Below are 56,813 nucleotides of genomic sequence, written 5' to 3'. Positions count from 1 at the left end.
AGCTGGACGTCGCCAACCAGGCGCTGAGCAAAAGCGAGGCGCGCCTGGCTCTGGCGTTGAAGGCCAGTGAACTGGGGCTGTGGGACTGGAACCTGCAGACCGACGAGGTTCATCACACGCAGATTCAGGAACTGTTCGGTCTTGACCCGCAATACGTCACCGGGCTGCTCAGGCACCTGCGCCCACGCTTGCACCCGGAAGATGTGCCGCCGCTCAAGCGGGCACTGATCGAGCACTTGAAGGGGCGCACCGAGGATTATCAGATCGAATACCGCGTACGCCACGGCGACGGCCATTGGGTCTGGATCGAAGACCGTGGACGGGCGGTGGAGCGCGACGAAAACGGGCGGGTCATTCGCATGGTCGGCACCCGGCGCGACATCAGCGTCAGCAAAGGCCTGGAAGCCCAACAGCAACTCGCAGCGACGGTGTTCGAGGCCGCCAGTGAAGGCATCGTGATCCTCGACCCGAATTACGCGCTGATCGCCATCAATCAGGCCTTCAGCCGGGTCACTGGGTATGACATCGACGACATGCTCGGGCGTAATGTCGTCGAACTGCCGTGCAGTCGCGACGCCCGCCGTCATTACGTCGCGATCCGCCACGCGCTGGAACAGCACGGCAGCTGGCAGGGCGAGCTGGTGGAAACCCGCAAAAATGGCGAGTTGTATCCGCAGTGGCTGCAATTGAATGCCGTGCGCGACAGGCGGGGAAATGTGAGCCATATTGTCGGCTTCTTCGCCGATCTCTCGGCGCGCCGTGAATCCGAAGAGCGCATGCGCTTTCTGACCCACTACGACGAACTCACCGGCCTTGCCAATCGCTCGCTGTTCCGCGAACGCCTGCACGAAGCCCATCAGCGCGTACGGCAGGGCGGGCGCCGGAGCCTGGCGCTGCTGCACATCAATCTGGATCGCTTCAAGCTGCTCAACGACAGCCTTGGTCACGAGATCGCCGACCAGTTGCTGCAAAAAATGTCTCGACGGCTGGTCAATGCCTTGCCGGAAGCCGACACCATTGCCCGGTTGTCCGGCGATGAGTTCGCGGTGTTGTTCGACGCCTACGGCAGCCTGTCGAGCCTGGCGCGGGTCGCCACTCGACTGTCGAGCAAGCTGCGACTGCCGTTGACCGTGGAGGGGCATGAGCTGGTGGTCAGCGCCTCGATGGGCATCAGCCTGCTGCCGGACAACGCCCGGGAGATTTCCGCGCTGGTCAGCCAGTCGAACATGGCCATGCAACATGCCAAGCACCTGGGCGGCAACAATTTCCAGTTCTACACCGACAGCCTGCAGGCCAGCACGCTGGAGCGCCTGCAACTGGAAAACCAGTTGCGCAAAGCCATCGAGGACAAGCAGCTCAACGTCTTCTATCAACCGAAACTGTGCCTGGCGACCGGCCGCCTCAACGCGGCAGAAGCGCTGGTGCGTTGGGATCATCCGACCATGGGCCGGGTACCGCCGGGGGACTTCATCGGTCTGGCCGAAGAAACGGGGCTGATCGGGCCGATCGGCGAGTTCGTCCTGCGCCAGGCCTGCTGGCAGGCTTGCGAATGGCAGCGTCAGGGGCTGTCGCCGATCCGGGTTTCGGTGAACCTGTCGGTGCATCAACTGCGGCAGGGCAAACTGGTCAGTCTGGTGCGCCAAGTGCTGGAGGAAACCGGTCTGGCGCCGCACTACCTCGAACTGGAATTGACCGAAAGCCAGTTGCTCGACAGCGTCGAACACATCATCGCCACGTTCCAGCAGTTGCGGGATCTGGGGGTGAAGCTGGCCATCGACGATTTCGGCACCGGCTATTCGTCGCTGAGCTATCTGAAGCGGATTCCGGTGGACTACGTGAAGATCGATCAGGCCTTTATCCGCGGGTTGGGGGAGGGCAGCGAGGACGCGGCGATCACCCGGGCGATCATTGCGATGGCTCATGGGCTGTCACTGAAAGTGGTCGCCGAAGGTGTCGAGCGATCCGAGCAGCTGGCGTTTCTGAAAGCTGAGGGTTGCGATGAGGTGCAGGGTTATCTGATCAGCCGTCCGGTGGAGGCAGTCGGCCTTGCCGCGTTGCTGCGTGAACAGGAAAAACCGCTGTAAAGGGCTACATGCAGCGCATGTCGCCTGATCCGGGGGGATCCAGTTACGCATTGAGCAGGCAAAAAGCCGATTCATGTAGTATAACTACAAGCTTGCTACATCCCCGGCATCCGGCCAACGCACATCTTTCCATAACAAGAGTCCAGCCCCTTGAATCTGCTGCAACACATCGCCCAGTCACGTCACCTGTTACGCAAGTCGGAGCTCAAGGTCGCCGACCACGTGCTGCTTGACCCTGCGGCAGTGATGCACAGTTCCATGGCCGACCTGGCCCACAGCGTCGGCATCAGCGAGCCGACCATCGTGCGCTTCTGCCGGGCCATTGGTTGCTCCGGTTTCCAGGATCTGAAACTCAAGCTCGCGCAAAGCCTCGCGGCCGGCGCCAGCTTCGGTCAGTTCGCGATCCATGAAGATGACTCTGTTGCCGACTACAGCCTGAAGATTTTCGACACCACCTTGCACACGCTGATGGAGGTGCGCGAAAAGCTCGATCCGCTGGAGCTGCAGCGGGCAGTGACGTTGATGTCTCAGGCCCAACGCGTCGAGTTCTACGGTTTTGGTGCATCAGGTGCGGTGGCGGCGGATGCGCAGCACAAGTTCTTCCGTCTGCTGCTGACGGCGGCGGCGTATTCCGATCCGCACATGCAGGCGATGTCGGCGGTAACGCTGAAGCCGACCGATGTGGCGATCTGCATTTCCCAGTCCGGCCGCTCCAAGGATCTGCTGATCACCGCCAACCTCGTTCGCGAGAGCGGTGCGTCGCTGATCACCTTGTGCCCGAGCCAGACACCGTTGGCCGAGCTGTCGACCGTCAACCTGGCGATCGACGTTCACGAAGACACCGAAATCTATACCCCGCTGACCTCGCGCATCGCTCACCTGGTGGTGATCGACGTACTGGCGATGGGCGTGGCCATGGCGCGCGGACCGAGCCTGGTCAACCACCTCAAGAGCGTCAAGCGCAGTCTGCGCAGTCTGCGGCTGTCGCCCAAATCGGTGAAAGCGCTGGATGACTGATTGTCGTGGGATGAAGGCAATCTTCATCTGCCTGTAACCCCGACGAAGCCAAACCGTCATCCCCCGGGCCTATCGTGAAACTCCCGTACTCGCCTTGGGAGACTCGAAATGGCTCAGCCCTACGAAGAACGCAACAGCGCCGCGAAAACCCGTCGTCAGCAGGAAGACCAGCGCCGCATGGAATTTCGCCGCGCCATCGAAGATCGCTTCGAACTGCGCCAGCTTCAAAGCGAAATCAGCGATTTTCCCGAGGACATCAAACTCAACTACTGGCAGGCCGCGCCGGCAGTTTCCCGTCGAAGCGCTCAACCAGCGCGCTGATCTGCACCCGTTCGCTGCGGATAAACGCCAGGAAAGCGTGGGCCACCGGTGACAGCCGTTTGGCCTTGGCTTGCACCAGGCACCAGCTGCGAAACAGCGGCAACTCTTCGACCGGCAGCTCGACCAGGCCGCCGGTCGCCAGCTCCAGGTTCAGGGCGTGGCGCGTCAACAGCGCCAGGCCCAGACCCGCCACCACGCATTCACGCTGGGCCTCGGCCGACGCCACTTCCTGGGTCTGGGTGAAGTGCACGCGCTTCTCCTTGAAATATTCCTCGCAGGCCAGTCGCGTGCCCGAGCCGGGTTCGCGGATCAGCAAGGTGTACGGTTCGAGGTCCTGCAAACGCAACGGGCCCAGGTGCGCCAGCGGATGATCGGGACGCGCCACGGCGACGATCGGGTTGTTGAGGAACGGCAGGAATTCCAGGCCCATGTCCTGCGGCACCATCGACATAATCACCAGGTCGTCGCGATTGTCGGAGAGGCGGCGGATCACCTGGCCACGGTTGACCACCGTCAGTTGCAGGTTCACTTCCGGATGCTGGCGCTTGAATGCTGCGAACAGGTGCGGCACGAAGTATTTGGCGCTGGACTCCACCGCCAGCTTCAACTGGCCCTGCAGCGAGCCCTGCATGTCCGACAGCTGCATGTCGAGGTTTTCCAGGCGGCCAAAGATGTCCCGGCTGGCGCGCTGGAGTGCTTCGGCCGCCTCGGTCATGTAGAGTTTTTTGCCCACGTAATCGAACAATGGCTGGCCGATCAGCTCTTCGAGCTGACGAATCTGTAGGCTGACGGCCGGTTGCGTGAGCGACATTTCCTCGGCGGCGCGGCTGTAGGATCGTAAATCACACACCTCGTTAAAGATCTGCAATTGACGCAATGTCATACGCATCAATGACTTACGCATTTTCTACCGACTCTGGCCGCTGGCTGGTGCACTGACTATAAGTCTTTACTTATGCCTGACCCAATTTTTATTCATTTTTGTTAATCCCTTGTCAGCGCTAGTGTGGAGCCGAGACCACATGGAAACATTTGGTCACGTGCCGACCTGGGTCTAGCAGGTCGTGGTGCCACCGGCTCAAGGGAACCTCCAAGTGATAACAAAGATCCTGATCGCCAACCGTGGTGAGATTGCCGTACGAATCGTGCGTGCCTGCGCCGAGATGGGCATCCGTTCGGTCGCGATCTATTCCGACGCCGACCGGCATGCCTTGCATGTCAAGCGTGCGGACGAGGCCCACAGCATTGGTGCCGAGCCGCTGGCCGGTTACCTGAACCCGCGCAAGCTGGTGAACCTGGCCGTGGAAACCGGCTGCGATGCGCTGCACCCCGGCTACGGTTTCCTCTCGGAAAACGCCGAGCTGGCAGACATCTGCGCCGAACGCGGGATCAAATTCATCGGCCCGTCGGCGGAAGTCATCCGCCGCATGGGCGACAAGACTGAAGCGCGCCGCAGCATGATCAAGGCTGGCGTACCGGTCACGCCGGGCACCGAAGGCAACGTCTCGGGCATCGAGGAAGCGTTGAGCGAAGGCGACCGCATCGGTTACCCGGTGATGCTCAAGGCCACTTCCGGCGGTGGCGGTCGCGGCATCCGTCGCTGCAACAGCCGCGAAGAGCTCGAACAGAACTTCCCTCGAGTCATTTCCGAAGCCACCAAGGCCTTTGGTTCGGCGGAAGTGTTCCTGGAAAAATGCATCGTCAATCCGAAGCACATCGAAGCGCAGATCCTCGGTGACAGCTTTGGCAACGTCGTGCACCTGTTCGAACGTGACTGCTCGATCCAGCGCCGCAACCAGAAGCTGATCGAAATCGCCCCGAGCCCGCAGCTGACCCCGGAACAGCGCGCCTACATCGGCGACCTGTCGGTGCGCGCGGCCAAGGCCGTGGGTTACGAGAACGCCGGCACCGTGGAGTTCCTGCTCGCCGAGGGCGAGGTGTACTTCATGGAGATGAACACCCGCGTGCAGGTGGAACACACCATCACCGAAGAAATCACCGGGATCGACATCGTCCGCGAACAGATCCGCATCGCCTCCGGCCTGCCGCTGTCGGTGAAGCAGGAAGACATCCAGCATCGCGGTTTTGCCCTGCAATTCCGGATCAACGCCGAAGACCCGAAAAACAACTTCCTGCCGAGCTTTGGCAAGATCACGCGCTACTACGCCCCCGGCGGCCCTGGCGTGCGCACCGACACGGCGATCTACACCGGCTACACCATCCCGCCGTTCTACGACTCGATGTGCCTGAAACTGGTGGTCTGGGCACTGACCTGGGAAGAGGCGATGGATCGTGGCCTGCGCGCCCTCGACGACATGCGCCTGCAAGGCGTGAAGACCACCGCCGCGTACTACCAGGAAATCCTGCGCAACCCGGAATTCCGTAGCGGCCAGTTCAATACCAGCTTCGTCGAAAGCCATCCGGAACTGACCAACTACTCGATCAAGCGCAAACCCGAAGAGCTGGCCCTGGCCATCGCCGCCGCCATCGCCGCCCACGCAGGCCTGTGAGGAATACAAGAATGAGCAAGAAGATCTTTGTCACCGATACCATCCTGCGCGACGCTCACCAATCGCTGCTCGCCACCCGCATGCGCACCGAAGACATGCTGCCGATCTGCGACAAGCTCGACAAAGTCGGCTACTGGTCGCTGGAGTGCTGGGGCGGCGCGACCTTCGACGCCTGCGTGCGCTTCCTGAAGGAAGACCCGTGGGAGCGTCTGCGCCAACTGCGCGCCGCGCTGCCCAACACCCGTCTGCAAATGCTTCTGCGCGGGCAGAACCTGCTGGGCTACCGCCATTACAGCGATGACGTGGTCAAGGCGTTCGTCGCCAAGGCCGCAGTCAACGGCATCGACGTGTTCCGTATCTTCGACGCGATGAACGACGTGCGTAACCTGCGCGTGGCGATCGAAGCGGTGAAGGCTGCCGGCAAACATGCCCAGGGCACCATCGCCTACACCACCAGCCCGGTGCACACCATCGACGCGTTCGTCGCCCAGGCCAAGCAAATGGAAGCCATGGGTTGCGACTCGGTGGCGATCAAGGACATGGCCGGTCTGCTGACCCCGTACGCCACCGGTGAACTGGTGCGTGCACTGAAAGCCGAACAGTCGCTGCCAGTGTTCATCCACTCCCACGACACCGCCGGCCTGGCAGCCATGTGCCAGCTCAAAGCCATTGAAAACGGTGCCGACCACATCGACACCGCGATCTCCAGCTTCGCTTCGGGCACCAGTCACCCTGGCACTGAGTCCATGGTCGCTGCGCTCAAAGGCACCGAGTTCGATACCGGCCTGAACCTGGAGCTGTTGCAGGAAATCGGTCTGTACTTCTACGCCGTGCGCAAGAAGTACCACCAGTTCGAAAGCGAATTCACCGCCGTCGACACCCGTGTCCAAGTCAACCAGGTGCCGGGCGGGATGATTTCCAACCTGGCCAACCAGTTGAAAGAGCAGGGCGCTCTGAACCGCATGGGCGAAGTGCTGGCGGAGATCCCGCGTGTGCGTGAGGATCTTGGCTTCCCGCCGCTGGTGACCCCGACTTCGCAGATCGTCGGCACCCAGGCGTTCTTCAACGTACTGGCCGGCGAGCGCTACAAGACCATCACCAACGAGGTGAAGCTCTACCTGCAAGGCGGTTACGGCAAGGCGCCGGGCACTGTGAACGAGAAACTGCGTCGCCAGGCCATCGGCAGCGAAGAGGTGATCGACGTACGCCCGGCCGATCTGCTCAAACCGGAAATGGCCAAGCTGCGTGCCGATATCGGCGCACTGGCCAAGTCCGAAGAAGACGTGCTGACCTTCGCCATGTTCCCGGACATCGGCCGCAAGTTCCTCGAAGAGCGTGCCGCCGGCACCCTCACCCCGGAAGTGCTGCTGCCGATCCCGGAAGCGGGCAAGGTGGCTTCGGCCGGCGGCGAAGGCGTACCGACCGAGTTCGTCATCGACGTTCACGGCGAAACCTACCGCGTGGACATCACCGGTGTCGGCGTCAAGGCTGAAGGCAAGCGTCATTTCTACCTGTCCATCGATGGCATGCCGGAAGAAGTGGTGTTCGAACCGCTCAACGAATTCGTCGGCGGCGGCAACAGCAAGCGCAAGCAGGCTTCGGCACCGGGCCATGTCAGCACCACCATGCCGGGCAACATCGTCGATGTGCTGGTCAAGGAAGGCGACACCGTCAAGGCGGGCCAGGCCGTGCTAATCACCGAAGCGATGAAGATGGAAACCGAAGTCCAGGCCGCGATTGCCGGCAAGGTCACCGCCATCCACGTTGCCAAGGGCGACCGGGTCAACCCGGGCGAAATCCTGATCGAGATCGAAGGCTGAGATAACGGCCTCGATACAACGCTTTAAACCTCGGGGGGGCATGTGCTCCCCTTTTTTTGCTTTTGGGGCGCTGCCGCAACGTGCGCCAGCACCCCGTCTGGACTCAGAACGCCATTCGCCACTGGCCCGATACGCCGTGGTGGCGGCTGTCGGTGCCTACCTCACCCGACAAGGCAACACCGAGTGTATGGTTGGTCGAAACGGTGAGATCAAGCCCGGTGTCCAGCGTCAGGCTGTTGCGATCCAGCTCTGCGCCATAAACGGTGTAGTCATGGCCGCCGGTGACCAGACGTTGCCGGGTGCTGGTGTCGGTCTCGCCGTACACGTGTTTCCATCCCGCGCTGAATCGTGGCGTGAGGCGCATGCCGTTATCCAGCGTGCTGACTTTCGCCATGCGCAGGCCGACGGTGGTGTTGAAGTTGCCCTGGAATTGATCCCCCACCCGGAGCGCCGCCGCCCCGCCTTTCTCGGTGTAGCCGTCACGCTGGTAGCGTTGGTAGCCGATGCCGGCAAACGGCTCGATGCTGATGTTGCCCCGGCCCAGGTTGTATCCCGACTCGATGAACGCTTGCTGGGTGCTGGCCCGATAGTCGCTCTCGAGTCGGTCATGGAAGCGACCGAACGCAACTTCGCGACGGGTACTGCCTTCATGACGGCTCCAGGCTGCGCCGAACCGAAGTGACAACCGGCCGGTCTGGCGCAAGGCGTAGGCACCCAGGTGCCAACTGTCGAGATCGCCGTCCAGCTCGTTGCTGTCGATGCGCGTGTCGGAGGTGCCGCCCATCAAGCCCAGGTGCCATGTCTCATCGAGGCGCCAGTCCGCGCCGAGCAGCAGTCCTTTGGTGGCGTGCTGCATGGGCTCCACATCGCGATCCAGTTTGCCGCTATGACCGAGGGCTTGCAGCCAGACCCTGCCGCTCTCGGTGTTTCCGGCCGCGTGGCGCGGGGCGTCTGGCGGGTTGTCATGCAGGTTATCGAGTTGGTGCATGGCCGACAGCAGGCTGGCGCTGACCGGCGTGACGCTGCTCAAAGTGGCCTTGGCGAGATTGGCGTTACTGCCGCCCGCCAGTTGATCGTAGGCGAGGGCGGCCGTGGACTCGTCGGCGGCGAGCAGTGCCGCAATGGCTGAGTTGCCCGGTTGTGAAGGGGACTGCGTTGGCGGTGCCTGGTCAGCCACTGGGGCTTGTTGAGCGGCGGGCGTTTCCGCCAGAACCGGCTCCGGTAAGGGCGCTGGTTTTTCCAGGCTTTCTTCGAGCGCACTGCCGCTCTCTGTCGTGGCGATTTTTTTGGATGGAGTGTTGTCGGCTGTGTGAGCGGGTACCACGGGCATCTCAGTGCTGACGGGGCTTGGGACCGGTGTCGGTGCGGCCTTTTCCTCACGCGCGGTTTCTTTGGCGAAATCAAGCGGAGCAGGTTTTTCTTTCTTCTTGCGCGAAGGCTTGGGTTTCACTTCGTCCATAACGGGCGCGTCAGGCTCCGACTGCTCCGCCAGAGAAAATTCTACGCAACCGACTGCCAGCGCAACCGCCAGGACAAGATGTTGGAGCTTGTATTTGCATTGAATGGGCATTCCGTTCGCCTCAGGTGAAGTGAGGCCAAACTGTAAAAGTCGACGCCGGTGCGCCGATGCCGGGCAATTCCGAGCCGGATGCAGGTGATGGCGTCTGCTTTTGTAGCCCGGGCGCCGGCGGGTAATGAATCCACCATGATTACCCAATCGACCCGACGCCTTTACCTACAACGCCCGCTGAAATCTGGATTGGCGAAATCTCAAAAACTCATCTGCCACTGCCCGATCAAGCCGTGATTACGGCTGTTACTGCCAATCTCGCCGCTGTATCCAACCCCCAGCGTATGTCGTGCGGAAATGCCCAGATCCAGCCCTGCTTCGAGTACGAGGCTGTCACGATCCAGCGAGCTGCCATCGACGCTGAATGCGGTGCCGCCAACGACGAAGGCCTGACGGGTCGAGCTGCTGACATCGCCGTAGGTGTGCTTCCAGCCGGCGGCCATGCGCGGGGTCAGGCTCATGCCATTGTCCAGCGAGCCGAGGTGAGCCAGGCGTACGCCGAAGGTGCTGCTGAAGTTGTCCTGAGTCTGGCTGTCGACCTGCAAGGCCGCCGCGCCGCCCTTTTCCCGGTAGCGCTCGCGGTGATAGCGCTGGTAGCCGAGGCTGGCGAAGGGTTCGGCGCTCAGTCGGCCGCTGCCCATGGCGTAGCCGAGTTCGGCGAAGGCTTGCTGGCTGTCGGCGTCGTAATCGCCCTTGGGGCGATCGCTGAAACCATTGAATGCGATGGTGCGTTTGCTTTCGCCCTGATGGCCGCTGTACGCCGCGCCGAGGCGCAAGGCCAGCGGGCCGTTTTGATGCAGCGCGTAAACACCGGCGTGCCAGCTCTCGACATTGCCGTCGACGCCGGTGGCGTCCAGATCGGTCTTCGAATAACCGCCGAGCACACCCACTCGCCATTGCCGATTCAGTGCCCAGTCGGCACCGAGTACGCTGCCTTTGGTGCGTTGTTCCAGGCCGCTGCTGCCGTGTTCGCCATCGAGCTTGCCGTAGCCGCCGATGGCCTGCAGCCAGAGCCGGCCCCGGGCGTTCGGATCATTCAGGTTTCGCGCTTCGGACGGTACGCCGTTGGCGGCGAGGATCGGTGTGTCGCGCGGATCGAGGCCGACCATCAAGCCCGGACTGCCGCCCATCTGTTGCATCGCCGAGAGCATGCTGTTACCGATCTGGCTGCTGGCGCCGAGGGTGGCGCTGGTCAGGTTGGCGTTGCTGGCGCCGGCCAGTTGCTCGATGGCCGCGCCGGCGCTGGATTGCGTGGTGTTGAGCAGGGCGTTGTACAGCGCGTTGTTCTTGCTGATCGAGGCCAGGCTGTTGGCGGCGTTGCTGCCGTTGCCGGTGGCGGCGAATTCATTGAACGCCACGTCATTGCGGGTGTAGGTCAGGTCGACCTGAGTCGGCGTGTAGGCGAGGGTCGGGGTGAGGAACGCGTAGTCACTGGTGACCGCGCCGAACGTACCGTTGACCCGCGCAGCCTGCAGCACCGTGTAATGGCTCTGCCACGGGTATGTGCCGCTGCCGGGATTAAGCGCCAGTGTTGCGCCGTTGAGGTTGGCCGTGCCGCCAACCTGAACCGGCGCGCTGCTGCCATCGGCGTTGACGCCGTAGGCGAGGGTGGAGGCGCTGCCCATGTTCAAGTCGTGCACGACGGTCACGGTGCCGAGACGGGTGTCGGTGCGCAATGTGCCATTGACGTTGAGGTTGCCCACCGAACCACCGCCCGCATACACACCACTGGCGTCCACGGTCAGATTGCCGGCGATGCCGCCCTGGTTGATCAAAGTGGCGCCGTTGCGTACAGCGCCGCCATCGCTGAAGTCGCCGCTGCCGGTGAGTGTCCAGGCACCTTGTTTGATCTCCAGCCATTCAAAGTTGCGGCTGGCACCGAAGCTGCCGCCAGTTGCGTCATCCATCACTACGCGGTCGTAACCGCTGCCGCCATCGACCACGCCGACAAAGCGGCTGCCGCTGCGCAGGGTCAGGCTGTCATTGCCGCCGCCCAGATCCAGCGCCAGGCCGTTGCTGCCGCTGATGGTGCCGCCGTTGATCACGCTGTCGGCGAACTCACCGACGAACTTCACGCCGAAACCGTCGAGACCCTGGATCGTGCCGTAGTTCTGCAGCGTGGTGGCCGCCAGCCCCGAACCGCCGCTGCCGTCATCCACCAGAATGGCGCTGTTGGCACCGCTGATCAGGGCGCCCTTGGCGTTGAGAATGTACCCGCCGCCCAGCGCGATGCCTTCACTGCCATTGGCGAAACCGCCCTTGTCCACGCCACCGGCACCGACGCCTTGAACAGTGCCGTAGTTTTCGATGTGGGCGATGTTGTCGATGTCCACGCCGTCGCCGTCGCCATTGGCTTGCAACCCGGAATACGCACCAGTGATGGTGCCGTGGTTGATCACTGTGCCGTCGCCATCGGAACCGAAACCGGAGCCGTTGCGCCCGGTGATCTGCCCGTAATTGACCAGCGTCGCCCCCAGATCAGTGGTGATGCCATGCCGGCCGCCGGAAATCACGCCGTAGTTGGTCACGCTGACGCCGGCCGCGGTGTCGATATCGATGCCGTCGAATTTCTGGTCGGCGTTGTGCGAGTCACCGGTGGAGATCTCGCCGTAGTTGCTGATGGTCGCATTGGCGCCGGTCTTCATGCCGTCGCTGGCGTCGCCACGAATCAGCCCGCCCGCGCGGTTGATGATCGTGGTTTTCATCCCGTCGCTGCGCAACGCATCCAGATCCAGGCCCTGGCCGGTGGTCGAGCGAATGGTGCCACTGTTGTCGATCAACAGGCTGCCGCTGACAAAGTTGCTGTCGATGCGAATCGCATCGTTGGCCCCGAGAATCTGCCCGCCGCTGCGGTTATAGAGGGTGTAGTTGCGCGCCTGGGTCAGGTCGCCACTGCTGTCGATGGCCCGGCCACCGCTGGAAATGATCTTGCCGGCGTTATCGATGATCACCCCGACCCCGCTGGTGCCGTCCTTGAGGCTTACCGCTTTGCCGCTGTTGGTGATGCTGCCCGGCGCCGAAATCGTCAGGGTGTCGCTGCCACCCAATGTCTGCGATGCAGTCGTGGCGGTGTCGATCTGCACGGTCTTGCCGTGGGCGGCACTGGTGGCGATCAGCAGGGCAATGGCAAACGACAGGCGCTGGGGCGGGAAGGGCATGGGGTGAACGTCCTTTTTGTTATAAGCGGGGCGTCCTGTATAGCGGAGGGTTTTTACAGAATGATGTCCGTGGCGGACTCAGCAGCATCTGCATTATTTTGCGTTTATTTCGAGGTTTAAACTCTTTATTTGCACTTTATTGCAGATTAGCGAGTCTCTCGTTCTTCTGAAATGCACTATATTGCACTTATAGTTCACCAAACGACCGCAGCAATGCATTTAATTGCAGATGAGAGCCGCATGCACAACCTGACATTGCAGATATTCAACGCCGGCAAATGGCACGACGCGATGGTGTTGAGTTTCGACTCGCCCGAAAAAGGCTTCGAAAGCCGCTGCAGCTTTGGCTACGAGTCGGCGTATCTGGTCGAGAACATTGAGGCCATCGGCTCCCCTTTTTCCAAGGCCGTGAGTGCGCTGTTCCCCCTTGATTGGGAAGGCCGGCGATCCATCACGCCTGCATTCGTGCATGACATCGCGCCGGCAGGCGCCGCTAAAAGGTTTCTTCTTGCACGTCTGGGGCTGGAGAAACCTGCAGGCATCAGTGCCGATCTTTATCTGCTTGGTCGCTGCACTCCAGCTCCGATCGGCAACATGCGGATAAAAGAATCGGCCGAGGCTGTCGATGAGCGCAAGCCCATCGGTTTTCAGCGTCAGGAGGTCGTCAGCCGTGACCACCGCTTCCTTGAATATGCCTATGAAATGGGAGCTGCGATTGGTGGGGCGACAGGGGCCGGAGGTGAGGCTCCCAAGATTCTTCTGGCAGAGAATCACGCCGGTCTTTTGTATCCCGATGCCGTGCTGGATGATGAAAACGTCCATCAGCACTGGTTCGTGAAGTTCGCCCGGAATAAGGGAGGTCAAACCGATCAAGACATCCTGCGCAGCGAATTCCACTACTACCAGGCGCTTCAGGCGCTGGGCATCGAAACCGTCGCGGCAGAAGGTCTGGCGTTAGAGGAAGCGAACAAACCCAGCTTGTGGATGCAGCGTTTTGATCGCCAGGTGACGAGCCGAGGGGTAGAGCGTTTTGCCGTGGAGTCGATTTATTCGCTGGCCGAAGTGACGACGCCGGGAAGCGCTATGAGCCATATGGATGTCATTCGCATGCTCGCCGAACTCTGGCGCAATGCGGGGCAAGCGGATCAGATTCCGGCACTGGTGGCGGACTATTTACGTCGGGACCTGATCAACAAAATTCTTGGTAACTCGGATAACCACGGTCGCAATACCGCAATCATTCGTGACGAGGGCTCGTATCGTTTGGCCCCCATTTATGATCTGGCCCCCATGGTCATGGATGACGAAGGTGTGACCCGCACGACCAAATGGCCAAAAGAGCTGGAGAGGGCGGGAGATGTCGATTGGCGAGGGGTTTGTCGCGCATTGGCGGATATTTCCGATCCGGATGACCCATTGGCAGGGTTGTCCGACGCGCCGGAATCTTTCGAGCGATTGCGTGAAGATGCGCAGTGCCTGGCCGAGTTGCCGGACATTTTGAGCGCCAGCGGTTTGCCTGACCGGACAATGAATCATCCGGGCGTCCACCTGAAAAACCTGGAGCAACGATTGAAAGAGTGGGATCTGAAATGAGCATGACTGTCGCCGAGCGCACCGTGCTCATCGAAAGCATTCAAGAAGCACTGGCTCAAGGAACCTTAGAAATCGGTGAAGCCGTTCGCCGTTTGCGCGTGGAAGTGACCGGGCTGCATCAGACCCAGTTCGCGAGGATGTGCAAGATTTCGGTGCGTACGTTGGTGCACATCGAACATGGAGAGGGTAATCAGACGCTTAAATCGCTGAACGCCGTGTTTCGCCCGTTCGGGCTGAAGATGGGTGTGGTGCGGGTTCGACGCGATAACAGCTGAACCCGCAACGCAACATACTTAATTTCGATTGAGCTTTAAGCGCGGCACTCAACCAACCCCTTCACCTGCCCCTCAGCCGTCTGATTCTCATCGCTCAACCAGCGCTCGAACCCGGCCGCAATCGCCGGCCATTCCGAGTCCAGAATCGAGTACCACGCGGTATCGCGGTTCTGGCCCTTGACCACCATGTGCTGGCGAAACACACCTTCGAAGCTGAAGCCCAGGCGCTCGGCCGCGTATTTGGAGCGGGCGTTGCCGTTGTTGCATTTCCATTCCAGGCGGCGGTAGCCGAGGGCAAATGATTCCTTCGCGAGCAGGTAGACCGCCTCGGTGCTTTTCGGCGAACGCTGCATCGGCGCGCCAAAGGTGACGTGGCCGATTTCGATGCGGCCCTGGGCCGGGACGATCGACATCAGGCTGAGAAGGCCTTGCACCTGGCCGCTGGCGCGGTCGATGACGCTGAAGAAGTACGGATCGCTATGGGCGGCGTGGTTGTTCAGCCAGTCATTGAAGACGCTGCGTTCCGGAAACGGCCCGTAGGGCAAGTAATCCCAGAGTTTCGGGTCGGCGCCGGGGCCTTGCAGCGCGTTGAACAGGTCATCGCCGTGGCGTGCCGGGTTGAGTTTTTCCAGACGGATGAAGCGGCCTTCGATCAGGGTGGTCGAGGGTGGCGGCACGCCTTTCCAGTCAGCAAGTGAAGTTGTCATGTGCAGGCTCCTTAAATGGCTTTGCGAAACTGGATGAAACCCGGGCGTTCGGCGATGCGCTCGTAGAGCTGGATCGCCGTGGCGTTGGTTTCGTGGGTCAGCCAGTGGACCTTGCAGCAACCGTCGGCCTTGGCCGTGGCGTACACGTATTCGATCAGCAGGCGACCGACGCCGGTGCCACGGGTTGGCGGCTCCACCAGCAGGTCTTGCAGGTAGCAGGAGTTTTCGATGCTCCAGTTCGAACGATGGTAGATGAAATGCACCATGCCCACCGCTTTGCCGTCGGCCCAGGCGAGGGCGGCGTGGGTCGGTTCATTCGGGTCGAGAAAGCGCTGCCAGGTGCTTTGGCTGACGGCGTCCGGCAATTCCGTGTTGTAGAAGCGCAGGTAGGCCTGCCACAGCGCCAGCCAGGCGGCGTGATCGGCGGCGCTGACCGGACGGATGTCGATCTGACTCATGGTGATTTCCTTAACGCATCAAGTGAGCGAGGGTTTGATCGTTGATGTCGGGGCTGGCGGCCAGGCCTTCGCGCACGCCGGCGATGTCTTCAGGGCTGCGGTTCTGGCTGAGCTTGCGCTTGCCTTCGAGGCGGTCAATGGGAATGGCGAACCCGACGATGGCCTTGAGCATGCCGTCGATGTAATCGGCCGGGGCGTCGTCGACCGACCAGGGCTGGGCGCGGCCCGCTTCATGGCGATCGGTGAGGGTGCTGACGATGTCCAGCAGCCGACCGCCATCACTGAAGGTTTCGGCGTGGCCATAGGCGTGTACGGCGACGTAGTTCCAGGTCGGCACCACTTTGCCGTGCTCGGCCTTGCTCGGGTAAAACCCCGGGCTGACGTAGGCATCGGCACCGGGAAAAATCAGCATGGCCTCGGCGCCATCACGCAGGTCTTTCCACTGTGGATTGGCCTTGGCCAGATGCCCGTAGAGCGTGCCGTTCGGACCTTGTTCGCGATGCAGCAACACCGGCACATGGCTGGCCTGCAAGCCTTGCTCGCCGTGGGTCACCAGAATGGCGAGGCGGGTGGCGAGGATCAATTCGTGCAGTTGCGACAGGTCGTCGATGGCAAAGGCGCGGGGCGTGTACATAGAGAAAATTTCCTTGGTGAATGCCTGCATCGTAGGCAGGCTATTGGTCTGTTGTAAGAGCCATTGATGACCAATTTCATAGGTCCATTGCCATGCCTGATTCCACCACGCTGTCGCTGCCGTTCAACCCTGCCGGTATCGAACTCGACCGCCGCAAAGGCCTGAGCCGTCAGCTCTACCAGGCCTTGCGCCTGCGGGTGCTCGACGGGCGCCTGGCCAGCGGCACGCGGTTGCCGGCGAGCCGCGATCTGGCGGCGGCGCTGGGGATTTCGCGCAACAGCGTGGTGCGTGCCTACGATCAGCTGTATGCCGAAGGTTTCATCGAAGGGCGGGTCGGGGACGGCACTTACGTGGCGCAGTTGCCGCAATCGGTGGCACCAGCGGAAAAATTATCCACAAAAGTATCCACAGGGTTTTCAACAGGCTTACCCACAGCCTTATCCACAATTTCGGTCAAATCCACTGGGCATTTATCCAGCAAAGTTATCCACAGCGGTGCGTTGCAACGGCTTGAGCAGAACCATTTGCCGACGCCACCGAGTGGACCGCCACGGGCCTTCCGGGTCGGTGTTCCGGCGTTCGATCTGTTCCCGTTCGACGTCTGGGCCAAGCTGAACGCGGCGTTCTGGCGCAAGCCCGATTTGCAGCAACTGTGTTACGGCGACCCGGCGGGTGATGCGCGATTGCGCGGTCTGATCGCCGCTTATTTGCGCAGTTCGCGGGGCATGCAGTGCTCGGCTGAGCAAATTGTGATCACCAGTGGCGCGCAACAGGCAATCAGCCTTTGTGCACAGTTGCTGGTGGAGCCGGGCGCCGGGGTGGGCATCGAGAATCCCGGCTACCGCGCAGCGGGTCATGCCTTTGCGCTGGCCGGTGGTCGATTGCATGGCATTGCCGTGGACGAAGAGGGTATCGACTGCGCGGCACTGGCGGCCGCCGAAGATTGCCGGGTGGCTTATGTCACGCCGTCTCATCAATACCCGACCGGCGTGGTGATGAGCCTGGCGCGACGTCTGGAATTGCTGGCCTGGGCCGAGCGCACCGGCGGCTGGATCGTCGAGGACGACTACGACGGCGAGTACCGCTACACCGGCGCACCATTGGCCCCGCTGGCGGCGCTCGACCGCCTGGGCCGCGTGTTGTATGTCGGCACTTTCGGCAAGGTCGCGTTCCCGGCGTTGCGCCTGGGTTATCTGGTGTTGCCGCCGGGGCTGGTGGAAGCGTTTGCGCAACGGCGGGCGGTGGATGTCCGGCACTCCGAAGTGAGCACTCAAGCGGTGATGGCCGAATTCATGGCGGCCGGGCACTTCCAGCGGCATATCCGGCGGATGCGTCGGGCAGCCCTGAGCCGGCGTAACGCTCTGATCGATGGCTGGCCTCAGGGAATCACGGGGGTGGGTGAGCTGCCGGCGGTATCGGCCGGCCTGCATCTCACGGTGGCGGTCGACAGCGTAGCCCGTGAACAGCAATTGATCGAGCAGGCCGCCAGTGTGGAGGTGGAGATCCATGGCTTGAGCAAGTACTGGCTGCCGGACTCGACGACGCCGCTTGATCGGCGTGCCGGTCTGGTGCTGGGTTTTGCGGCGGTGCCGGAGCCGGCGATCAAGTCGGCTCTGGCCCGTTTGCGTGAAGTCTGGCGCGGTTATTCGTCTTTCGGTTGAGGCTCTGTCTGCGGTTTGAGGAACAGATCACGTACCTGCGGATCGACAATGCGCCGTAGAGCATTATCGACGGCATCGAAGGTGTTCAGTGTCTGACGGGTTTTGTCATCGAGCGTCTGCAGATAGGCATCGGCCGGTTTCAGGTGGGCGATGGTGTACTGCTCATCCGCATCCTTGAGCTGGTCGTAGTGGAAATGCGCCACCCACAACGGCTTGCTTGCGTGGGTCTTGTCGAGAATCCGGTACTCCTGAAAGTAGTCCCCGCGATGGCGGGTGCGGATACGTCCGCGTGGATCCTTGATGACCTCGACCTGCCCGTGGTCGTACAGCCAGTGAAAATAGGTTTCCCGAGGTTTACGTTGTTTAAGCATGGCCGCGTAGGTCGCAATACCTTCAGCGCGGGTGCGGGTTGCGCCTTCGCGCAGATCGCCGCTGAGGGACGTGACGGGCCAGGGATCCTTTTTGGCGTTTTTTCTGCGGATGATCGCATTGTCGACGTCGCTGGCTGCCTGTTCGAGTCGATCGACCTGCTGCTCGAACATGTCGCGGATGTCTGCGGGAATACGTCCTGGCCGCCTGGCGTCCTCGCGGGTTTTCCGGTTGAAACGGTCGATGTCTGTTGCAAGCTGCATGGCTGATGAAACAAGGTCTTCGTCATCCGCAGGCGCTTTCGGTTCGGGCCGTTGGGTGGAAATCTTGACGAACGCGGTCTCGCTGTCGGCGTCGCTTGCCGGGGCGGTGGAAGCCTGCTCGTCCACCTCGGGGCGTGGACGACTTTTGGTGATCTTCACTTTGGACTGGGACGTGGAAGGCTGCGGCCGGGACTTGACCGGCGTCGGTCGTTCCTCCGGCTCGGGCAACTCCGTGGTCAGGCGTTCGCGGGCCGCTGCATGGAATTCGCCGATCAGTTCGCGGACCCTGTCGAGCCTTGCCTGGACGAACTGGCCGGGATGGTTGTCCGGCAGTTGTTCGACGCGTTCGCCGAGGCTGGCGAACAGGTCGATCCGCTGTGACAAACGCTCGATACGGGCCGGTTGTCCGGCGGCGTCCACCGCTGTTTTGCTCAGCACAATCAACTCATGAGCGGCGTCGGCAGCGGTGGCCGTGATGACCCCGATCGCGACGCGGGCGGCATTCATGGCAGCCCCCGGCTGCTCCACCACGCAGCGTTCGTAGGAGATGCCTATTTCATTGGCCTTCAGGTCCAGCGGGCCGAAGTCCGGCAATAGAAACTCCAGCTTAGCGGCCACTTTTCTGGCCTTGGTCGAGTGGCTGTTCAAGACTTGCAGGGAGCGATTCAGCGTCTCCAGGCTGACAATCATCTGGTCGCTCAGCGCGGTGGCGACGGTGGCGATCTCGATCTGTTGCTTGCGTGGTACGGGTGTCCGGTGGTTCGCGCTGTCGACGAGTATCTGTGTTGTTTTGGCATAGATCCGCATCTTCACCCGCAGCCAGGAGCCGAAGCAGCGATGCTGACCCAGGGTCAGAGTCATCAGTTTGGCCTGGTGCAGTGAACCGCCGCCTCCTGCCTGGCGCCAGATCTCCAGTTGGGCCAGGGCTCGGGTGTAGTCGTTGCCCAGCTTCGTGGCCCTGTCCAGATAAGTGGAGGCAGAGCGCTCGAATCCGACCTCGCTGGCGTCTTTTGGAAGGGTTACCAGCGCTCGCAGCAGTTGCGTTTTCTCCTCGGTTTCACGCGCTTCGAATTGCTCCAGCTCAGTCCAGGCGGCGTCCATTGCCTGCTTTTTGGAACGACGGAAGGCTTCGATCCGGCTTTTCGGCATGCCGCCGCGCAAGCGCAGCTTCGGATCCCAGTGCCATTGTCCGATCGTCTCGTCATATTTCACGGCCATGCCGATGCGCAATGGATCGACCGGATCGACAAGGTGCACCGGCTCGTCTTTTTCGGCGCTGACCTGGAACCAGCGCGTGCCGACCTGGACGCAGGTCTTGCCCTGCAGGGTGTACAGATGAGTGAGGGGCGAGGGGAGGTTGCCACTCAGGTCAGGTGGGGGGATCTGGAATCGGTCGAGCATCTCGATGAAGCGCGTGCTGTTGTCCGGTCGCAGCAGTGCCCCTTGTTCGAGTTGAGTGAGATGCGCGGCAGGCACTTCACCGATAAGGGTTGTCGGATCCAGCGTGACGGAGGGCGTGGTCTCCACAGGGGGGGACTCGGTTTTCTGCGCGGGCAGCCGGCTGGCTTCGCCGGGCTTTTTCGGTCGCGGCAGCCAAGAGTGATTGCGTCGCGCCACGACGTGCTGGGTCAGGATGATGCCGAGTGTCAGCAGCACATCGCCGGTGGATTTCCAGGCCACCACGGTGTCGTCACGTTCATGGGCATCGATCGCCTGCTGGATCTGCGTGATGGTCTGCCAGACCCAGACGGCGGTGCCCGCCGCGCCGCTCATGAAGTTTGCGGCGACGTTGAAGAGCGCCCATCCACTGTCCGTCAGAAGCGCCCAGCGTCGCTCGCTGTTGGACTGTGACTGGCGGTTGGCAAGTTCAACCAGCGCTTGACTGTTTGCCGCGTACAGCGACGCGAGAATGTCTCCGTCCAGAGGTGCGTTTTCCAGTTCGATCGGACCGGTCAGGTCGAGATGCATGAAAGGTTCGGTGCCCAGTTGGGTGATGATCCATGGCGAGGGCAGACCGACCGGGAAGGCGTATTGCGAGTACTCGAAACTCCGCGCAGCACTGTCCAGCCAGGCCAGTACCGAGCTGCGCAATTCGCCATCCTGATACAGCGCATACATCAGGTTCTGCAAAGACGCGAACTGCATCAGTGGAGTGTCCAGCAACGGTCGGTACAGCAGGCAAGGCCCCCGGGTGTGCACGCGCGGGCAGATGATGAACATGTTGGCGACCCCATCCGAACGCCGGCTCAAACGGCGGCGTGGGACAAACGCCAAAGGGCGGATGGTCACCGGATGTTCGGTTGTCGGCAGTTGGCGGGTGATGGCGTCCATCAATTGGCAGACATACGCATAACCGCGTTCATCGACGCCGCCCAGCTGCTTGAGTTTGCACTCCAGCGCGAGCAGAGGCAGGAGCGTCGGCAGTTGGCGCAGATAGCGGGTCTTTTGGGCAGCCGAGCGGATCGGGTCATCGATCAACGCGCTTTTGATCGCTTGCGGGTAGTGACCGCCGATATCGACCTTTTGCGCGATGTCAGTCAGAAAATCCACGGTCAGCCAGGCAGGTACGGCCCGGCCATTGTCGAAGGCGAGGGTGGCTTGATACGGCGGAGCGTTTTGCAGAGCGAATTCGCCCAGGGTCACGTGTGTCCGGTCAAACGGGTTGGGCAGGGTGACGCCACCGGTTTCGAAGCTGTTGGTGACGGTGATCCGCAAGTGTTCAAAAGGCAGGTCGGCAGCACCGGTGGCACTTTTGTGGGCGATGATCGCTTCGCGCATCCGGCGCTCGGCGTAGGGCTTGATCAGAGGGATGTCGTCTTCCTTGAACACGCCATTCTCGGCTTCGTTGCGCAAGGTTCCGAGCTCGGCAATGTAGCGACTGTAGTCTTGCAGATCATCGGCAGAGCCGGCTTGCAACCAGTCGGGAATGGCCTCTTCCAGTCTGTCGAGCCGCGCTCGCTCGAGCGAACTGAAACGGGCACGGCTTTGTCGTGTGGAGCCGGCGTGGGCACTGATTGACGGACTGGCGGGATCCAGCGCCTCGATGGCCTCGAGCTGGTTGCTGATCAGCGCTTGTGCCACGGCATCGAAAATATGCCCTTCAGGCTCGATCAGGCGCCATTTCAGGGAGCGACTGGCCAGCTCCGGGGCGATCCGCTGCGGGAGTGTTTCGCCCAGCTCGGCCAGTGAATCGAATGACTCATAGCCATCGGCAACGGTGTACATCAAGACGCGTTGCCGCTGGTTGACGGTCGCGGTCAGCACCAGCGCGCCGGCGATGATCAGGTGCGTGCTGTCGTCGCCTTCGACCAGGTCGATATCCAACAGGCAGGCCTTGAGCCCGACAAAATTGCTTTTCACCCTCGCTCGTTCGTTCCGGTCCGGATACTGCGCGACAAATCGCGCCAGCGCGCAATCATCGGCGCCCCAGCCGCTGGCCGTCTGCACATTGGCGGCCGAACACAACAGATCGGACAGCTCCTGCCAGCGCGGCCGGGTGCCGGGTGATTCGTTCCAGTAATCAAGCTGGCGCTGCTGGTATTCGAGGAACAGGAACGGGGTGTGATCGTTCATCAGCGAAGTGATGTCGTCCATGCTCACCGGCAAAAGAATCGGCGGGACGGCCTCGGGGGATCGGGTCAGGAAGTGCTCCCCGTCAAGGTAATCAGCCTTGGTCTTGCGCAGGCAATGCTGGATAAAGGCGTGAGTCAGGGACTCGAAGGCGAAGGCTCTGGAGGGGCTCTGCAAGGGATCGGATTCGGGCAGGGGCGTCGCGAGCAGGGTTCGGTCCGGATCGATGTGTTGCTCGGGATGGTTTTTGCTCAGCGCTTCTCGCAACAACGTCGAGGCGACCTGATGCAGCGAGTAACCCTGGCCGATCAGTTCGGCCAGCAGGCTCTGTTTCAACAAGGGAGGGGAAACACTGGGTACAGCGATGGTGGCAGATTCTGTCATGGTCATGTCCACGGGAAAAAACCGGACACTAGAACCCCGGTCACGGCGCGTTGCAGTACATAGATCTTGCAGGCAAAAAAAGACCCGCGGCTGCGGGTCTGGTGGGGGCGTAACGTTTCAGGTACCGGACTTGATCCTGGTCCAGGCCCGAGTGCGAGCCCGTTCCGCATCACGCGGCAACGGTTGCAGGGTGTAGAGCGTATTCATCGCCGCATCGGTCGGGTACAGATTGGGATTGTTGCGAATCGCCGGGTCGACCTGCGCGGTGGCGTCCTTGTTCGGGTTTGGATACCCGACAAAATCGCTGACCGGCGCAATCACCTGCGGTTGCAGCAGGTAGTTGATGAAGGTGTAGGCATCCTGCGGGTTCTTCGCGCCTTTCGGGATCGCCAGCATGTCGAACCAGATCGGCGCGCCTTCCTTCGGCAGGCGCATGTCGACCACCACGCCGTTCTTCGCTTCCCTGGCGCGGTTGGCGGCTTGCGAGAAGCTGCCCGAATAGCCGACCGCGACGCAGATGTCGCCGTTGGCGATATCGGCCATGTACTTGGACGAATGGAAGTAAGTCACGTACGGGCGAATCTTCATCAGCAGCGCTTCAGCCTTGGCGTAGTCCGCCGGGTTCTTGCTGTTGGGATCCAGACCAAGGTGCTGCAGGGCCAGCGGCAGAATCTCCGACGGCGAATCGAGCAAGGCCACGCCGCACTGCTTGAGCTGGCTGATGTTCTCTTCCTTGAAGATCAGGTCCCAGCTGTCCACCGGCGCGTTGTCGCCCAGCGCGGCCTTGACCTTGGCCGGGTTGAAGCCGATCAGGATGGTGCCGTACATGTACGGTACGGCGAACTGGTTGCCCGGATCATTGGCCTCGATCAGCTTCATCAGTTTCGGGTCGAGGTGGTTCCAGTTCGGCAACTGGCTGCGATCCAGCGGCTGGAACACCCCGGCCTCGATCTGCTTGGCGAGGAACACATTGGACGGGACCACCACGTCGTAGCCGGAGTTGCCGGTCAGCAGTTTGGCCTCCAGCGCTTCGTTGGTGTCGAAGATGTCGTAGACCAGTCTGGTCTGGCTGTTCTGCGCCTTGAAGTCGTCCAGGGCCTTGGGAGTGATGTAGTCAAACCAGTTGTAGACGCGCAGGGTGCGTTCTTGCGCGTGGGCGCCGCCGCTCAGCAGCGCCGCGCACAACACAGGCGCAATGAAGTGTTTGAGTCTGTTCATTGTTCGAAACCTTCAAGCACGTTCACCGCGTTGATGCCGATTTCTTCCACCGCGTACCCACCTTCCATGACGAACAGCGTCGGCTTGCCGAGGGCGGCGATGCGCTTGCCCATCGCCAGGTAGTCCGGGCTGTCGAGCTTGAACTGCGAGATCGGGTCGTCCTTGAAAGTGTCGACGCCCAGCGACACGACGATGATGTCGGCGCCGTAGTTGTCGATTTCCTGGCAGGCCTGATCCAGCGCAGCGCTCCAGACATCCCAGCCGGAACCGGCCGGCAGCGGGTAGTTGAAGTTGAAGCCTTCACCAGCCCCTTCACCGCGCTCGTCTTCGTAACCGAGGAAGAACGGGAATTCCGCTTCCGGGTGGCCGTGGATCGAGGTGAACAGCACGTCGCTGCGCTCGTAGAAAATCGACTGGGTGCCGTTGCCGTGGTGATAGTCGACGTCGAGGATCGCGACCTTCTTGTGGCCCTGATCGAGGAATGCCTGCGCCGCGATGGCGGCATTGTTGAGGTAGCAATAACCGCCCATCAAGTCGCCGGCGGCGTGGTGTCCCGGTGGACGGCACAGGGCGAAGGCGCCACGGGCGCCGCGCTGGATTTGCGCCTGTGCGGTCAGTGCCACTTGCGCCGCGCTGTATGCCGCTTGCCAGGTGCCGGCGGTGATCGGTGCGCCGCCGTCGAAGCTGTAATAGCCGAGCTGGCCGTGCAGGCTGGTCGGCTTGACCTGACGCAACGTGCGTGCCGGCCAGGTGTAAGGGAGCAAATCGCCGTCGGTGTTGAATTCGCTCCAGCGCGCCCAGGCGCCTTTGAAGAAGTCGAGGTAATCGCGGCTGTGGATGCGCTCGATCGGCCCGAGACCGAAATCCTTCGGTGCTTCGACCGGGCCGAGGTTTTGGTTTTTCACCCGTTGCAGCACGTGGTCGGCGCGCGACGGCATTTCGAAGCAAGGCTTGAGTTGCCCGTCGATCAATTCGCAGCGGCCATGGTGCAGGTGGTGATCGTCAGAGTAGATCGTCAGCATTTGTTGTTCTCCGCAGGGGCTGATTCGGTTGGCTCCAGTGTTGCGGCGCGGGGCGAATCGGAGAACGGCCAGAGAGGCCAAAAGGGGATCGATATGGCCAAAAATACTGACCTGATATCGCCCCTCGACGGTTTAACCGTGTGGACGGAACTGACTCGGTGCCACGCCGCTCCAGCGCACGAAGGCATGGCGGAAGCTCGCGGTCTCACTGAAACCCAGGGTTTCGGCAATGCGGTAGATCGGCAACTGATCCTCGCAGAGCATCTGCTTGGCCCGCTCGAAACGCAGTTCGTCGAGCAGTTCCTGATAGCTGCAACCCATGTCCTTCAGATGCCGGCGCAAGGTGCGCGGCGAGCAGTTCATCTGCTGCGCCAGACCTTCGAGCCCCGGTGCTGCATTGAGTTGTGCACTGAGCAATTGGCGGATCCGCCCCAGCCACGCCTGGCGACCGGTGAACTCGGTGTTTTGCTTGCGGCAACGCTCGGCCATGGCCTGGTGGGTGATGACGTCGGCCAGCGGCAGCGGCTGATCGAGCCAGCGACGGTCAAAGGCGAAGGCGTTGTCCTTGGCGCCGAAGTGCAGCGGCGCCTTGAAGTGTTCGGCGTAGCTGTCGCGGTAGTCGGGTGCGGCGTGTTCGAAGCGGGCGGCCAGCAATGGCAGCGGATGGCCGAGCAGGTCGTCGCAGATGACTTTCAGCGATACCAGACAGAACTCGGCATTGAACACCGCCATCGCCGGGCTTTCGCGGTAATCGGCGGCGACGAACCAGACGCGCTCGCCGTCGTCTTCCAGGCTCAGTTCGAAAAGTGTTCCCAGCAGCGCCGGATAACGGATCGCCAGTCGCAAAGCGTCACCGAAGGTGGCACAGGTCAGCAGCGCGTAACCGAGGATGCCGTAGCAGGAAACGTGCATGCGCCGGCCCAGTTCCAGACCGATGTCATGCTTGAGCGCGACGGCGTTGGCGCAGACCTGCATCTCCTGGTTGGTGGTGATGCGGGTGTCGGCCCGGCTCAGATCCGCCGCGCTGATACCGCTGCCGGCCAGCAGTGCTTCGCTGGACAGACCTTGATCCCTGAAGGTGTTGAGCACCAGGGAGACGGCGTTGAGGGTGGTGAGGTGGGAGTGGAGCATGACACGGTCCGGTTTAAGGAGGTTCTGAATTCATGCAGATTATGTGCCGTTTTAAACTTGCTTAGTTGGCTGTCTTTAATTGCCGGGGATTAATTAGTTAAGGTTGTTGTAAGTTTAATACAGGCTTGTCGCCTTTCTAAATTACTCGGGTTGTCGTTGCTCGTCTACTGTCATAAATAACAGGTTTTTAAGTAATTCGTTACCGTTCGTCATGAATTTTTAAATATTGATTTTTTTTGAGATTTTTCTGGATGTTCAATATTTGTGGTGCTACGTTTTTTTGTGTGGAATTAATACTTGGTGATTTTTGAGGATGAAGAAATGGATATTTCGAAGATAAAAGAAGCAGATGGTTCGAATGCAGTGTTGAAGGCGGTCGGGCAGATTGAATTCACAAATTATATGGGAGAACGGGTTGTTTACCTAGCCAACAGGATTGAGGCGTTCGGGAGTGATGCGGGTTGGCGCTCCTTGTTTTTTGGTCTGATTGATGGAAGTGATAGAGGTGTACAAATTAACATCAGGGAAATGGCATACGGATTGAATTTGGATCTTTCCTCAACTATGGATGGCCAGGTATATCATAAAATTGGTCCGACCACGATAGGTGCTGGTAAAGGTTATCTTGTTGTGAGCTATGATGCTGAGAGTAAAGTCTACACTGGGAGTGCAGCTACTTTTGGAACTGGGTTTGAGTTCACGATGGAGGAAGCAGTATTTAAGATTCAGGAAGGCGTTTAGTTGTCTGGCCCTCCCTGATGGAGGGAGGGCTAGTTCTATCGATGGGCCTTTAGCATGTTTTAAGATTTAATCAGGACGCCTCAACCACCGCTACCATAGTGAGATGACTTTTTGACCATGCTCATGGCTGCCACAGACTCTCTAGTGCGTCAGTTCGGCTCGCCCCACTAGTCGAGTTCGACCACGCGCCGTACGGCATCCGTCTCAAGACTTGCCCCAGCAAGCCATGCAACTTGCCGAACGCCACGCAAAGCAAGCGGCTGCCGGCTTCATGCACATCCAGCTCCACACCGCCTTCATGGTACGGAGTGACCGCAACCACCACGACCCCGTTGTCCCGCGCCCGGCCAGGGCTGCGCACTTTCGCGCAGCGGGTCGGCGCCAGCAGTTCGCCGTGGCCGAGGGCAGCCAGTGCGCCGCAGAGGTTTTCCCAGCCATTCGCTGTCGGTGAGGTGGGAGTGGAGCATGGGCGAATCCAACGACTGAACTAACTGCATGCACGCAAGTTGCGCGTCGTAGACGTTAATAGATGAACCATCATTCAATTAAAATCGCCGATATATTTCGATTCTGCTCTTTTTGCTGGAATTTGATATAGGCCAGGTGGCACTAGAGATTAGATGAGAAAAATACTGGCGACAACTGTCAGAGTTGACAGGTTTTTCGACTGGAAATGACCGTTTGTCGGTTATTTGAAGTGCCATGACTATTCATTGTTTGATTCGTCTTTTGTTTTGACCTGGCCACGATCTGTTGCTAGCTTCATTGGCAAGCGCGCTTGAAAATTGAAGGTTTAATCAATAAAGGAAAGTGATCATGAATGGTTCCAGTCATCAGGATAGTAAAAAAGCCGATTCCTTGAAAAGTGCCACGGCCGGAGAAATCAAGGGATTACTCGATAATACGCCTTACAGTCTGCCCGCGTTCCTGGCTGATTCAGACGACATGCTCGCCATTTTCGCAATTCTGGACAGTGCAGATCATTTTGTTGAAAAAATCGCGATCTATGTGAGTTTAAAACTTGAAGGGAAAGAAGTTTCTGTTCCTGAAGAAGGTCATTTAGAGGTGCTATATCGTGGAGCGTTGAATGTCGCCACGAGTGGAACAATAAAATTCAATAGAGATGAGATCGGCAGGCGATTGTTTGGCAGCGCAAATGTTGATTTCAGTGATGGAACAACAGTGCGTTCGCTAAAGAATGTTATTTTCGATGCGAGTTATTGATTGGTTATGGTGCCAGGCCCTTCTGTAATAAGGAGGGCCTGGTTGTTCGGCCATCAGATGAAAATTATTCGGTACTCACTGCAGTTCTCCGCACAAGTCGAGTTCGACCAGGCGTCGCACTTCAGCCGTCTCAAGGCCTGCACCCAGCAAAGCATTCAATTTGCCGAACGCCGCCTCACGCGTCATGCCGCCACCAGACAACACGCCAACACCACGCAATCGGCTGCCGGCTTCGTACACGTCCAGCTCCACACCGCCTTCATGGCACTGCGTGACCGCAACCACGACTACGCCGTTATCCCGCGCCCGACCGAGGCTGGCGAGGAATTGCGGGTTGTCGCTCGGCCCGGTGCCGCTGCCGTAGCACTCCAGCACCAACCCCTGAATGCCGCTCTCAAGCAGGCCGTCGATGATCTCGGCGCCAATGCCCGGGAACAGCGGCAACACCGCCACCTTGGCCAGTTGCTTGGGCTGGTTGTAGTTCAACGCTGCCGGCAGGGACGTGGCTTTCACCCCGCCGCCCTGACGCTCCAGACGTTTGAACGGATGACGGCCAAAGCTGCGCACTTTCACGCAGCGGGTCGACGCCAGCAACTCGCCGTGAAAATACAGATGCACGCCCGGCGCCAGGCCGTGGCCGAGGGCAACCAGTGCGCCGCTGAGGTTTTCCCAGGCGTCGCTGTCGGTGACGCCGGCCGGCAGCATCGAACCGGTGAAGCACACGCGGGCATGCAGGCCGAGCAGCTGGAAACTCATGGCGGCGGCGCTGTAGGCCAGAGTGTCGGTGCCGTGCAGGATCAGCACGCTGTCGCAGCCTTGCCCATCGACGGCGTCGACCACCGCTTCGCGCAGTTGCTGCCAGTAGGCGGGAGTCATGTTGGCGCTGTCGATCAGCGGCGACATTTCGCGAAATCGCCACTGCGGCACCACCAGCTCAGGCTGGCTGTGCAGGTAATCGCGCATCCGCGCTTCGAAACCGGAGGCCGGGGCCAGGCCATTGGCGCTGGCCTGCATGCCGATGGTGCCACCGGTGTACAGCACCATGACGTGCTGGGCGGCAGGGTAGGTCGAGGAATACATGGGGGGTTCTCCTGAACGAGGACAGCATGCGGTCGAGCATGACGCCGACCGCTGCCTGTGTCACGCCGGGCGCAAGAGCTGCGCCCGGTTTTTACCCGATCAGCGTTGCGCTGCCGGGATGCCTTGCGGCTGAGTGTCGGCCTGGGTGTCGGCCGACGGATTGGCAGGCCAGGCCTTCAGGTCCAGATCCAGGTCGCTGAACTTGCTGGAGTCGAACACCGGCTGGTCGACGCCGGCGCGGCGCTGCGCGTCGTAGTCGCGCATCACGCGCATGCCGACCTTGAACAGCATGGCCAGGGCCACCAGGTTGACGAAAGCCAGGCAGGTCATGGTGATGTCGGCGAAGGCGAACACGGTCGACAGGTCCTGCATCGAGCCCCAGACCACCAGTGCCAGCACCAGGCCGCGGAACGTCATCAGCGCAACGCGGTTGCGGGTGAGGAACTGCAAGCTGTTCTCGCCCAGGTAGTAGTTGTAGAGGATGCAAGTGAAGACGAACAGCGACAGTGCGACGCTGACGAACATGCGGCCCCAGTCACCAACCACGGCGGCCAGCGAGTTCTGGGTCAGGACGATACCGTCACCTTCGAAGCCCGGGGTGTAGAAGCCCGACAGCAGGATCAGCAGCGCGGTGCAGGTACAGATCAGGAAGGTGTCGAGGAACACGCTGAACGCCTGAACCACGCCTTGGGCGCCCGGGTGCTTCACGGCGGCCACGGCGGCGACGTTCGGCGCACTGCCCAGGCCCGCTTCGTTGGCGAACACGCCACGCTTCACGCCCATGACGATGGCACTGCCGAGCAGGCCACCAAAGGCCGGGTCGAGACCGAAGGCGCTCTTGAAGATAGTTTCCAGCATGGCTGGCACGTGTTCGATCTGGGTGCCGATCACGTACAGGGTCACGCCGATGTAGGCCAGGGTCTTGATCGGCACCAGCAGGTCGGACACCGAGGCGATGCGCTTGATGCCGCCGATGAAGGTGATGGCCAGCAGCACTGCCAGGACGATACCGGTGTGTTGCGGGTCGAAGGCAAAGGCGTTCTGCAGCGAGTGAGTCACGGTGTAGGACTGCAGGCCGATGAAGGCGAAGCCGTAGGTGACCAGCAGCAGGATCGAGAACACCACCGCCATGCCTTTGAGCTTCAGGCCGTGCTGGATGTAGTAGGCCGGGCCGCCACGGTACAGACCGTCGCCATCGGCGCGCTTGTAGACCTGAGCCAGGGTGCATTCAAAGAAGCTGCTGGACATGCCGACCAGTGCGGTCACCCACATCCAGAACACCGCACCCGGACCACCCAGGGTCACGGCGATGCCGACACCGGCGATGTTACCTGCACCGACACGGCCGGCGAGGCTGAGCATCAGGGCCTGGAACGAGCTGAGTTGCCCGGCGCTGCCCTTGAGGCTGTCGCGGAACACCGCGAACATGTGGAAGAAGTGGCGCAATTGAACGAAACGCGAGCGAATCGTGAAGTAGCTACCGAGCCCGACAATGAGCACGATCAGTACTTTCCCTGAGAGGAAGTCGTTGATGACTTCGAGCATGGATTTTTCCTCGCTGTTTATTGTGTAAGCAAATGCTGGATGGTCAGAAACATCGCGTTACACCGGTGTGCGCGCGGCACAACAGGCGAGGCGAGGGTTCGTCCCGGATCCATATCGCGGGTTTGTTATTAGTTCGGGTTTCGCATGGGTTAGGGCCTCGTTACCGACGACCGCTCACGCGAAGAGGGGCGGCACTATACCGATCAGTGCGGCGCCCGTCTGCACGGTTGTGGTGCAAGCGACGAAACGAGGCTTTGAAACACCCGACGTTACCGGCGTCGGGTTTGTCTGGGAGCCGGTTTGCGGCCAGCTTCCATACATACGGTTCTCAGGTTCAAACAGTTAAAAAAAAGGGCTCGGGGAATCATCCCCAAGCCCTCAAAAGGTGAGAGGTGTCTAGTCCCTCGACCTGGTGAGCGGTGCTACAAGTCACGCGTCGGCTCAGGCTTTGAGCGGAACCAGACGCGGAGCAATCATGTTTTCCGGGCGCAGGATGTCGGCGAGCATGGCTTCGTCGAGCAGGCCTTCTTCGCGCACCAGTTCCAGCACGCCGCGGCCGCTTTCAAGGGCGATACGGGCGATGCGGGTGGCGTTTTTGTAGCCGATGTACGGGTTCAGTGCGGTGACCAGACCGATCGAGTGTTCGACCAGTTCGCGGCAGCGCGCTTCGTTGGCGGTGATGCCGACGATGCAGTGCTCGCGCAGCATGTCCATGGCGCGTTGCAGCAGGCGGATCGAGTCGAGGATCTTGAAGGCGATCAGCGGCTCCATCACGTTCAGTTGCAGCTGGCCGCCTTCGGCTGCCATGGTCAGCGCCAGATCGTTACCGATGACCTGGAAGGCCACCTGGTTCACGGCTTCCGGAATCACCGGGTTGACCTTGCCTGGCATGATCGAGCTGCCTGGCTGACGCGCCGGCAGGTTGATCTCGTTGATGCCGGTGCGCGGGCCGCTGGACAGCAGGCGCAGGTCGTTGCAGATCTTCGACAGCTTGACCGCGGTACGCTTGAGCATGCCGGAGAACAGCACGAAGGCACCCATGTCGGAGGTGGCTTCGATCAGGTCGGCGGCTGGAACCAGCGGCTGACCGCTGATCAGGGCCAGGCGCTGCACGGCCAGGGCCTGGTAGCGCGGGTCGGCGTTGATGCCGGTACCGATCGCGGTGCCGCCCAGGTTCACTTCGGTCAGCAGTTCCGGGGCCAGCGTCTTCAGACGGGCCAGGTCTTCGCCCATGGTGGTGGCGAATGCGCGGAATTCCTGACCCAGGGTCATCGGCACGGCGTCTTGCAGCTGGGTACGGCCCATCTTCAGGACGTGGTTGAATTCTTCACCCTTGGCCGCGAACGCCTGAATCAGGCTGTCGAGGCTGGCCAGCAGTGCGTCATGACCCAGCAGCAGACCCAGGCGGATCGCGGTCGGGTAGGCGTCGTTGGTCGACTGCGCCATGTTCACGTCGTCGTTCGGGTGCAGGTACTGGTACTCGCCTTTCTGGTGACCCATCGCTTCCAGCGCGATGTTGGCGATCACTTCGTTGGCGTTCATGTTGGTGGAGGTACCGGCGCCACCTTGAATCATGTCGACCACGAACTCTTCGTGGAAATCGCCGCGGATCAGACGGGCACAGGCTTCGCTGATGGCAGCGTGCTTGGCTTCGCTCAGGTGACCCAGCTCGCGGTTGGCGTCAGCGGCGGCCTGTTTGACCATTGCCAGACCGACAACCAGCTTCGGGTAGTGCGAAATCGGAACGCCCGAGAGACGGAAGTTGTTCACCGCTCGCAGGGTCTGGATGCCGTAATACGCTTGAGCAGGGACTTCGAGGGTGCCAAGCAGGTCGTTTTCTGTGCGGAATGATGCAGCGGAGGACATGATAGAAATCATCTCGATAGGGACCCGGTCTGTGCCGGAACGCTGCGAATGCTAGGCTTGTAGGAATTTTTGGGCCAATGCTGTTAAACACTGCCCTATGCACATTCGGCATAATGCCCGTGTGACGCCGCGGTCGCGGCAGACGTGTGACCTGTTTTGGTGCGTGTCCGGGAGGACGTGATGAATCTGGAAAGCAAATGGCTCGAGGACTTCAGTGCTCTTGCCGCCACCCGCAGCTTCTCGCAGGCGGCCGAACGGCGCTTCGTGACCCAGCCGGCCTTCAGCCGGCGGATCCGCAGCCTGGAAGCGGCGCTCGGGCTGACGCTGGTCAACCGCTCGCGCACGCCGATCGAGCTGACGGCGGCAGGGCAACTGTTCCTGGTGACTGCGCGCACGGTGGTTGAACAGCTCGGCGAAGTGCTGCGCCATTTGCATCACCTTGAAGGCGGGCAGGGCGAAGTGATCCAGGTCGCGGCTGCACACTCGCTGGCCCTCGGTTTCTTCCCGCGCTGGATCGCGCAACTGCGCAGCGAAGGCCTGAACATCGCCACGCGGCTGGTGGCGACCAACGTCGGCGATGCGGTGCACGCGCTGCGTGAAGGTGGCTGCGATCTGATGCTGGCGTTCTACGACCCGGACGCAGCCATGCAGATGGACCCGGAAATCTTCCCGTCGCTGCACCTGGGCCAGACCGAAATGCTGCCGGTGTGTGCGGCGGATGCCAATGGCAAACCGCTGTTCGATCTGGAAGGCGAGGGCAGTGTGCCGTTGCTGGCGTACAGCGCCGGGGCATTTCTCGGGCGTTCGGTGAATGGCTTGCTGCGCCAGCGTCAGCTGCGCTTCACCACGATCTATGAAACCGCCATGGCCGACAGCCTGAAAAGCATGGCGCTGGAAGGCCTCGGCATTGCCTGGGTGCCGCAACTGAGCGTGCGCGCCGAACTGGCCCGTGGCGAACTGGTGGTGTGCGGCGGCCCGCAGTGGCATGTGCCGCTGGAGATTCGCCTGTATCGCTGCGCGCTGGTGCGCAAGGCCAATGTGCGGTTGTTGTGGCGCAAGTTGGAAGGCGGTGCGGCGGGTGGCAATCACTGAGTGAAAGCAGAGGCGAACTTTGTATTTCGCCTCTGCCAAGCCGCCGGGCGCGCAGTCAGCCTTTAGTGGCCAAATGGTTTTTTATGTTCTCCCGGTTTTTCTGGCTGAAGCTGTAACAAATGGATCTGAGCGGGTGGACTTGCGGGGTCATATATGTTTCGCACCACCAGCCGTTGTATTGAATTTCCGAATCTTCATGGCGGGCGCCCAGCAAGTGTCCGACTTCGTGACCAACATTAAGCCGGCTGGTCAGTGAGGCAATTGCAAAGTTACCGGTGTTGAGTGGAGGCCACAGCAGTGCGGCGCCTGCGGTATTCCCATTCAGGTTGTCCTTCGTCAGCAGAACGACCTTATCCAGGGGGCCAATCGGGAAGCCTTCAGCCTTGGCCTCTTCCAGGTATTTACGCCCCAGCGTTTCCCAGCTTCTCAAGGTCCGGAGTGGGTCATTACCTTTGTAGTTGAACTGGCTATAGGGGGCGCCCCTGCCAAAAACAGCGTTGAATTTTCGATCGATAAAACTTTCCAGTTCCTGCACAAAAGGATGGAAGTGATCGGCATAAATGGTTTTCATCGTACTCGCCGGTAAGTCATCGTGAACGATGGCGAAGATATTGATGTTTCGTTTGCTATTGACTGTCGTCATTTGTTAGTCCTTTTTTAAATGATCCCTATATGGTCAAATGCGAGCGTTTGTGGGGGCGGCAGGTTTGCATCAGTCCGCTTCTTCTTCGGGGGGCGGCAACTCGAGAAAAAATGGAATCCAATTGTCCAGATAGTTGCGAATGTTCTCTCTGTTTTTATCACTGAAGCGCTTGGCTTCGCTTCGAAGCGGTGAGAACCCATCATTATTCATGATTGTTTCGCTCCACCAGCCGTTGTACAGGACTTCACTGTCTTCATGGGTCGCGCCGAACATGTGGCCTGCTTCGTGAGCAGCGGTCCCGTCACCTCTTGTCGAGGCAATAGCCGCGAACCCCCCGGGTTGGGCAACTCCAGCTACATCACTGTTTATATTGTCGCGGGTTAGCAATAAATACTTGTTGAATTTTATGTGCAAGCCTCCCAGTCGTTCGGGGCCGAGATGGTTTATTAATTTTCCTATCCAACCGCCCAAAGAATGGTCGGAAGATACGTTCTTATAATCAAAATCACTCAAGGCCTTTGCTTCTGAAGGGGTGAACATGTTGATTGATATCTTGCGGCCGGAGAGTTTCTGGATTTCATCGGCGAACCAGGAGAAATGAGTTTTGTACAAGCCAAGCCTGCTGTGGTTCGCTAGGTCTTCATGGATGAAGACATTCAATGTTAGAGGTTGTTCTGACATCTTTAAATCCTTTTAAATTTACGGGTTGATAGCAGGCAGGTGTGGAAGCTGTCGACTGCCTGCCAATGGGGTTTTTCGGAAGTGTTTTTAATAGATATCTGTTGTTGTGCGATATAAGTATTTTTTGTTGTTTGGTCGGTTTGCTGTTTTTAAGTCTGTGGTGGGTTGTATATCATTTAATTTTTATTATGGCTTTGAGAGAAGTTTTGAATTTCATTGCATGAAGTTATTCGGAGGTTCGAATGCGTTCTCGATTCACCCCGTTGACCCTGCTTCTCGCCTGAAAAATCGAAGCGATTTTCTTGAACGGCGAGTCAGTAAAATGTGTGGTTCTGGGCAGATGACAGATGGTCGCGACGGGGGCTGTTTATTGCTTTCTTTGCGGTATACTGCGCGGCCTTCGGCCGGTTCGTCCGGCCATTTTTCCTACAACAAGCCACGCACTCTGCGTGGCTTGTTGTTTTTGACGCGCCTGCGGGCGCCCAGAGAGAAGAGGCGCGACGATGAGTGCACTGGTTGGCGTGATCATGGGCTCCAAGTCCGATTGGTCCACCCTTAGCCACACCGCCGATATGCTGGAAAGGCTCGGCATCCCGTACGAGGTCAAGGTGGTCTCTGCCCACCGCACCCCGGATCTGCTGTTCCAGTACGCCGAAGAGGCTGAAGGCCGCGGCATCGAGGTGATCATCGCCGGTGCCGGTGGCGCAGCCCATCTGCCAGGCATGTGTGCGGCCAAGACCCACCTGCCGGTGCTGGGCGTGCCGGTGCAGTCGGCCATGCTCTCAGGCGTCGACTCGCTGCTGTCGATCGTGCAGATGCCGGCCGGCATTCCGGTTGCCACCCTGGCCATCGGCAAGGCCGGCGCGATCAACGCTGCGCTGTTGTCGGCGAGCATCCTGGGCGCCAAGCATCCACAATTCCACGCGGTACTGAAAACCTTCCGTGCCGAGCAGACAGACAGCGTCCTGGACAATCCAGACCCACGTATTGCCTGAGGTTGTTGAGATGAAGATCGGTGTAATCGGTGGCGGCCAGTTGGGTCGCATGTTGGCCCTGGCGGGCACCCCGCTGGGCATGAACTTCGCTTTCCTCGACCCTGCGCCGGACGCTTGCGCCGCTGCGCTGGGCGAACACCTGCAGGCCGATTACGGCGATCAGGATCATCTGCGCCAGTTGGCCGATGAGGTCGATCTGGTGACCTTCGAGTTCGAAAGCGTCCCGGCGGAAACCGTAGCCTTCCTTTCGCAATTCGTGCCGGTCTATCCGAGCGCCGAAGCCCTGCGCATCGCTCGCGATCGCTGGTTCGAAAAGAGCATGTTCAAGGACCTGGGGATTCCGACCCCGGCCTTCGCCGACATCCAGTCGCAAGCCGACCTGGACGCCGCCGTCGCGTCGATCGGTCTGCCGGCCGTGCTGAAAACCCGCACTCTGGGTTACGACGGCAAGGGCCAGAAGGTCCTGCGCAAGCCGCAGGACGTGGTCGGAACGTTCGCCGAGCTGGGCAGCGTGCCTTGCCTGCTGGAAGGCTTCGTGCCATTCACTGGCGAAGTGTCGCTGATCGCCGTGCGCGCCCGCGATGGCGAGACGAAATTCTACCCGCTGGTGCACAACACCCACGACAGCGGCATCCTCAAGCTATCGGTCGCCAGCTCCGATCACCCGCTGCAGGCTTTGGCCGAAGATTATTCCAGCCGTGTGCTCAAGCAGCTGGAATATGTCGGTGTGATGGCGTTCGAGTTCTTTGAAGTCGACGGTGGCCTCAAGGCCAACGAAATCGCCCCGCGCGTGCACAACTCCGGGCACTGGACCACCGAAGGCGCCGAGTGCAGCCAGTTCGAAAACCACCTGCGGGCCGTCGCCGGTCTGCCGCTGGGTTCGACCGCCAAGGTCGGCGAGAGCGCGATGCTCAACTTCATCGGCGTCGTTCCGCCGGTTGAAAAAGTCATCGCCATCGACGATTGCCACCTGCATCACTACGGCAAGGCCTTCAAGGCCGGGCGCAAGGTCGGTCATGCCAACCTGCGCTGCAAGGACAAGGCGACGCTCGAGCAACAGATCCTCAAGGTTGAAGCACTGATCGCCGAGTAACGACAGTTTCATCTGGCAGCGGCGGAACCATTGCGGGGCCGCCGTTCTCTGATGGCAGGATGCGAAAGTCTGGCTAGGCTTCATCGCATATCTACTATTCAGAGGGAAATGCCATGGGAATTATCGGAACCATCTTTATCGGCCTCATCGTTGGCCTGCTGGCGCGGTTCCTGAAACCGGGCGATGACAGCATGGGCTGGATCATGACCATCCTGCTCGGTATCGGCGGTTCGCTGGCAGCCACCTACGGCGGCCAGGCTCTGGGCATCTATCAGGCGGGTCAGGGCGCAGGCTTCATCGGCGCGCTGGTTGGTGCCATCGTATTGCTGGTGATCTACGGCCTGATCAAAAAGAACTGATCCAAAGCGACAAAGCCCTCTCCGCCAATCCGGTGGGGAGGGCTAGAATGCTCGGCGATTCAGCGTTCCCTCCTTATTCGAGCATCCTTTACCGAGCACCTTCATGCGCCGTTTTCTGTTGACTCTCCTTTTGCTGGGCAGCGGTCTGGCCCACGCCGGCGAACTGCCGGAAACCGACTGGCTGGAACTGATGCCCAAGTCGGACCAGAAGGCCCTCGAGGCCATGCCTGAAATCGACCACAACTCCCCGGAAGCCACCGGCACCTTCACCCAGAAAGGCGGGATGAAGCAGGCCAAGGGTTTGCCGGCGGTGATGTATTCGACCAAGACCGTGGCGTCGATGAATGACAAACACATCCGCATCGGCGGTTATCCGGTGCCGCTGGAATCCGACGCCAAGGGGCGCAGCACACTGTTCTTCCTCGTGCCGTATCCGGGCGCCTGCATCCACGTGCCGCCACCGCCACCGAATCAACTGGTGCTGGTGCGCTATCCGAAAGGCTTGAAGCTGGATGACATCTACACGCCGCTGTGGGTGACCGGCACGCTGAAGATCGAAAAGGTCAGCAATGACCTGGCCGATGCGGCGTATGCGCTGGAAGCGGACAAGGTGCGGGTGGTGCAGGAGTCGGATCTGTAATACACAGCCGCAAACGAAAATCGCAGCCCCGGGGCTGCGATTTTTTGTGTTCAGAGTGGCTGGCTGCCGATGCGGACACCCATCGTGTGACTAGCGCCCGGTGCCAGTGTCACGACATCGTTCATCACGTTCGCCGTTTCGATGCACAGCATGCGTTGCCAGCCGTCGTTGTCCATGTCGGTCAACGCTGCCGCGCGGTCGATCCACGGGTTCCAGATCACCGCCGTGCGCGAGCCGGTAGCCGTCAGCACAATGCGCCGCTCCCAGGCCGGGTCGACGATGCTCAGCTGCGGCGGGGCGTCGAGGTAGATGCGGTCGGTTTCGCCGGCAAAGTGCAGGTCGCCTTGCTGGGTGCAGGTCTTCCAGTCGTCCAGGGTCTCGATGTAGTTCAAGCCATCGACGCCGGCGACGCGCACGTTGCGCACATCGCTGACGGAAAAATAGGTGTGCAACGCCTGACTGAGGCTGACGGTGTCGTTGCCACGGTTGTGGCTGGTCAGGCTGAACTGCAATTGCTCGGACAAATGCAGGGTCAGCGTCAGGTCGACCTGATGCGGCCAGCCCGGCAGTCCGCCTTCGGGGTTGGGCAGGCTGAATTCGACCTTGACGCCGTCAGCCTCTGATTCGATGCCGCCCAGCTCCCAATCCATTGCCCGCACCAGACCGTGCGCGGGGGCCGGTTGCGCACCTGTGTACATGGACTGCACGCTCTGCGGGTTGCGTTCGAACTTGCCGAACCACGGCCAGCACACCGGCACGCCGGCGCGGATGCTCTGGCCGGTCTTGAACACGGCCTTGTCGTTGAGCCAGATCAGCGGCGGCTGGCCGTCCACCTGATAACTGAGGATGTGCGCGCCTTGCTGGGCCACCAGCACTTCGGCCTGACCGTGACGGATGCGCCAGCAGTTCAGTTCATCCAGTTTCACGGCTTCAACGTTGGGCGTGTTCATGGGACAACTCTCGATCAGCAACTTGGACGACTATCGACCGTGAAACGGCCGCGAGGTTTAACGTGCGCGTGGCGGAACCGAACGGGTGCGACCGCTGCCATCGATGGCGACGAACACGAACACTGCTTCGGTCACTTTACGCCACTCGCTGGACAGCGGATCGTCGCTCCACACCTCGACCATCATCTGGATCGAGCTGCGGCCGATCTCCAGGGTCTGGGTATAAAAGGACAATTGCGCACCGACAGCCACCGGCACCAGGAACGCCATGCGGTCGATGGCAACGGTCGCGACGCGGCCACCGGCAACACGGCTGGCCATGGCAGTGCCGGCCAGGTCCATCTGCGCCACCAGCCAGCCGCCGAAAATATCGCCAAAGCCGTTGGTTTCGCGGGGAAGCGCGGTGATTTGCAAAGCCAGGTCGCCTTGCGGGATCGGATCTTCTTGTTCGAGCTCTATCATGCCGGGGGGGCCTCTGACCCGTGACTCTTCGTGGATGCTGCTGGTGGTAGCCGTCTTCGGGAAAAACGATTCAGCACCGAACATACTACGTTCGTCACGTTTTCCATCAGGCGCCTAAGGAGAAACTCTGCGAAACCGGCTAATCCCGAGCAAGGGTCGGGCCAACGACGTTTTCGCACAGCAACCCCTTACAAACCGGAGCAAGGTTGCGAGTATATCGGTCGGTAGACTCCGCGACGACCGTCCGGTTCTCATTTCGACCGGCAAATACGCGCCTCTATGTGCTTTTTCGAACAATTTGCTATGGTGCCGAACCTGCCCGAGCCACAGCCAGCGTTGTTGTGGCGGCAGATCCGACTATAAGAGAAGACCTTGCCATGACCACAGCGCCCTCGAGCCTCGCGCAGCCCGACCAACCCGCACGACCGTTGACCCGCAATGACTACAAGACTCTGTCGCTATCGGCCCTGGGGGGCGCGCTGGAGTTTTACGATTTCATCATTTTCGTGTTCTTCGCCACCGTGGTCGGCAAGTTGTTCTTCCCGGCCGACATGCCCGAGTGGCTGCGCCTGATGCAGACCTTCGGCATCTTCGCCGCCGGCTACCTCGCGCGGCCGCTGGGGGGGATTGTCATGGCGCACTTCGGCGACCTGCTGGGGCGCAAGAAGATGTTCACCCTGAGCATTTTCATGATGGCCGTGCCGACCCTGATCATGGGCCTGCTGCCGACCTACGCGCAGATCGGCCTGTGGGCGCCGATCCTGCTGCTGTTGATGCGGGTGATCCAGGGCGCAGCGATTGGCGGTGAGGTGCCGGGGGCGTGGGTCTTCGTTTCCGAACACGTACCCGGAAAGCACATCGGCTACGCCTGCGGCACCCTGACCAGCGGCCTGACGGCGGGTATCCTGCTCGGCTCGCTGGTCGCCACGGCGATCAACAGCATTTATACGCCTGTGGAAGTGGCGGATTACGCCTGGCGGATCCCGTTCCTGCTCGGCGGTGTGTTCGGTCTGTTTTCGGTCTACCTGCGTCGCTGGCTACACGAGACCCCGGTGTTCGCCGAGCTGCAACTGCGCAAGGCCCTGGCCGAAGAAGTGCCGCTGCGTGCGGTGCTGCGTGACCATCGCGGGGCGATCGCGGTGTCGATGCTGCTGACCTGGCTGCTGTCCGCCGGCATCGTCGTGGTGATCCTGATGACCCCGACCGTGCTGCAGACGGTCTATCACTTCTCGCCGACCACCGCGCTGCAATCCAACAGCCTGGCGATCGTGTTCCTGAGCTTCGGTTGCATCATTTCTGGTGCATTGGCCGATCGCTTCGGCGCCGGTCGCGTGTTTGTCTTCGGCTGCGCGGCGCTGCTGGCCAGTTCCTGGATCTTCTATCACAGCCTCGCCGATCACCCGAACTGGCTGTTCCCGCTGTACGCGCTGACCGGTTTCCTGGTTGGCACCATCGGCGCGGTGCCGTATGTGATGGTGAAGGCGTTCCCGCCGGTGGTGCGTTTCAGCGGTCTGTCCTTCTCTTATAACGTCGCTTACGCGATCTTTGGCGGCCTGACCCCAATGGTGGTCAGCCTGCTGCTGAAAGAAAGCGCGATGGGGCCTGCCTACTATGTGGCGGTGCTGTGCGGGATGGGGATCCTGGTCGGCGCCTGGCTGTGGAGCAAGGGTCGCTAACCCCCCTCACACTGATCGCTCCCGCGCTCCCGCGTGGGAATGCATCCTGTGACGCTCCGCGTCACGTCTTGAAGCGGACACGGAGCGTCCATGGCGGCGTTTCCACGCAGAGCGTGGGAACGATCTGTCACGACATGCTGGCCTTTCATCCAATTGTCATATTTCAGCCATAGAGTGTTCACACGGCCTGCTGATACTTGGCCCCGACTTAACACACCCTATCTGCTAGGAGTAAGGCATGAAACTGAAGCGTTTGATGGCGGCAATGACTTTTGTCGCTGCTGGCGTTGCAACTGCCAACGCGGTTGCCGCTGTTGACCCTGCTATCCCGAGCTACACCAAGACCACTGGTGTGTCGGGCAACCTGTCCAGCGTCGGTTCCGATACCCTGGCCAACCTCATGACCCTCTGGGCTGAGAACTACAAAAAAGAATACCCGAACGTAAACATCCAGATTCAGGCCGCTGGCTCCGCCACCGCGCCACCTGCGCTGACTGAAGGCACCTCCAACCTGGGCCCGATGAGCCGCAAGATGAAGGACACCGAACTGGCGGCCTTCGAACAGAAATACGGCTACAAGCCAACCGCTATCCCGGTTGCCGTGGACGCCCTGGCTGTTTTCGTGCACAAGGACAACCCGATCCAGCACCTGACCATGGAACAGGTTGACGCGATCTTCTCGTCCACCCGTCTGTGCGGCGCCAAAGCCGACGTGAAAACCTGGGGCGATCTGGGCGTGACCGGCGACCTGGCGAACAAGCCGGTTCAACTGTTCGGTCGCAACTCGGTATCCGGCACCTACGGCTACTTCAAGGAAGAAGCCCTGTGCAAAGGCGACTACAAGCCTAACGTCAACGAGCAACCAGGCTCGGCTTCGGTCGTGCAGTCGATCAGTTCCTCGCTGAACGGCATCGGTTACTCGGGCATTGGCTACAAGACCGCCAGCGTGAAAACCGTGGCCCTGGCCAAGAAAGGCAGCTCGGACTTCATCGAGGACACCGAAGAAAACGCCCTGAACGGCAAGTACCCGCTGTCGCGTTTCCTGTACGTATACGTCAACAAAGCCCCGAACAAGCCTCTGGCCCCGCTGGAAGCCGAGTTCGTGAAACTGGTTCTGTCGAAACAGGGCCAGGAAGTTGTGGTGAAAGATGGCTACATCCCATTGCCAGCCAAGGTTGCTGCAAAAGCATTGGCTGACCTGGGTCTGAAGGAAGGCGGCGCTGAAGTCGCAAAAAAGTAACAAACTGAGTCAGGGGTGAGCCCCGCCTGACTCCCGTGTGGGGCCCGGCCCGCAAGCGGCCCGGACCCCACACTCCCCGAATTCTTCTATCCACTGCCAGTGCCCTGCTGGCGGCGGATTTGGTGCGTCACTGCATTGTCATCTTTCTGTCATACAGGATCGCTAGGGTGTGCGCATGAATGATCTGGCCAATTCCAAAATGACTACGAACCCTCCCAAGCGCATTGACTTCAATACGCCTGAGTTGCAACGCAAGCGCCGCATTCGCGCGCTCAAGGATCGCTTCACCCGCTGGTACGTCCTCGTCGGCGGGCTGGCGGTGCTGGCAGCCATCACCCTGATCTTCTTCTTCCTCGCCTACGTGGTCGCGCCGCTGTTCAAAGGGGCTGACCTGACTGCGAAAGATGCAATCACCCCGGCCTGGATGCAGGACGCCGGCAAGCCGCTGATGATTTCGCTCGAAGAGCAGAATCAGGTGGCCATGCGCGTTTCCGACAAGGGCCAGGCGCTGTTCTTCGACATCGACAGTGGCGCTGAATTGAAGCGCGTCGATCTGCCCCTGCCGGCAGGCGCCAGCGTGACCTCTATCGGTGAAGACCAGCCGGGCCATCCGCTGGTGGCCGTGGGCCTGTCCAACGGTCAGGCGCTGGTGTTCCGTCACACTTATAAAGTCAGCTACCCGGATGGCAAGAAAACCATCACCCCGGCCATCGAGTATCCGTATGGCGATGCACCGATCGCGCTGAACGAAAGCGGCGGCGCGCTGGAGCATGTGAGCCTCAACGCTACCGATTCGACCCTGATGCTGGTCGGCTCCACCGGTTCGCAACTCAATGTGCTTTCGCTGACCAGCGAAGAAAACATGATGACCGGCGAAGTCACCAACGAGCAGAAGCGTATCGACCTGCCGCAGATGACCGAGCCTGTGAAAAACATCTTCGTCGACCCGCGCCAGCAATGGCTGTACGTGGTCAACGGTCGTGCCCAGGCCGACGTGTTCAGCCTGCGCGACAAGAGCCTCAACGGTCGCTACAAACTGCTGGAAAACGGCGAAGCCGAAGTCACCGCCGCCACGCAACTGGTGGGTGGCATCTCGCTGATCGTCGGTGACTCCAAAGGTGGCCTGGCCCAGTGGTTCATGGCCCGCGACACCGATGGCGAGCTGCGCCTGAAGCAGATCCGTACCTTCCAGATGGGCACCACGCCGATCGTTGAAATTACCGCCGAAGAACGTCGCAAGGGCTTCCTGGCCCTGGATGCCAGCGGCAAGCTCGGCGTGTTCCACAGCACCGCGCATCGCACCTTGCTGGTCGATCAGGTGGTCGAGGGCCCGGGCCTGTTCGGTCTGTCGCCACGCGCCAACCGAGTGATCGTCGAAGCCGGCGGCAAGCTGCAACCGTTGCTGCTCGACAACCCGCACCCGGAAGTCTCCTGGAGCGCACTGTGGAGCAAGGTCTGGTACGAGAACTACGACGAGCCTAAGTACGTCTGGCAATCGACTGCTGCCAACACCGATTTCGAACCGAAACTGAGCCTCTCGCCACTGACCTTCGGCACCCTGAAAGCCGCGTTCTACGCGATGCTGCTGGCTGCACCGCTGGCCGTCGCCGCGGCGATCTACACCGCGTACTTCATGGCCCCGGGCATGCGCCGCAAGGTCAAACCGGTGATCGAACTGATGGAAGCGATGCCGACGGTGATCCTCGGCTTCTTCGCCGGTCTGTTCCTGGCGCCGTATGTGGAAGGGCATCTGCCCGGCATCTTCAGCCTGCTGATGCTGCTGCCGATCGGCATCCTGGTCGCCGGTTTCACCTTCAGCCGCCTGCCTGAATCGATCCGCCTGAAAGTCCCGGACGGCTGGGAAAGTGCGCTGCTGATTCCGGTGATCCTGTTCGTGGGCTGGCTGTCGCTGTACATGAGCCCGTTCATGGAAAACTGGTTCTTCGGCGGTGACATGCGCATGTGGATCTCCCACGACCTGGGCATCACCTACGACCAGCGCAACGCTCTGGTGGTCGGTCTGGCCATGGGTTTTGCGGTGATCCCGAACATCTACTCGATCGCCGAAGACGCCGTGTTCAGCGTGCCGCGCGGCCTGACCCTGGGCTCGCTGGCCCTCGGTGCCACGCCGTGGCAGACCATGACTCGCGTGGTGATCCTGACCGCCAGCCCGGGCATCTTCTCGGCGCTGATGATCGGCATGGGCCGTGCGGTCGGCGAAACCATGATCGTGCTGATGGCCACCGGCAACACCCCGGTCATGGAAATGAACCTGTTCGAAGGCCTGCGCACCCTGGCCGCCAACGTCGCGGTGGAAATGCCGGAGTCGGAAGTCGGCGGCAGCCACTACCGCGTGCTGTTCCTCTCGGCGCTGGTGCTGCTGTTGTTCACCTTCGTCATGAACACCCTCGCGGAACTGATTCGTCAGCGTCTGCGCAAGAAATACTCGTCGCTTTAAGCAAAGGTAGAAGTCTGTGAAACAGAACTCCCTGAAAGGATGGTTCAAGAGCGGCGCCCCCGGCGTCTGGATCAGCGGCGGCGCGGTGTCCATCGCGGTCATCATGACCATTGGCCTGCTGGCGGTGATCGCCGTGCGCGGTCTGGGTCACTTCTGGCCGGCGGACCTGATCCACGCCAGCTATGACGTACCGGGCCAGGGCCAGCATCTGGTCGTGGGCGAAGTGGTGCAGAAAGAAGAAGTGCCGCGCGCCCGTCTCAAGAGCGCCGGCCTGCCGGTACCGGACGAAGGTCCGGAATTCATGACCCGCGAGCTGATCAAGGTCGGCAACCGTGACCTGAACGGCAACGACTTCACCTGGATCGTCGGCGAGTGGCTGACCGACCAGAAAAATCCGCCGGAGTTGATGGCGCTGGAGCGTCGCGAGTGGGGCAACTTCTACGGCTACCTGGTCAACGTCAAACAGGACGGCAAGGTGATCGCCGAAGGCGAAGCGGCCTGGCCTGAGCTGCAAGCGCGGATCAACCGCGTGAACGGCCTCGCCGCGCAGCTCAAGTCGCTGGAAAAAAGCGACATCGGCGCGATCAACGCCGGCCTTGAGCGCATCCGTCTGCACGGTCGCAAGCTGGAGCTGGAAGGCAAGCTCGACGCCACCGCGCAAGCGGACATGGAGTCCGAGCGCGCCGAGCTGAACGCCCGCTATCAGGACATCGAAGCCCGTCTGGCCGATCTGCATGCGCAGTTCAACCGTGATGCGCTGACCGCCCGTGATGCCAACGGCAAGGAAATCGAAATCGGCCTGGGCAAAGTGGTTCACGCCTACCAGCCGAACGCGATGGGTACGTTCACCAAGATCGGTTTCTACTTCAGCAAGGTCTGGGAGTTCCTGTCCGACGACCCGCGTGAAGCGAACACCGAAGGCGGGATCTTCCCGGCGATTTTCGGCACCGTGATGATGACCCTGATCATGGCGATGATCGTGACCCCGTTCGGCGTGCTGGCGGCGGTGTACCTGCGTGAATACGCCAGGCAGAACACCCTGACCCGGGTGATCCGGATCGCGGTGAACAACCTGGCCGGTGTTCCGGCGATTGTTTACGGCGTGTTTGGCCTGGGCTTCTTCGTCTACGTGCTGGGTGGCTCGCTCGACCGTCTGTTCTTCCCGGAAGCGCTGCCGGCGCCGACCTTCGGTACGCCGGGTCTGCTCTGGGCTTCGTTGACCCTGGCGCTGCTGGCGGTGCCGGTGGTGATCGTGGCCACCGAAGAAGGTCTGGCGCGTATCCCGCGCACCGTGCGTGAAGGCTCGCTGGCCCTCGGCGCGACCAAGGCTGAAACCCTGTGGAAGATCGTTCTGCCGATGGCCAGCCCGGCGATGATGACCGGCATGATCCTCGCCGTGGCTCGCGCCGCCGGTGAAGTGGCGCCGCTGATGCTGGTGGGTGTGGTGAAACTGGCGCCGTCGCTGCCGGTGGATGGCAATTACCCGTACCTGCACCTGGATCAGAAGATCATGCACCTGGGCTTCCACATCTATGACGTCGGCTTCCAGAGCCCGAACGTCGAAGCCGCGCGGCCGCTGGTGTACGCCACGGCGCTGCTGCTGGTGCTGGTGATCGCCACCCTGAACCTGTCGGCGGTGTACATCCGTAACCACCTGCGCGAGAAGTACAAGGCGCTGGACAGCTGATCGCCGTCACAAGAATTGAAGGGCTGCCGGCCTGTATCCCGGCAGTCAACCGAACCGAATTTGTTAGCACAGGGGATCTCCCATGCAGCACGAAACACATACCCACGGCATCAACATGTCTGCCTTGGGCCGCGACAAGCAGAGCCTGAACCTCGAGCAGGAAACCGTAGCCATCGAAGTGCCGGGCCTGAGCCTGTACTACGGCGAGAAACAGGCGCTGTTCGACGTCAGCATGAACATCCCGAAACAGCGCGTGACCGCCTTCATCGGCCCGTCCGGCTGCGGCAAGTCCACGCTGCTGCGTACCTTCAACCGTATGAACGACCTGGTGGACGGCTGCCGCGTCGAAGGCGCGATCAACCTGTACGGCAACAACATCTACCGCAAGGGCGAAGACGTGGCCGAGCTGCGTCGCCGGGTCGGCATGGTGTTCCAGAAGCCGAACCCGTTTCCCAAGACCATCTATGAAAACGTGGTCTACGGCCTGCGCATCCAGGGCATCAACAAGAAGCGCATCCTCGACGAAGCTGTCGAGTGGGCGTTGAAAGGCGCGGCCTTGTGGGACGAAGTGAAGGACCGTCTGCATGAATCGGCCCTCGGCCTGTCCGGTGGTCAGCAACAGCGTCTGGTGATCGCCCGTACCATCGCCGTGGAACCGGAAGTGCTGCTGCTCGACGAACCGTGCTCGGCCCTTGACCCGATTTCGACCCTGAAAGTCGAAGAGCTGATCTACGAGCTCAAATCCAAGTTCACCATCGTCATCGTGACCCACAACATGCAGCAGGCGGCGCGGGTGTCCGACTACACGGCGTTCATGTACATGGGCAAACTGGTGGAATTCGGCGACACCGATACCCTGTTCACCAATCCGGCCAAGAAGCAGACCGAAGACTACATCACCGGTCGTTACGGCTAGCAGACACTGGTTGTCGCTCACTGAATTGACGCTGCGGCCCGCCGCACCTTACCGGACGCTCCAAGGACGCCAACATGATTAGTAAAGAAGGCCTTACCCATCACATTTCCGCGCAGTTCAACGCCGAACTGGAAGAAGTGCGCAGCCACCTGCTGGCCATGGGCGGGCTGGTCGAGAAGCAGGTCAACGACGCGGTCACCGCGCTGATCGAGGCCGACTCGGGCCTGGCCCAGCAAGTGCGCGAGATCGACGACCAGATCAACCAGATGGAACGCAACATCGACGAAGAATGCCTGCGCATTCTGGCCCGTCGTCAGCCGGCGGCGTCCGACCTGCGGTTGATCATCAGCATCTCCAAGTCGGTGATCGACCTGGAGCGCATCGGCGATGAAGCGACCAAGATCGCCCGGCGTGCGATCCAGCTGTGCGAAGAAGGCGAAGCGCCGCGCGGTTACGTTGAGGTTCGTCACATCGGCGATCAGGTGCGCAACATGGTGCGTGATGCGCTGGACGCCTTTGCCCGCTTCGACGCCGATCTGGCGTTGTCGGTGGCGCAGTACGACAAGATCATCGACCGCGAATACAAGACCGCCCTGCGCGAGCTGGCGACCTACATGATGGAAGACCCACGCTCTATCTCGCGGGTCTTGAGCATTATCTGGGTGCTGCGTTCGCTGGAGCGGATCGGCGACCACGCGCGAAACATCTCGGAGCTGGTGATTTACCTGGTGCGCGGCACTGACGTGCGCCACATGGGCCTCAAGCGCATGAAGGAAGAAGTTGAAGGGACAAGTGGCGAAACCGCTAATGTTCCGGGCGATGCTGACGATAAGTAAGATTGCCTGAGAAAAGCGCCCGGCCCTTTGGCCGGGCGTTTTTGTTTCTGCTTTTCATAGGCAGAACCGAATTAAAAAGCAGCACCCGCGAACGAAAAGTCCCGGCGTGACTGAAGAGTTTTGGCAATGTGCCATCAGCCAGCGTTATGCTTGCCGGGATTTTAATAGGGGTGTTGGATGAGCAAGATCAGTGTGTTGGTCGTGGACGATGCATCGTTCATTCGTGACCTGGTGAAAAAGTGCCTGCGTAATTACTTCCCGGGGATCCGCACCGAGGATGCCATCAACGGCAAGAAGGCCCAGGCCATGCTGGCCAAGGAAGCCTTCGACCTGGTGCTGTGCGACTGGGAAATGCCGGAAATGTCCGGCCTCGAACTGCTGACCTGGTGCCGCGAGCAGGACAATCTCAAGACCATGCCGTTCATCATGGTCACCAGCCGTGGCGACAAGGAAAACGTGGTGCAGGCGATCCAGGCCGGCGTCACCGGTTACGTCAGCAAGCCGTTCACCAACGAGCAGTTGCTGACCAAGGTCAAGCAGGCCCTGAACAAAGTCGGCAAGCTCGACACCCTGATGAACAGCGCCCCGACCAAGATGAACTCGGCGTTCGGCAACGACTCCCTGAGCGCGTTGACCGGCGGCAAGGCTGCGGTCGTCGGTTCCGCACCGGCGGCGGCTCCCGTGAATCCGTTTGCCAAGCCTGCTGCTGTGGCCCCGGCACCTGCCGCCGCGCCACAGCGTGGCCTGCTCAACAGCCCGCCGGTGAAAGCTCCGGCAGCGTCCAGCGCCCCGGCCGGCGGTCGCGGTCAGGGCCAACTGCGCCTGCCGAGCGGCACCCAGCAATGCGTGATCAAGGCCCTGAGTATCAAGGAAGCGCTGCTGGTGGTGAAACGCACCGACACCCTGCCGCAGATCCTCGACAGCGCCGTGCTCGATCTGGAGCAGGGCGACAACGCCGAAATCGCCCGCCTCAACGGCTACCTGCACGCCGTCGTCGCCCACGAGCCGAAACCCGACAGCGACTGGCTGCAACTGACCTTCCGCTTCGTCGACCAGGACGCGCAGAAACTCGACTACATCTCCCGTCTGATCGCCCGCGGCACGGCGCAGAAGCACTTCGTTCCGGGCGCGTGATCTTCGTCGCCTGACATTGATCGTTCCCACGCTCCGCGTGGGAATGCCTCAAGGGACGCTCCGCGTCCCCCACGCAAAGCGTGGGAACGATCATTCACGCCATTTTGAAACATCTGTCGACTAGCCTGGTCTGCTTCAGCTGCTAGGCTCATTCCCAGGCCTTACTCGACAGAATTTTTGCCCATGCCCCTGCGCCTGCTGTTTTTCTGTGGTCTGTTCATGGCCTCCACCTCGACGGTGGCCATGACGATCTACAAGTCCACCGATGCCAACGGAGTGGTTTCGTACAGCGACCGTCCGAGCAAAGGCTCCCAGGTGTTCGTGTTTCAGGACCGGATGGTCGAGCGCCTCGAGCGCCAGGTCTATCTTGACATCAAGAAGCAGAAGGGCGCGGACGTGGTGTTCGTGCGCAACGACCTGTATGCGCCGGTCGAGGTGGCACTGGCGTTTACCGGAATGAGCAACGTACGTGGCGCACCGGCGCAAACGATCCGCCGGGTGCTGCCGGCGCGCAGCAATACGCGGCTGGCGTTGCTGACGGCGGTGTCCGGCGGCAAACCGCTGGTGTACACGCCGATGTTCCAGTATTCCCTTGGTGATCCGGCTGGCGCGGCTCAGGGCTATCGCTACCCGTTTCCGTGGCGTGGCGGGCCGTTTCGTCTGAGCCAGGGTGCCAATGGCGATTACAGCCACTTCGGGCCGAAGAACAAATACGCGATGGACATCGCCATGCCGGTCGGTACCCCGATCATCGCGGCGCGCGCCGGTGTGGTGGTGAAGACCGAAAACTCCCAGAACGGACGCGGCACCGATCCGTCCGGCAACTTCGTGCGGATCCTGCACGACGACGGCACGATGGGCGTGTACCTGCATCTCAAGCAAGGGTCGGTGAGCGTGCGCGAGGGGCAACGGGTGGCGGTGGGCAGTCCGCTGGCGCTGTCCGGCAACACCGGCAACAGCAGCGGTCCGCACCTGCACTTCGTGGTGCAGCGCAATACCGGGATGGGGCTGGTGTCGATTCCGTATCAGTTCAACCAGCCGCTGGGGGCGTTGCCCAACTTTGCGTTGGGCAAGCAGTAGACCCCGTCAGTCGAGCATCAGCACTTTGGCCAGAACGATCTTCGGACCTTTCATCTTCTTGATGATGATCCGCAGGCCTTCGACTTCCAGCACTTCTTCCTCTTCCGGTACCCGTTTCAGGGTTTCGTAGATCAGCCCGGCGAGGGTTTCGGCTTCGATGTGGTCCAGATCGATCCCCAGCAGGCGCTCGACCTTGAACAGCGGCGTATCGCCCCGCACCAGCAGTTTGCCCGGCTGGTAGGCGAGGATGCCGCGCTCGGCCTTGCGGTGTTCGTCCTGGATGTCGCCGACCAGCACTTCCAGCACGTCTTCCATGGTCAGGTAACCGATGATGTTACCGTCGGCCTCTTCGACTACGGCGAAGTGCGAGCCACCCTTGCGGAACTGCTCCAGCAGCTGCGACAGCGGCATGTGCCGCGACACGCGCTCCAGCGGGCGGGTCAGCTCGGCGAGGTTGAACGACTCGGGGATGTGATCCAGCGCCGCCAGTTCCAGCAGCAGATCCTTGATGTGCAGCAAGCCGACGAATTCCTTGCGCTCGCTGTCGTACACCGGATAACGGCTGAACTTGTGGCGGCGGAACATCGCCAGGATTTCTTTCAGCGGGGCGTTGAACTCGAGGGTGATCAGGTCTTCGCGGGAGTTGGCCCAGTCGACCACTTCCAGTTCGCCCATTTCCACTGCCGAGGCCAGCACGCGCATGCCCTGGTCGCTCGGGTCCTGGCCACGGCTGGAGTGCAGGATCAGTTTCAGTTCTTCACGGCTGTAATGGTGCTCGTGGTGCGGGCCGGGCTCACCTTGCCCTGCGATGCGCAGGATGGTGTTGGCGCTGGCGTTGAGCAAGTAGATCGCCGGGTACATGGCCCAGTAGAACAGGTACAGCGGCACCGCCGTCCACAGCGACAGCAGCTCGGGTTTGCGGATCGCCCAGGATTTGGGGGCGAGCTCGCCGACCACGATGTGCAGGTACGAAATGATGAAGAACGCGGTGAAGAACGAGATGCCTTTGACGACTTCCGCCGACTGCACGCCGACCGCGCTCAGCAGCGGTTCGAGAATGTGCGCGAACGCCGGCTCGCCGACCCAGCCCAGGCCGAGGGAGGCGAGGGTGATACCGAGCTGGCACGCCGAGAGATAAGCATCGAGCTGACTGTGCACCGTGCGCAGGATGTGCCCGCGCCAGCCGTGCTGTTCAGCGATGGCTTCGACCCGGGTCGAGCGCAGTTTGACCATGGCGAACTCCGCTGCAACGAAGAAGCCGTTGAGCAGAACCAGGATCAGAGCGAAAAGAATCATGCCGAAATCGGCGAATATTGTTGCGAGGGACAAGCCAGGGGAAGGGTCCATGATGGAGTTTTGCGGGTTCCGTGTGGTTCGAAAGAAAGAAAAATCCGCACCTGAAAGGCAGGCGCAAGTCAGCCAATGTAGCGGCTGACCTGGCGATTGCCTAGTCCGGCATTACTCAGCGGCGCTGATGACCCTTGCCTCAGCGACCTGAGCCGGCGCGAAATGGCAGGTGAACGTGCTGCCGTGGCCGGGCACGCTGCTGATCTCCATCCGGGCGCGATGGCGCAGCAGTACGTGTTTGACGATGGCCAGGCCAAGGCCCGTGCCGCCGGTGTTGGAGTTACGGCTGGAGTCGACGCGGTAGAAGCGTTCGGTCAGGCGCGGCAGGTGCTTGCTGTCGATGCCGATCCCGGAGTCCTGCACGCTCAGGTGCGCACCCTGATCGTCGCCCCACCAGCGGATGCGGATATTGCCCTCGGCCGGGGTGTATTTGACGGCGTTGAACACCAGGTTGGAAAACGCACTGCGCAGTTCCGCCTCGCTGCCCTTGAGCAGGATGCGGGTGTCGGCTTCCAGGGTGATGCGCTGATTCTTCGAGCCGGACAGCTGCTGCGCGTCGCTCTTGATCGACTGCAACAAGGTGTCGATGTGCACCGGCTGGTTGTCCGACGGGTAATCGGTGGCTTCCAGTTTGGCCAGCAACAGCAGGTCGTTGAGCAGGGTCTGCATGCGTCCGCCCTGTTGCTGCATCTGTTGCAGGGCGCGGCTCCAGCGCGGGTTCACTTCCTCGACGTTGTCGAGCAGGGTTTCCAGGTAGCCGCAGATCACCGTCAGCGGGGTGCGCAGTTCATGGGAGACGTTGGCGATGAAGTCTTTGCGCATCTGTTCCAGCTGATGGATGCGCGTGACGTCGCGCACCAGCATCAAGTGTTCGTTGTTGCCGTAGCGCGTGAGGTACAGCTGAATGCGTACGCGGTCGTTGGTCGGCGAGGGGATTTCCAGCGGTTCGGCGTAGCTTTCCTGCTCGAAGTATTCCTTGAAGCGCGGATGGCGAACCAGGTTGGTCACCGGTTGACCGCTGTCCTGCGGGGTTTTCAAGCCGAGCAGGGTTTCGGCGGCGCGGTTCCACCATTCCAGGTTGCCGTCGCTGTCGAGCATGATCACCGCGTCTTTCAGCGCGGCGGTGGACTCCTGAACGCGGTCGATCACCGCTTGCAGGCGTCCGCGTACCCGCTGGTCGCGGCGTTGCAGGTGGTAGATGCTGTCGAACACCTCGCCCCACAGGCCGTAGCCATCGGGCGGTGCTTCATCGGGTTGGTGCAGGCGCAGCCATTCGTGCAGGCGCAGCAGTTGCTTGAGCGTCCAGGCCAGGTACAGGCCCAGGCCCGCCGCCAGACTCCAGCCGTAATAACCGGTGATCAGGCCGATCACCAGGCAGCCGGTGACCAGCAACAGCATGTGGCGAATCAGGGTGCCATGCCAGTTTTGGTTCACGGAAAATGCGGTCCTTGTCTACGGGGCTGGCGCTCGGCTCAGGCTTTGGTGGAGAACCGGTAGCCGGTGCCGCGCACGGTTTGTACCAGATTTTCGTAGGCGTCGCCGAGGGCCTTGCGCAGACGCCGGATGTGCACGTCGACGGTGCGCTCTTCAACATAGACGTTGCCGCCCCAGACCTGGTCCAGCAACTGGCCACGGGTGTAGGCGCGTTCCTGATGGGTCATGAAGAATTGCAGCAGTCGGTATTCGGTCGGGCCCATCTCGGCCGGACGGCCGTCGATGGTCACGCGGTGGCTGATCGGGTCGAGCAGCAGGCCGCCGACTTCGATCGGCGCTTCGCCATCGGTCGGGCCGGCGCGACGCAGTACGGCCTTGAGGCGTGCCACCAGCTCGCGTGGGGAAAACGGTTTGGTGATGTAGTCGTCGGCGCCGACTTCCAGGCCCTGGATCTTGTTGTCCTCTTCGCCCTTGGCGGTGAGCATGATGATGGGGATGTCCCCGGTCAGCTCGTCACGCTTGAGGCGGCGGGCCAGCTCGATGCCGGAGGTGCCGGGCAGCATCCAGTCGAGCAGGATCAGGTCCGGCTTGCGGTCGACGATGATGGCGTGGGCCTGCTGCGAGTTTTCTGCCTCGAGGCAGTCATAGCCGGCCATTTCCAACGCAACGGCGATCATTTCGCGAATGGGCGCTTCGTCGTCGACGATCAGAATGCTCCTGCCAACCATGCCTTAATCCTCTTGTCATTTAACTGTCTTGCGCCGCATTAGATAACGGAATTATTGCAGTCGTGTGACAGTATTTTAGTCCAGCGGCGATTGTGCAGATCCTGAACTAAGCTCTAAGTCCGAATCCTGACAACCACAAGAGAAGGTTTCCATGACTCAAATGACTGCTTCCTTCAAAGCACTGCTGATGGCCGCTGCCCTGACTCTGCCTGGACTGGCGATGGCGGCCGAGCCGGCCATGATGAAAGACGGAATGATGGTCGATCACAAGGGCATGACGCTTTATACGTTCGACAAGGACAGTGGCGGCAAGTCGATGTGCAACGACGAGTGCGCCAAGAACTGGCCGCCGCTGATGGCGCCGGCAGATGCCAAGGCTGAAGGCAAATGGACAGTCATCAAACGTGATGACGGCATGATGCAGTACGCCTACGACGGCAAGCCGCTGTACACCTTCGTGAAAGATACGAAGCCTGGAGACATGACTGGCGACAAGATGAAAGATATGTGGCACGTCATCACTAATTCCGGGCCGAAAAAGTAAGCGCACCCGCAGTCAGCCTGCTCCCGTCGCCGGGAGCAGGCGTGTTTTCAGCGCAACGCGTAATCCAGCACGATCCCGACGAAAATCGCCAGCCCGGCCCAGTGGTTGTGCAGGAACGCCTTGAAGCAACGCATCCGGTCCCGGTCACGGGTGTACCAGAACTCCCAGGCGTAGCACCCGGCGGCTACCAGCAGGCCGAGGTGGAACCAGATCCCCAGCTCGAACTTCGACCCGGCCAGCACCAGGCAGCCCAGCGACAGTGCCTGCAAGGTCAGGATGATCACCCGGTCGGCATCGCCGAACAGAATCGCCGTGGATTTAACGCCGATCTTCAGGTCGTCGTCGCGGTCGGTCATCGCGTAATAAGTGTCGTAACCCACCGTCCACAGCAGATTGGCGATCCACAGCAGCCAGGCCGTTGCCGGCAGCTCACCGGTCTCGGCAGTGAACGCCATCGGCATGCCCCAGGAGAACGCCGCGCCCAGCACCAACTGCGGGTAATAGGTGTAGCGCTTCATGAACGGGTACGTGAACGCCAGCGCCAGGCCGCCCAGCGACAGCCAGATCGTCGCGGCGTTGGTGCACAGCACCAGCAGGAAACTCACGCCCATCAGCAGCGCAAAGAACACCAGCGCCTCTTTCGAGCTGATCCTGCCGGCAGCAATGGGTCTTTGCGCCGTGCGTTTGACGTGGCCGTCGACCTTGCGGTCGGCCCAGTCGTTGATTACGCAACCGCCGGCACGGGTCAGTACCACGCCAAGGACGAAAATCACGATATTGGCCAGTGAAGGCGAGCCCTTGCCGGCAATCCACAGGGCCCAGAGCGTCGGCCACAGCAGCAGGTAAATGCCGATCGGCTTGTCCATCCGGGTCAGCTGAATGAAGTCCCAGGCGCGCGGGTTCAAGCGATTCAGGGATTTGAGCAGGCTTTGGTACATCAGCAGTTCTCCGGACGGGCGCGGACGGCTTCCCACAGCGTAGGCAGGAAAATCTCCGCCACCAGCACACTCAAGGCGCCACGGTCGAAACGCGAGCGGCGGCCCCAAAGTCCGACAGCCCGAGAGTCTTCGGGCAACCAACGCTCCGGGTAATGGCAGACTTCGATGGCGCGGCGCTGAAACGCGTGATCGCAAAACAGCAGTTCGCCCAGCGAGCGGCTGCCCAGCTCATCCATGTGCAAGCCATCGCCCTGCAAGGCGCTGCGCGAGGCCACGCTGCGGGCGAACACCCAGGCCTCGCCATGCCCGCGCAGATACACCTCGCGCACCCAGCCCTCGCTGCCTTCGGCCAGGTCCAGGGCGGCGCATTCGTCGTCGCGCAGGGTCTGCCAGCCTTCGAACAGCGGGGTCACGCTGAAACCATCATCGGACAGGCGCGTCAGCCGGCGGGTCAGGGAGCCTTCGTCGAACAGCCAGTCGAGCGTGGATGTGTCGGGGAGAGGTGTCAGGTCGCTTTGCGGGCGCCACAGCGGGGCGTTTGTGTGTTGCACAATGAGTCATTATTGGCAGCAAATGAGGCGGCGAGCTTAACATGCCGAATCACGAGTTTGATTGATCCGGGTCGCCGCTGCGCCGAACAGGCTTGCATCTGCCCGGCTCGATCAGTACAAAACGCCCTGAGCCGGACGGCAACGCTGCACCATCGACCGTCCGCGCCGGATTAAGCCTGAACCCTGAGGAAGTACCTGAATGAAAAAGTGGCAATGTGTGGTCTGCGGCCTGATCTACAACGAAGCTGACGGCTGGCCGGATGACGGCATTGCGCCGGGCACCCTGTGGCAGGACGTACCGGAAGACTGGCTGTGCCCGGACTGCGGCGTCGGCAAGATGGACTTCGAAATGATCGAAATCAACTGAGAAAACACTGAGGAGTAGGGCATGAGCGCACCTGTCGTAATCGTTGGCACCGGGCTTGCGGGTTACAACCTGGCCCGCGAGTTTCGCAAACTCGATGGCGAAACTCCGTTGCTGCTGATTACCGCCGATGACGGTCGCTCCTACTCCAAGCCGATGCTTTCAACCGGCTTCGGCAAGAACAAGGACGCCGACGGTCTGAGCATGGCAGAACCTGGCGCCATGGCCGAGCAACTGAAGGCCGAGATCCGCACCCATACCCGCATCAGCGGCATCGATCCGGGCCACAAGCGTCTTTGGATTGGTGAGGAAGCGGTGAGCTATCGCGACCTGATCCTGGCCTGGGGCGCCGAAACCGTGCGCGTGCCGATCGAAGGCGACGGCGGGGATCTAGTGTTCCCGATCAACGATCTCGAAGACTACGCTCGCTTTCGCGCTGCAGCGGCGGGCAAGCGCCGGGTGTTGTTGCTCGGTGCCGGGCTGATCGGCTGCGAGTTCGCCAATGACCTGATTCTGGGCGGCTACGAGGTGCAACTGGTTGCGCCGTGCGAACAGGTGATGCCGACCCTGCTGCACCCGGCCGCTGCGGCAGCGGTGCAGGCCGGGCTGGAAAGCCTTGGCGCACGTTTTCACCTCGGTCCGGTGCTGACCCGCCTGCAAAAAGTCGCGGATGGGCTGGAAGCGCACCTGTCCGACGGTCAGGTTGTCCCGTGCGATGTGGTGGTCTCGGCCATTGGCCTGCGG

At 60.9% G+C, this 56,813-nt stretch carries 48 protein-coding genes and 1 pseudogene (2 of these 49 cut by a window edge); 26 read left to right on the top strand and 23 right to left on the bottom strand.

All coding sequences use genetic code 11. The features are described from left to right. The 3 genes from L6D81_RS12515 to L6D81_RS12505 all read left to right on the top strand — a co-directional run. A protein-coding gene (locus L6D81_RS12515; protein WP_236179841.1) for a putative bifunctional diguanylate cyclase/phosphodiesterase crosses the window boundary here: on the top strand, positions 1-2,084 show its 3' portion. Its footprint begins 790 nt before the window's first position; the window shows 2,084 of its 2,874 coding nt (coding positions 791-2,874); the start codon falls outside the window, past its left edge; it ends in the stop codon at positions 2,082-2,084. A 150-nt stretch (positions 2,085-2,234) separates the two neighbouring features. Then, a complete protein-coding gene (gene hexR, locus L6D81_RS12510; RefSeq protein ID WP_007954250.1) occupies positions 2,235-3,101 on the top strand; it encodes a transcriptional regulator HexR in 867 nt (288 codons plus the stop codon). A 108-nt stretch (positions 3,102-3,209) separates the two neighbouring features. Further along, a complete protein-coding gene (locus L6D81_RS12505; RefSeq protein WP_236179840.1) occupies positions 3,210-3,422 on the top strand; it encodes a PA3496 family putative envelope integrity protein in 213 nt (70 codons plus the stop codon). On the opposite strand, the gene L6D81_RS12500 is transcribed toward L6D81_RS12505, so the two are convergent. Then, positions 3,364-4,326, bottom strand: a complete 963-nt coding sequence (locus L6D81_RS12500; protein WP_236179838.1) for a LysR family transcriptional regulator — start codon at positions 4,324-4,326, stop codon at positions 3,364-3,366. The two genes, L6D81_RS12505 and L6D81_RS12500, sit on opposite strands and share 59 nt — an antisense overlap. A gap of 190 nt (positions 4,327-4,516) precedes the next feature. On the opposite strand from L6D81_RS12500, the gene L6D81_RS12495 reads away from it, so the two are divergent. Next, positions 4,517-5,932: an acetyl-CoA carboxylase biotin carboxylase subunit gene (locus L6D81_RS12495; RefSeq protein ID WP_007954255.1), complete on the top strand. Its 1,416-nt coding sequence runs from the start codon at positions 4,517-4,519 to the stop codon at positions 5,930-5,932. Positions 5,933-5,943: 11 nt separating this feature from the next. Further along, a complete protein-coding gene (gene oadA, locus L6D81_RS12490; RefSeq protein WP_236179836.1) occupies positions 5,944-7,752 on the top strand; it encodes a sodium-extruding oxaloacetate decarboxylase subunit alpha in 1,809 nt (602 codons plus the stop codon). 103 nt (positions 7,753-7,855) lie between these two features. Here oadA and L6D81_RS12485 read toward each other — a convergent pair whose 3' ends face one another. Further along, positions 7,856-9,211 carry an autotransporter domain-containing protein gene (locus L6D81_RS12485; RefSeq protein ID WP_309295821.1) on the bottom strand — a complete coding sequence of 452 codons (1,356 nt, stop codon included), beginning with the start codon at positions 9,209-9,211 and terminating at the stop codon, positions 7,856-7,858. A gap of 311 nt (positions 9,212-9,522) precedes the next feature. After that, positions 9,523-12,480: an autotransporter outer membrane beta-barrel domain-containing protein gene (locus L6D81_RS12480; protein ID WP_236179834.1), complete on the bottom strand. Its 2,958-nt coding sequence runs from the start codon at positions 12,478-12,480 to the stop codon at positions 9,523-9,525. Positions 12,481-12,720: 240 nt separating this feature from the next. Here L6D81_RS12480 and L6D81_RS12475 point away from each other — a divergent pair, with 240 nt between their 5' ends. Both L6D81_RS12475 and L6D81_RS12470 read left to right on the top strand, forming a co-directional pair. Beyond that, positions 12,721-14,073, top strand: a complete 1,353-nt coding sequence (locus L6D81_RS12475; protein WP_236179833.1) for a HipA domain-containing protein — start codon at positions 12,721-12,723, stop codon at positions 14,071-14,073. Further along, positions 14,070-14,348 (top strand): helix-turn-helix domain-containing protein, encoded by a 279-nt coding sequence (locus L6D81_RS12470; RefSeq protein WP_236179831.1) that lies wholly within the window; start codon positions 14,070-14,072, stop codon positions 14,346-14,348. Before L6D81_RS12475 ends, L6D81_RS12470 begins: the two co-directional genes overlap by 4 nt. A gap of 35 nt (positions 14,349-14,383) precedes the next feature. Here the strand turns inward: L6D81_RS12470 and L6D81_RS12465 are convergent, their stop codons facing one another. The 3 genes from L6D81_RS12465 to L6D81_RS12455 are packed head-to-tail and all read right to left on the bottom strand — an operon-like array spanning position 14,384 to position 16,147. Continuing rightward, positions 14,384-15,055, bottom strand: coding sequence for a GNAT family N-acetyltransferase (locus tag L6D81_RS12465; protein WP_236179829.1), 672 nt, complete (start codon positions 15,053-15,055; stop codon positions 14,384-14,386). Positions 15,056-15,066: 11 nt separating this feature from the next. Then, entirely contained in the window at positions 15,067-15,513 is a 447-nt protein-coding gene (locus tag L6D81_RS12460) for a GNAT family N-acetyltransferase (RefSeq protein WP_236179827.1), read from the bottom strand. Positions 15,514-15,523: 10 nt separating this feature from the next. Next, positions 15,524-16,147: an FMN-binding negative transcriptional regulator gene (locus tag L6D81_RS12455; protein WP_230734329.1), complete on the bottom strand. Its 624-nt coding sequence runs from the start codon at positions 16,145-16,147 to the stop codon at positions 15,524-15,526. Between the two features lie 92 nt (positions 16,148-16,239). On the opposite strand from L6D81_RS12455, the gene pdxR reads away from it, so the two are divergent. Then, positions 16,240-17,808, top strand: a complete 1,569-nt coding sequence (gene pdxR, locus L6D81_RS12450; protein WP_236179826.1) for a MocR-like pyridoxine biosynthesis transcription factor PdxR — start codon at positions 16,240-16,242, stop codon at positions 17,806-17,808. Here the strand turns inward: pdxR and L6D81_RS12445 are convergent. The 4 genes from L6D81_RS12445 to L6D81_RS12430 all read right to left on the bottom strand — a co-directional run bounded on the left by L6D81_RS12445 (position 17,790) and on the right by L6D81_RS12430 (position 25,765). Next, a complete protein-coding gene (locus L6D81_RS12445; RefSeq protein WP_236179825.1) occupies positions 17,790-22,394 on the bottom strand; it encodes a dermonecrotic toxin domain-containing protein in 4,605 nt (1,534 codons plus the stop codon). The two genes, pdxR and L6D81_RS12445, sit on opposite strands and share 19 nt — an antisense overlap. 117 nt (positions 22,395-22,511) lie before the next feature. Further along, positions 22,512-23,612 (bottom strand): polyamine ABC transporter substrate-binding protein, encoded by a 1,101-nt coding sequence (locus L6D81_RS12440; RefSeq protein WP_236179823.1) that lies wholly within the window; start codon positions 23,610-23,612, stop codon positions 22,512-22,514. Further along, on the bottom strand, positions 23,609-24,634 hold the full coding sequence (locus L6D81_RS12435) for a histone deacetylase family protein (protein ID WP_236179821.1): 1,026 nt from the start codon (positions 24,632-24,634) through the stop codon (positions 23,609-23,611). The genes L6D81_RS12440 and L6D81_RS12435 overlap by 4 nt, the downstream gene beginning before the upstream one ends. Positions 24,635-24,766: 132 nt before the next feature. Next, positions 24,767-25,765: an AraC family transcriptional regulator gene (locus L6D81_RS12430; RefSeq protein ID WP_236179819.1), complete on the bottom strand. Its 999-nt coding sequence runs from the start codon at positions 25,763-25,765 to the stop codon at positions 24,767-24,769. A gap of 321 nt (positions 25,766-26,086) precedes the next feature. Here L6D81_RS12430 and L6D81_RS12425 point away from each other — a divergent pair, with 321 nt between their 5' ends. Continuing rightward, a complete protein-coding gene (locus L6D81_RS12425) occupies positions 26,087-26,506 on the top strand; it encodes a hypothetical protein (protein ID WP_236179817.1) in 420 nt (139 codons plus the stop codon). A gap of 167 nt (positions 26,507-26,673) precedes the next feature. On the opposite strand, the pseudogene L6D81_RS12420 reads toward L6D81_RS12425, so the two are convergent. Further along, positions 26,674-26,948 (bottom strand): annotated as a pseudogene (locus L6D81_RS12420) (hypothetical protein); the annotation flags it as partial. Between the two features lie 374 nt (positions 26,949-27,322). Between L6D81_RS12420 and L6D81_RS12415 the strand changes: the two are divergent. After that, complete coding sequence (locus tag L6D81_RS12415) at positions 27,323-27,730, top strand: hypothetical protein (protein ID WP_236179815.1); 408 nt, start codon at positions 27,323-27,325, stop codon at positions 27,728-27,730. Between the two features lie 75 nt (positions 27,731-27,805). Here the strand turns inward: L6D81_RS12415 and L6D81_RS12410 are convergent, their stop codons facing one another. The 3 genes from L6D81_RS12410 to aspA form a co-directional block, all read right to left on the bottom strand. Next, entirely contained in the window at positions 27,806-28,810 is a 1,005-nt protein-coding gene (locus tag L6D81_RS12410) for an asparaginase (protein ID WP_236179814.1), read from the bottom strand. A gap of 99 nt (positions 28,811-28,909) precedes the next feature. Continuing rightward, positions 28,910-30,355, bottom strand: a complete 1,446-nt coding sequence (locus tag L6D81_RS12405; RefSeq protein ID WP_236179812.1) for an alanine/glycine:cation symporter family protein — start codon at positions 30,353-30,355, stop codon at positions 28,910-28,912. A gap of 441 nt (positions 30,356-30,796) precedes the next feature. After that, positions 30,797-32,221: an aspartate ammonia-lyase gene (aspA, locus tag L6D81_RS12400; protein WP_039765095.1), complete on the bottom strand. Its 1,425-nt coding sequence runs from the start codon at positions 32,219-32,221 to the stop codon at positions 30,797-30,799. Positions 32,222-32,401: 180 nt separating this feature from the next. On the opposite strand from aspA, the gene L6D81_RS12395 reads away from it, so the two are divergent. After that, positions 32,402-33,313 (top strand): LysR substrate-binding domain-containing protein, encoded by a 912-nt coding sequence (locus tag L6D81_RS12395; RefSeq protein WP_236179810.1) that lies wholly within the window; start codon positions 32,402-32,404, stop codon positions 33,311-33,313. A 55-nt stretch (positions 33,314-33,368) separates the two neighbouring features. Here the strand turns inward: L6D81_RS12395 and L6D81_RS12390 are convergent, their stop codons facing one another. Then, the gene (locus L6D81_RS12390; RefSeq protein WP_236179809.1) at positions 33,369-33,956 is read right to left on the bottom strand and encodes a hypothetical protein; all 588 of its coding nucleotides are present in this window, start codon (positions 33,954-33,956) and stop codon (positions 33,369-33,371) included. A 69-nt stretch (positions 33,957-34,025) separates the two neighbouring features. Then, positions 34,026-34,637 (bottom strand): zinc metalloprotease, encoded by a 612-nt coding sequence (locus tag L6D81_RS12385; protein WP_236179807.1) that lies wholly within the window; start codon positions 34,635-34,637, stop codon positions 34,026-34,028. Positions 34,638-35,140: 503 nt separating this feature from the next. On the opposite strand from L6D81_RS12385, the gene purE reads away from it, so the two are divergent. The 4 genes from purE to L6D81_RS12365 all read left to right on the top strand — a co-directional run bounded on the left by purE (position 35,141) and on the right by L6D81_RS12365 (position 37,724). Continuing rightward, a complete protein-coding gene (gene purE, locus L6D81_RS12380; protein WP_236179805.1) occupies positions 35,141-35,632 on the top strand; it encodes a 5-(carboxyamino)imidazole ribonucleotide mutase in 492 nt (163 codons plus the stop codon). A 10-nt stretch (positions 35,633-35,642) separates the two neighbouring features. Beyond that, the gene (locus L6D81_RS12375; protein ID WP_236179803.1) at positions 35,643-36,725 is read left to right on the top strand and encodes a 5-(carboxyamino)imidazole ribonucleotide synthase; all 1,083 of its coding nucleotides are present in this window, start codon (positions 35,643-35,645) and stop codon (positions 36,723-36,725) included. A gap of 113 nt (positions 36,726-36,838) precedes the next feature. Continuing rightward, entirely contained in the window at positions 36,839-37,084 is a 246-nt protein-coding gene (locus L6D81_RS12370) for a GlsB/YeaQ/YmgE family stress response membrane protein (protein WP_003229635.1), read from the top strand. A gap of 103 nt (positions 37,085-37,187) precedes the next feature. Then, a complete protein-coding gene (locus tag L6D81_RS12365) occupies positions 37,188-37,724 on the top strand; it encodes a DUF3299 domain-containing protein (RefSeq protein WP_236179801.1) in 537 nt (178 codons plus the stop codon). A 50-nt stretch (positions 37,725-37,774) separates the two neighbouring features. On the opposite strand, the gene L6D81_RS12360 is transcribed toward L6D81_RS12365, so the two are convergent. Both L6D81_RS12360 and L6D81_RS12355 read right to left on the bottom strand, forming a co-directional pair. Further along, on the bottom strand, positions 37,775-38,674 hold the full coding sequence (locus L6D81_RS12360; protein WP_236179799.1) for a D-hexose-6-phosphate mutarotase: 900 nt from the start codon (positions 38,672-38,674) through the stop codon (positions 37,775-37,777). Between the two features lie 57 nt (positions 38,675-38,731). Beyond that, entirely contained in the window at positions 38,732-39,136 is a 405-nt protein-coding gene (locus L6D81_RS12355; protein ID WP_003229628.1) for an acyl-CoA thioesterase, read from the bottom strand. 377 nt (positions 39,137-39,513) lie between these two features. Here L6D81_RS12355 and L6D81_RS12350 point away from each other — a divergent pair, with 377 nt between their 5' ends. From L6D81_RS12350 to L6D81_RS12315, 8 genes are all read left to right on the top strand, one after another. After that, positions 39,514-40,812, top strand: a complete 1,299-nt coding sequence (locus tag L6D81_RS12350; protein ID WP_236179797.1) for an MFS transporter — start codon at positions 39,514-39,516, stop codon at positions 40,810-40,812. 238 nt (positions 40,813-41,050) lie between these two features. Continuing rightward, the gene (locus L6D81_RS12345) at positions 41,051-42,052 is read left to right on the top strand and encodes a phosphate ABC transporter substrate-binding protein PstS (protein WP_236179795.1); all 1,002 of its coding nucleotides are present in this window, start codon (positions 41,051-41,053) and stop codon (positions 42,050-42,052) included. A 424-nt stretch (positions 42,053-42,476) separates the two neighbouring features. Then, positions 42,477-44,510, top strand: coding sequence for an ABC transporter permease subunit (locus L6D81_RS12340; RefSeq protein ID WP_236180100.1), 2,034 nt, complete (start codon positions 42,477-42,479; stop codon positions 44,508-44,510). A gap of 16 nt (positions 44,511-44,526) precedes the next feature. Continuing rightward, positions 44,527-46,197, top strand: coding sequence for a phosphate ABC transporter permease PstA (gene pstA, locus L6D81_RS12335; RefSeq protein ID WP_236179793.1), 1,671 nt, complete (start codon positions 44,527-44,529; stop codon positions 46,195-46,197). Positions 46,198-46,279: 82 nt separating this feature from the next. Further along, positions 46,280-47,113: a phosphate ABC transporter ATP-binding protein PstB gene (pstB, locus tag L6D81_RS12330; protein ID WP_042561817.1), complete on the top strand. Its 834-nt coding sequence runs from the start codon at positions 46,280-46,282 to the stop codon at positions 47,111-47,113. A gap of 74 nt (positions 47,114-47,187) precedes the next feature. Beyond that, complete coding sequence (gene phoU, locus L6D81_RS12325; protein ID WP_007954334.1) at positions 47,188-47,949, top strand: phosphate signaling complex protein PhoU; 762 nt, start codon at positions 47,188-47,190, stop codon at positions 47,947-47,949. A 177-nt stretch (positions 47,950-48,126) separates the two neighbouring features. Continuing rightward, positions 48,127-49,083: a response regulator gene (locus L6D81_RS12320; RefSeq protein ID WP_236179791.1), complete on the top strand. Its 957-nt coding sequence runs from the start codon at positions 48,127-48,129 to the stop codon at positions 49,081-49,083. 183 nt (positions 49,084-49,266) lie between these two features. Continuing rightward, complete coding sequence (locus tag L6D81_RS12315; RefSeq protein WP_007954336.1) at positions 49,267-50,163, top strand: peptidoglycan DD-metalloendopeptidase family protein; 897 nt, start codon at positions 49,267-49,269, stop codon at positions 50,161-50,163. Positions 50,164-50,169: 6 nt separating this feature from the next. On the opposite strand, the gene L6D81_RS12310 is transcribed toward L6D81_RS12315, so the two are convergent. The 3 genes from L6D81_RS12310 to phoB form a co-directional block, all read right to left on the bottom strand. Continuing rightward, complete coding sequence (locus L6D81_RS12310) at positions 50,170-51,510, bottom strand: hemolysin family protein (protein ID WP_236179789.1); 1,341 nt, start codon at positions 51,508-51,510, stop codon at positions 50,170-50,172. 111 nt (positions 51,511-51,621) lie between these two features. Continuing rightward, positions 51,622-52,944 carry a phosphate regulon sensor histidine kinase PhoR gene (phoR, locus tag L6D81_RS12305; protein ID WP_276574209.1) on the bottom strand — a complete coding sequence of 441 codons (1,323 nt, stop codon included), beginning with the start codon at positions 52,942-52,944 and terminating at the stop codon, positions 51,622-51,624. 38 nt (positions 52,945-52,982) lie between these two features. Further along, positions 52,983-53,672, bottom strand: a complete 690-nt coding sequence (phoB, locus tag L6D81_RS12300; protein ID WP_003229608.1) for a phosphate regulon transcriptional regulator PhoB — start codon at positions 53,670-53,672, stop codon at positions 52,983-52,985. Between the two features lie 151 nt (positions 53,673-53,823). Here phoB and L6D81_RS12295 point away from each other — a divergent pair, with 151 nt between their 5' ends. Beyond that, positions 53,824-54,216 (top strand): COG4315 family predicted lipoprotein, encoded by a 393-nt coding sequence (locus tag L6D81_RS12295; protein WP_236179786.1) that lies wholly within the window; start codon positions 53,824-53,826, stop codon positions 54,214-54,216. Positions 54,217-54,263: 47 nt separating this feature from the next. On the opposite strand, the gene ubiA is transcribed toward L6D81_RS12295, so the two are convergent. Together ubiA and L6D81_RS12285 are read right to left on the bottom strand one after the other, a co-directional pair. Beyond that, the gene (ubiA, locus tag L6D81_RS12290; RefSeq protein ID WP_236179784.1) at positions 54,264-55,154 is read right to left on the bottom strand and encodes a 4-hydroxybenzoate octaprenyltransferase; all 891 of its coding nucleotides are present in this window, start codon (positions 55,152-55,154) and stop codon (positions 54,264-54,266) included. After that, positions 55,154-55,705: a chorismate lyase gene (locus L6D81_RS12285; protein ID WP_236179772.1), complete on the bottom strand. Its 552-nt coding sequence runs from the start codon at positions 55,703-55,705 to the stop codon at positions 55,154-55,156. Before L6D81_RS12285 ends, ubiA begins: the two co-directional genes overlap by 1 nt. Before the next feature lie 199 nt (positions 55,706-55,904). On the opposite strand from L6D81_RS12285, the gene L6D81_RS12280 reads away from it, so the two are divergent. Continuing rightward, complete coding sequence (locus L6D81_RS12280; protein ID WP_007954349.1) at positions 55,905-56,072, top strand: rubredoxin; 168 nt, start codon at positions 55,905-55,907, stop codon at positions 56,070-56,072. A 21-nt stretch (positions 56,073-56,093) separates the two neighbouring features. Further along, positions 56,094-56,813 carry the 5' portion of an NAD(P)/FAD-dependent oxidoreductase gene (locus L6D81_RS12275; RefSeq protein ID WP_236179770.1) on the top strand. The gene runs 429 nt beyond the window's last position, so 720 of the gene's 1,149 nt are visible here — the first part of the coding sequence; its start codon is at positions 56,094-56,096; its stop codon lies off the right edge, out of view.

It is taken from the genome of Pseudomonas sputi (assembly GCF_021603585.1).
Classification (GTDB): Bacteria; Pseudomonadota; Gammaproteobacteria; order Pseudomonadales; family Pseudomonadaceae; genus Aquipseudomonas; species Aquipseudomonas sputi.
Note: the sequence above shows the minus strand (reverse complement) of the source record. Positions and strands in the feature narration are given on the sequence as shown.

Excerpts from the sequence above, each read along its gene's own strand:
- L6D81_RS12475 (WP_236179833.1), top strand. The coding sequence starts at position 12,721 with ATGCACAACCTGACATTGCAGATATTCAACGCCGGCAAATGGCACGAC.
- L6D81_RS12505 (WP_236179840.1), top strand. The coding sequence starts at position 3,210 with ATGGCTCAGCCCTACGAAGAACGCAACAGCGCCGCGAAAACCCGTCGT.
- L6D81_RS12405 (WP_236179812.1), bottom strand. The coding sequence starts at position 30,355 with ATGCTCGAAGTCATCAACGACTTCCTCTCAGGGAAAGTACTGATCGTG.
- L6D81_RS12480 (WP_236179834.1), bottom strand. The coding sequence starts at position 12,480 with ATGCCCTTCCCGCCCCAGCGCCTGTCGTTTGCCATTGCCCTGCTGATC.
- L6D81_RS12340 (WP_236180100.1), top strand. The coding sequence starts at position 42,477 with ATGCAGGACGCCGGCAAGCCGCTGATGATTTCGCTCGAAGAGCAGAAT.
- L6D81_RS12440 (WP_236179823.1), bottom strand. The coding sequence starts at position 23,612 with ATGAACAGACTCAAACACTTCATTGCGCCTGTGTTGTGCGCGGCGCTG.
- L6D81_RS12385 (WP_236179807.1), bottom strand. The coding sequence starts at position 34,637 with ATGTCAGAACAACCTCTAACATTGAATGTCTTCATCCATGAAGACCTA.
- oadA (WP_236179836.1), top strand. The coding sequence starts at position 5,944 with ATGAGCAAGAAGATCTTTGTCACCGATACCATCCTGCGCGACGCTCAC.
- purE (WP_236179805.1), top strand. The coding sequence starts at position 35,141 with ATGAGTGCACTGGTTGGCGTGATCATGGGCTCCAAGTCCGATTGGTCC.
- L6D81_RS12485 (WP_309295821.1), bottom strand. The coding sequence starts at position 9,211 with ATGGACGAAGTGAAACCCAAGCCTTCGCGCAAGAAGAAAGAAAAACCT.
- L6D81_RS12310 (WP_236179789.1), bottom strand. The coding sequence starts at position 51,510 with ATGGACCCTTCCCCTGGCTTGTCCCTCGCAACAATATTCGCCGATTTC.
- L6D81_RS12320 (WP_236179791.1), top strand. The coding sequence starts at position 48,127 with ATGAGCAAGATCAGTGTGTTGGTCGTGGACGATGCATCGTTCATTCGT.
- L6D81_RS12425 (WP_236179817.1), top strand. The coding sequence starts at position 26,087 with ATGGATATTTCGAAGATAAAAGAAGCAGATGGTTCGAATGCAGTGTTG.
- L6D81_RS12500 (WP_236179838.1), bottom strand. The coding sequence starts at position 4,326 with ATGCGTAAGTCATTGATGCGTATGACATTGCGTCAATTGCAGATCTTT.
- pstB (WP_042561817.1), top strand. The coding sequence starts at position 46,280 with ATGCAGCACGAAACACATACCCACGGCATCAACATGTCTGCCTTGGGC.
- L6D81_RS12445 (WP_236179825.1), bottom strand. The coding sequence starts at position 22,394 with ATGACAGAATCTGCCACCATCGCTGTACCCAGTGTTTCCCCTCCCTTG.
- L6D81_RS12315 (WP_007954336.1), top strand. The coding sequence starts at position 49,267 with ATGCCCCTGCGCCTGCTGTTTTTCTGTGGTCTGTTCATGGCCTCCACC.
- L6D81_RS12465 (WP_236179829.1), bottom strand. The coding sequence starts at position 15,055 with ATGACAACTTCACTTGCTGACTGGAAAGGCGTGCCGCCACCCTCGACC.
- L6D81_RS12395 (WP_236179810.1), top strand. The coding sequence starts at position 32,402 with ATGAATCTGGAAAGCAAATGGCTCGAGGACTTCAGTGCTCTTGCCGCC.
- L6D81_RS12390 (WP_236179809.1), bottom strand. The coding sequence starts at position 33,956 with ATGACGACAGTCAATAGCAAACGAAACATCAATATCTTCGCCATCGTT.
- L6D81_RS12470 (WP_236179831.1), top strand. The coding sequence starts at position 14,070 with ATGAGCATGACTGTCGCCGAGCGCACCGTGCTCATCGAAAGCATTCAA.
- L6D81_RS12280 (WP_007954349.1), top strand. The coding sequence starts at position 55,905 with ATGAAAAAGTGGCAATGTGTGGTCTGCGGCCTGATCTACAACGAAGCT.
- L6D81_RS12350 (WP_236179797.1), top strand. The coding sequence starts at position 39,514 with ATGACCACAGCGCCCTCGAGCCTCGCGCAGCCCGACCAACCCGCACGA.
- L6D81_RS12415 (WP_236179815.1), top strand. The coding sequence starts at position 27,323 with ATGAATGGTTCCAGTCATCAGGATAGTAAAAAAGCCGATTCCTTGAAA.
- phoB (WP_003229608.1), bottom strand. The coding sequence starts at position 53,672 with ATGGTTGGCAGGAGCATTCTGATCGTCGACGACGAAGCGCCCATTCGC.
- L6D81_RS12355 (WP_003229628.1), bottom strand. The coding sequence starts at position 39,136 with ATGATAGAGCTCGAACAAGAAGATCCGATCCCGCAAGGCGACCTGGCT.
- pdxR (WP_236179826.1), top strand. The coding sequence starts at position 16,240 with ATGCCTGATTCCACCACGCTGTCGCTGCCGTTCAACCCTGCCGGTATC.
- L6D81_RS12410 (WP_236179814.1), bottom strand. The coding sequence starts at position 28,810 with ATGTATTCCTCGACCTACCCTGCCGCCCAGCACGTCATGGTGCTGTAC.
- L6D81_RS12455 (WP_230734329.1), bottom strand. The coding sequence starts at position 16,147 with ATGTACACGCCCCGCGCCTTTGCCATCGACGACCTGTCGCAACTGCAC.
- phoU (WP_007954334.1), top strand. The coding sequence starts at position 47,188 with ATGATTAGTAAAGAAGGCCTTACCCATCACATTTCCGCGCAGTTCAAC.
- L6D81_RS12295 (WP_236179786.1), top strand. The coding sequence starts at position 53,824 with ATGACTCAAATGACTGCTTCCTTCAAAGCACTGCTGATGGCCGCTGCC.
- L6D81_RS12430 (WP_236179819.1), bottom strand. The coding sequence starts at position 25,765 with ATGCTCCACTCCCACCTCACCACCCTCAACGCCGTCTCCCTGGTGCTC.
- L6D81_RS12365 (WP_236179801.1), top strand. The coding sequence starts at position 37,188 with ATGCGCCGTTTTCTGTTGACTCTCCTTTTGCTGGGCAGCGGTCTGGCC.
- ubiA (WP_236179784.1), bottom strand. The coding sequence starts at position 55,154 with ATGTACCAAAGCCTGCTCAAATCCCTGAATCGCTTGAACCCGCGCGCC.
- L6D81_RS12435 (WP_236179821.1), bottom strand. The coding sequence starts at position 24,634 with ATGCTGACGATCTACTCTGACGATCACCACCTGCACCATGGCCGCTGC.
- L6D81_RS12370 (WP_003229635.1), top strand. The coding sequence starts at position 36,839 with ATGGGAATTATCGGAACCATCTTTATCGGCCTCATCGTTGGCCTGCTG.
- L6D81_RS12345 (WP_236179795.1), top strand. The coding sequence starts at position 41,051 with ATGAAACTGAAGCGTTTGATGGCGGCAATGACTTTTGTCGCTGCTGGC.
- L6D81_RS12360 (WP_236179799.1), bottom strand. The coding sequence starts at position 38,674 with ATGAACACGCCCAACGTTGAAGCCGTGAAACTGGATGAACTGAACTGC.
- aspA (WP_039765095.1), bottom strand. The coding sequence starts at position 32,221 with ATGTCCTCCGCTGCATCATTCCGCACAGAAAACGACCTGCTTGGCACC.
- L6D81_RS12460 (WP_236179827.1), bottom strand. The coding sequence starts at position 15,513 with ATGAGTCAGATCGACATCCGTCCGGTCAGCGCCGCCGATCACGCCGCC.
- L6D81_RS12375 (WP_236179803.1), top strand. The coding sequence starts at position 35,643 with ATGAAGATCGGTGTAATCGGTGGCGGCCAGTTGGGTCGCATGTTGGCC.